The organism is Eudoraea adriatica DSM 19308 (genome assembly GCF_000382125.1).
Classification (GTDB): Bacteria; Bacteroidota; Bacteroidia; order Flavobacteriales; family Flavobacteriaceae; genus Eudoraea; species Eudoraea adriatica.
In genome coordinates this window covers 57672-115342 of the sequence record NZ_KB907550.1, presented here as the reverse complement: position 1 = coordinate 115342, position 57671 = coordinate 57672, and the positions used below count along the sequence as shown (strand labels likewise).

Genomic DNA, 57671 nt, shown 5'->3' with positions numbered 1-57671 from the left:
TCCGTAAAAAACTGGCAGACGATAATAAGCCGTTAAAATACATGAGGTATGCTATTGGAGAGATTTTATTGGTGGTAGTGGGGATATTGATTGCTCTTCAAATAAATAGTTGGAATGCAGATCGAATTAATAACCAGGAAGAAAGAAGATACCTTATACGCCTAACAAATGAAGTAAGGAGTGAGGTCAATTATTTGAAAGATATTAAGGACGATTTTTCTGAAATGAATAAAGGACTTCAAAGGATTATAAAGCAATGGCAATCCGGTATTCCGGTCATTCAGGATACAGTCCAATATTTACAGGATTATACATCTGGCTCAGGTAAAGACCCTTGGTACAGAGAACCTGTAACATGGACACAACTACAACAATCTGGTGACCTTAATTTGCTTAGGGATAAAAACCTTAATGATGAGTTGTTTGTTTTTTATAGCGAAGTCAAAAACTTGGGGGATAACTTTATATTAAATCCTATGCACGAATTTATAAATACCAGGGAGAAAGTCAATGTTCCTTTAATAAATGACGGAGGGGTGATCATCATTTTTAAATATTTAGAATTATTTGATGCAAAGAATGAGAAGATTCAAATTAATAAAGAAATATTTAATAAGATTTGGAATTATCGACAGGAATTATTGCCATACTATGTAAGGGTTGCGGGAATTTGCCAGTTCCAGACATTAAAATTACAAAGGGTAATTAAAACTGGGGAGGAACTTCTGGTAAAACTAGAAGCCGCACAAGGCATTACAACTGAACAGGAATTAATTAATCCATTTATAAAGGACTTACCATGATCAACTTCTTTAGAAAAATCCGCAAGAAACTGGCAGACGATAACCAGTTCTTCAAATATGCAAGATATGCTATTGGTGAGATTGTATTGGTTGTAGTCGGGATATTAATTGCCTTGCAGATTAATAATTGGAATGAAAAAATTAAGACCCAAGAGAATGTACAAGCTCAATTAACAAATCTTATTGGTGCGATCGAAAGTGATGTAAAAAGCTATGAACATCTTTTGGCCCAAGAAGGATTTCGATTACATGCTGTAAAATACTTATTAGGACTGGCTGAAGAAGAAATTCTCATTTACAAATATGACTACCATAAATTTCCAAGTAATCAATGGTCTTTTATGTGGGACAAACCAATTCCCGAAGAATATGATGAGGAATATATTATAACTTGTTTATCTGTCTTAGATAATGGCCCAGCTGGGTCAATTATAAATGAATCAGCTATTAGTGAGTTTAATTCTACTGGATTATTCTCTTCATTGAAAAATGAAGAACTCAAAAAGAAAATCAATGAATATTACATCTATACTGATACTAGGTATGTTGGTCGGTCTTGGGAATACAAACTTGATATATCGTTGCAAATAAGAGATTTCTTACTCGATCAACACCAAATAGATAGCAGAAGGGTAAGAGATGTGAAAGGCATTATAGAATTATTTAAAAATGATACTGTAATAACTTCAAAGCTCCACATTTTGCTAGATAACATATCTTGGAGCTGCCAGACATTTTTGAACAGTCGCCAAAAGGCCCTGCAGGTATTGGAAGACATTAAGGCCGAGTTGCAATCAACATAATTAATTTAGTACAATGATACTCTACGGATCCAAAATGCTTTCAGAAGATGACCAATACGATACCGTGTTTTCCAAAGGCAAGTTTTTAGATATTCATATTAATGGAAATATAAAGTATGTCCTTTATGCAATAGATATGTTCTTTGTTGAGGTGATATAGGATATAGAAAAGGATGAGATAATAGGCAAAGGACAGTTCAAAGAAGGAGAAAGCCTGGACAAGTGCAGTAATGTTCCTTAGGAGGTTTGAACAGTTACTCTCTTAATTCTTGAGATGATAATTTCCAGGACAATTTAATATGTCCCTTCTATACTTAAAATCTAACTACTTCTTCAATTATTATGATTCAAAGGAGATATAAAAACCCCCAAAAAAATGAGGAGCCTTTAATATTGTAAATCCAACTTTATTCCGTGCAATTCGTAAAGTTTGGTTTTGGGAGAACCCATTGGGGGGTGTTAAACAGCAATACTATAACCACATATAAACACACTTCAATCGGGGCTTTTATACCCCTTCTTTTGTAGATATATAATGTCCGTAAATGACCCTTTTCATTTAACACTTTTGACGTTTTCTTGTTTTTATAATAGAGATCATTCATTAATAAAACGAAATCATTATATGAAAGGCCGTAAAAGACCAAGAGCCGGCAGAAAATCCAAAGAAGATGAAGATCGGATAAAAACCTTATGCCTAAACGCTATGGAACGGGTCTATGTCAGTGAGGAAAAAGCTTTTGAATACATAGCCAAAAAATCAAAGGAATCCTTTCCACATTTGAAATTGTTGTTTGCATACGCATACGGGCAACCGAAAGATATTAAAAGTATTGATTTACTGGCGGAAGTTCCCCTGTTTCCTGATATTCCTTAGTGCAGTTTTTAGTGGTATAAGAAGAAAATAAATAATAAAAACATTGAATATTACTAATAAGAAGCTTAGGGTAATCTAAAAGTTTCATTCAATCTCCCTTGCTGCGTATATAACAGAATCGCTGCCAGTAAAGATTAAAAAAATACATTTGACCTATGACAATTGATTTAAAAAAAGGAATAAGTCTAAAGATTTAAGGTGAGCTTGTTAAATATCAAACTTTACCAATAGAGTCTTTAATTAAGGAGTTTAAAAAAACGATCTAAAGTCACTTGATAAATCTACCCAATAAGTGTGTGCTTCCAATAAAGTTTTGAAATATTGAAGTATATTTATCCATGGACAATCAGTTATGGAAGATAATGAAAACAGAACCTAAAATGGATAATTCAAAAATTAAATTAAGAGCATTAACAAAAGATGATGCAAAAATTTCTTGGACTTGGCGAAATAATGAGAACATAAGATATTTTTATTCTGGACACCCATTTTTCATAAACCAAGAGAAAGAGGAAGGCTGGTTAGTGAAAATATTAGTCTCGGACATACCATTAACGTCATTTGGAATTGAAGAATTAGAAACCAATTCTTTAATTGGAATGACATTTTTAAAGGACATAAATTTAATACATAGGACCGCGGAGTTCGCAATTTTTATCGGAGAAGAGGATGCAATAGGAAAAGGTTATGGAAAAGAAGCGACAATAAAAACAATAGAGTTTGCTTTTAATAACCTAAACCTCAATAGGGTTCACTTAAAAGTACAAGAAAACAATCTCAACGCAATAAAGCTTTATGAAAAATGTAAATTCAAAAAAGAAGGAGTATTACGAGAATGTATTTACAAAAACGGACATTATATAAATGAAATTGTGATGTCAATTTTAAGAATTGAATACTTAGACATACAATAAATTACAGTTATAATAAAGTGATTCAGGAATAAGGATTTTTGCGGTAAATAAAACATTCTAGCCCCTCCCCAAAAATTTGATTAAGTAAACCAAAAAGTCTCTGGCAATCCATTTAGGCTATGCTAATCCATTATTAGCAATTATTAATTTATAATCAGTTTCTTTCTTAAGACCCACAAAAATCTAGCAAACAATAAAAGCCTTCAAAGTATTTTAGTTATGCCTTTATGGATATAGTATTGTTGGCTGAGGGAATTTTGATTACCTTATGTATTAATATTGGCAATGATAATTAAGACTAAGGATATAAAACATGAATATTATCATGTTTTGGATAAATTGCTTTAAATCATTCTTATCCTTTATTTTACTTGCACTCAACATAATTAATTTAGCCAAATGATTCTTTACGAATACAAAATGCTTTCAGAAAATAAAAAGTACGACACTGTGTTTTCCATAGGCAAGTTTTTAGATATTCATATTGATGGCAATACAAAGTATGTCCTTTATGCCTTAGATATGTTCTATGTTGAGGTTGAGGCATAAGAATCTCAATAAGAGATGGCTCTAATTTTTAGGTGATTCAGGTAAAATGAATGTTGTCAAGTTTATATAACGAGTCTTACAATTTCAACCACACTGGATTATGATATTCGGATAAAAAACCCATAAGGTTATTCTTATCTGGCAAGTTATAGGGATATTAGGGTATCTTAATAATCATATAACAAGTTGTCGGTCATTAAATAAGGCAAGAAAATAGTAGGTTGATTTAAATCATAATTGATGAAAAAAAAGTACTTTTTGTTATTCCTCATTTTCATTTGTTATAAAACCATTGCACAAACCAATCTTGATTCATTATTCAGTATTTGGGAAGACAGTATCAGATCTGACTCTATTAGGGCCACTGCATTTAAAGAATACATCGATGATGGCTTTTTCTACTCTGACGCTGATAGTGTTATTAAACTAACAAATCAATTATACAAATTTTCTGAAAAAGCAAATTACAAAACAGGAATGGTAGATGCTTTATCTGCTTTGGGGTTTGCCTACTTTAGAATTGGCAACTTTCCAAAAGCATTGGAGTCTTACAAAAAAGGTTTAGACCTTGCTGAAAAGGCAAATGATAAAGCAGGAGTCGCATATTTATTATTAAGAACAGGATTTATCTATCACGACAATAGTGATATAATATCGGCACTCAAGTATTATCAAAGAAGCTTGAAGATTTTTGAAGAAATTGAAGATTTAGATGGGATAGGTTCAGTATATAATGAATATGGCAGCATATATCGGACGGAAAAAGAATATGACAAAGCCCTGGACTATTATCTAAAAAGCATTGCTATTAATGACGAACTCAATTATGAAAGTGACAACTCGGCCATTTACCTCAATATTGGCGATCTTTACCTTAGCCAAAAGAACTTTCTTAAAGCCCTTGATTATTTTCAGAAAGGACTAATAATCTATGAGAAGACCGGAGATAAATTGGGAATAGCTTCGGGGCTTGCTGGTATTGGTAATGTTTATAGTGAGAATGGTAATGAAAATCAGGCATTGGAGTACCTGAAAAGTAGTTTAAAGATCAGCGAAGAAATAGACGATATTCAAGGAAGCGCTGCCACCTTGTTAAGTATTGGTGATATTTATGCTGATCAAGGGAAATATTCCGAATCCCTTGAGAGCTGTAAAAAAAGCCTGACCCTTGCTAAAGACTTGGGCGATATAGGTAATCAAGAAGGTTCTTGCGATTGCCTGTATACAGCGTATAAAGCAATTGGTAATTTAAATCAAGCACTAGTGTATCACGAGCAAATGCTGGTCTTTACTGATAGCTTGAAAACAGAGGAAACGGCCAAAAAGATACAGCAGATGGAATTTTCCGCACAAGTGCTGGCCGATAGTTTACTTCAGGTGGAGAAGGATATGAAGGTGGAAACGGCTCACCAGATTGAAGTACGACAAAAAGATAGGAATAGAAATTTGTCCATTGCCGCCGGACTATTCTTCCTTTTACTTTCTGGTGGATTGTTTAGCAGATGGCGGTATGTAAGAAAAGCGAAAGCCATCATCGAAAAAGAGAAAAATCGCTCTGAAAATTTATTACTAAATATTTTACCATCAGAAATTGCTGAAGAACTCAAAGAAAAAGGAAGCGCAGACGCCAGAGATTTTGACATGGTTTCCATTCTATTTTCGGATTTCATTGGCTTCACTGAAGTCTCAGAAAAACAAACGGCCAAAGAGTTAGTAGCTGAGATCAATCATTGCTTTAAAGCCTTCGATAATATTTGTGAAAAATATGGAATAGAAAAAATAAAGACAATAGGAGACGCATACATGGCTGCTGGTGGTTTGCCGGTAACTTCAGATGACTCTGCGAAGAATGCAGTTTTAGCTGCTTTAGAAATGCAATCATTTATCATTAACAGAAAAGTACAAAAAGAGGCCAAAAACGAAATTCCCTTTGAAATGCGCGTGGGTATTCATACAGGACCGGTGGTTGCAGGAATCGTAGGTGTCAAGAAGTTTCAATACGATATCTGGGGCGACACCGTCAACATCGCTTCAAGAATGGAAAGTGCTGGAGCCATTGAAAAAGTTAATATCTCTCAAGACACTTATGAACTTATAAATGAAGATCCACGGTTTATTTTTGAAGCAAGGGGCAAAATAAATGTAAAAGGCAAAGGCGAACTAGAAATGTATTTTGTAACGGGTAGGCTATGATATATTGAGGCCCTTTGAAAAATAGAATATAAAAATGATAAATATTAAAAACGAACCGATAACAATGTGTATGCCTCCCATTCGGTCGGAACGCCTCATACACTATAAGTTGTAAGCAATTATGGAAAAACAAGAATTTCCTGAACTACTAACTGAAGAAGAAATAAGATCTTTGATTGCTGAATACGAAAATACGGATTTAGAAAATGTTTCGTTCAATAAATTATCTGTCGAATTAAGAATACTAATCTAAAGGAATCAGAAGTACTGGTATATTGGATTTTTTCAAAATATTCTTTGAATGACCCCCGATTATAGCCTTATAAATAAAACTATGTTCCTGATAACCGGCAATAATCAAATCAGCGTTTAACTTTTTGGATTCCTCGATTATCAAATCCATGGTAGGACCTTGAATAAGCAGGCCTTCAACATCAATACCTGTCGCTTTAAGCTTATCTGAGTATTCCTGAATTAATTCATGTTCTTTTTTAAGTTCAGTCGCTCTAAAGTCTCTTTCACTTTGAGGACCTGCCTGATAACCTACGAAATCTGGATCGGGAGCTGTTATATGAACTATCCAGACTTTTGATTTAAAACAACCAGCAAATTCTATAGCTTTTTCTAAAAGCAATTTCTCTTTACCATTGAGGTTTATTAAAACTAATATGTTTTTCATACAGTGTATAGATATAAGATTATTTAACTGCATTTCAAGTTTAAAAAAGGAAATTACGATGTAAGTATTTATCAATCAATGACCTTCATCATTTATCAATTTAATTCTTGGCATTTTATAACCCTCTATGAATACAAGATACTTTCAGAAGATGAGCAATACGTTACTGAATTTGCCAAAGGCAAGTTTCTGGATATTCATATTAATGGAAATATAAAGTATGTCCTTTATGCAATAGATATGTTCTTTGTTGAAGTAATTTGGGACAATGAAAAGGGTTAGATAATAGGTCTAGGACAGTTTAAAGAAGGAGAAAGCCTGGACAAGTATAGTAACGTTCCTAAGGAGATTTGATTAATCAAGTTTTTTCAAATCATTAATGATGTTTTTTAATTAAGGTCAATCATTCTTTATGAACAAAAACCTCCTCAAAATATGAGGAGTCTTCTTAAATTTTAAACTAAGTTAATCAATTCATTGCCGTGTAGTGAGTAAATTGCATTTCAAATCAAATCACAATTTATTATGAAAAATGAAAGCAAGCAGCTAGATAAAAAGTTCTTACGGAATTGGATATTGGCGAATGGAATTGGATGGCTGGTTGGATTCATCTGTGCAATCATTTTGTCGTATTTAGTTGTAAATATTTTCTACGACAAAGAAACAAATTTGATTGTTGGCCTTTGTGTCGGTGCAAGTATTGGTTATGCTCAGTGGTTTGTTTTGAAAAGAGAGTTTAAAATAAGTAGTATGTGGGGCCTAGTATGCACCCTTTGTGTAGGAATACCTTTCATTATAGCTGCGATAATGAATGAAAATGATTATAGTATTCCATACTTCCAAGGAGATTACGAGATTCTTGGTCGACTTATGTTTGGATTGATCGTTGGTTTAGTAATTGGATTACTTCAAATGCAATTTCTCAAAACATATTTTAATAAAGCATCTCGCTGGATACTTGCGAGTTCGGTTGGATGGGGTATTGGCTTCCTAACATTATCAGTTCCTATGCCACTAGCGACTCTAGCAATGATATTAGGAGGCGTTTTATTGGGTGTTGTTACCGGTTATGGCATCATCTGGATGGATAAATCTGAAAGTTTATTTGTGCGATAGCAAAGCCTTAGAATGCTAACAATCTATAAGAAACGTTCTAAGAGGACATCTAAAACTTCCTATCCTACTTATTTTCACATTTTTCGTCACTCATTCGTAACCTATAAAACAAAAAGGCTCCTAAACTTAGAGATTTAAGAGCCTTTATCCGTACCTCGGGTGGGAATCGAACCCACACGTCCGAAGACACTGGATTTTGAATCCAGCGCGTCTACCAGTTCCGCCACCGAGGCAAAGGGATTGCAAAGCTAAAAAATAATTTCGTTTGCAAAACTAAAATAACCCACATTTATGCTTTAGCAACCCAAATAAATTTTTAAATTTGCACCTCCTTAAGAATCAGGGGTTTTAAGAAACTAGAAAACAAGAGATTAACCATGGCTTATCAAGTACCAGAACCGAAAATTTTTGCCTGTACCCAAAGTATGGAACTTGGTAAAAAAATCGCCAAAGCATATGGTGCAGAATTGGGTAACGTATTGTTTTCACATTTTAGCGATGGGGAATTTCAACCATCATTTGAAGAGTCTATTCGAGGTACCAGAATTTTTGTAATAGGATCCACCAATCCAAGTTCTGAAAACCTTATGGAAATGCTGTTGATGTTAGATGCTGCAAAACGGGCATCAGCCAGGCATATTACCGCTGTAATACCCTATTATGGATGGGCACGGCAAGACAGAAAAGATAAACCAAGGGTGCCTATCGCAGCTAAATTAATTGCAAAAATGCTCGAAACAGCAGGGGCAACCCGTATTATTACTATGGACCTGCATGCCGATCAAATACAGGGATTTTTTGAAAAGCCGGTAGACCATTTGTTTGCTTCTACCTTATTCCTTCCATATCTTAAGAGCTTAAATTTAGATAACCTTACTATAGCATCTCCCGATATGGGTGGTTCCAAAAGAGCCTATGCGTATTCCAAAGCACTGGAAAGTGATGTGGTGATCTGTTACAAGCAGAGAGCAAAGGCCAATATAATTTCACATATGGAACTAATAGGTGAAGTCCAGGATAGAAATGTCGTCCTGGTTGATGACCTGGTGGATACTGCTGGCACCCTGGCAAAGGCTGCCGATCTTATGATGGAACGCGGGGCTAAAAGTGTAAGGGCAATTACAACCCACGCATTGCTATCAGGCAACGCTTATGATAAAATAGAAAAATCGCAGTTGTCGGAATTGATCGTAACAGATTCTATCCCAATAAATAAAGAAAGTGGAAAAATACGGGTTCTGAGTTGTGCCGAGCTGTTTGCAGACGTCATGCACAGAGTTCATCACAATACCTCAATTGCGTCGAAATTTTTAATGTAAATATTAATTAAACATAGATAATGAAATCAATTACAATCAAAGGATCAGAAAGAGAAAGCGTGGGCAAAAAGGCAACGAAGGCCCTACGTAATGCTGGAAAGGTTCCTTGCGTGGTATACGGAGGGGAAAAACCATTACACTTTTCGGCGGATGAATTAGCATTCAAAAATTTAGTGTACACTCCAAATGCCCATACTGTAAAGGTTGATTTGGATAAAGGCGAAAAAATAAAAGCCGTAATGCAGGACATACAGTTTCATCCTGTTACGGATAGAATTCTACATATAGATTTTTACCAACTCTTTGACGACAAGGAAGTTACCATGGATATTCCTGTGCGTTTACAAGGCAATTCCCCTGGGGTTAGAAATGGAGGCCGCTTATTATTCAGAAATAGAAAACTGACTATAACAGCTTTACCAGATAACCTTCCGGATTTCTTTGATGTAGATATCAATTCGCTAAAAATTGGAGATAATATCCTGGTGGAGTCCTTATTAAGTGATGATTTTACTATTCTTCAACCAGATTCTACTGTGGTCGTACAGGTTAAAACTGCCCGTGCAGCTATAGAGGTAGAAGAGGAAGGTGAAGAAGGATTGGAAGAAGGTGAAGAAGGAGCAGAAGCAACTGAAGGTGCTGGTGAAACCGCTGCTGAAGGTAATGAAAAACCTGCAGAAGGAGGAGCCGAATAAATAAGCTAAACTTTATTCATACTAAGCATCCCATCCGTAAATATAAGGATTCGGGATGCTTTTGTATTTTTACCTTCAACCAACCAGGGGTATGAAAAGTTTTTTTGAATTTATTTTTGGGAAAGAAAAACGACTTTTAGAAGAAACAGATTCCATGAAAAAGTACCTGCTCATTGGTTTGGGAAATATAGGGGATGAATATAAGGACACCAGACATAATGTTGGTTTTCAAGTTCTTAATAAGCTATCTGAAAAAGAAAAGTTTTCCTTTGAGACCAGGAAATTAGGCGATGTGGGTTCTTTTAAGATAAAAGGCAGAAGTGTTTTGTGCTTAAAACCATCTACCTATATGAACTTAAGTGGTAAATCTGTAAAATACTGGATGGAAAAAGAAAAAATTCCATTGGAAAACATTCTTGTAATCACCGATGATTTAAACCTGCCATTTGGAACACTACGGCTAAAGACAAAGGGCAGTGACGGAGGTCACAACGGTCTTAAGGATATTCAAAACAGCTTACAAACCACCAATTATAACCGATTGCGAATAGGAGTTGGCTCTGAATTCAGCAAGGGCAGACAAATAGACTATGTCCTTGGAAAGTGGAATGATGAAGAAAATCGTGCCTTGCCAGAACGCCTGGCAAGAGCCGGTGAACTAATCACATCTTTCATTCTTGCAGGTGTAAAGATTACCATGAACGAATTTAATAATACATAGTCTGCCTAAGCAGAACGGACCGGTAGTATTAACAAAGCAACCCGGAAATTATAGCGCCCGAAAAGAATAAATCCCTGAATCTGAAGTGTTTCCTTCGGCATCTCTTGTAATCACCTTCCAATAATATACCGTATTTGGTATAATGTTTACTTTAATGCTCGAAACTGTTGCGGCCGGAGAAGCCACCTGAACCTGAGGTGGTGAGACCGTATCAACGAATATCTCATAACCTACTATGTCATCATCCACATCTGCACCTGACCATTCCAATTCAATTTCTGAATTAATGTCGCTTACCGCAGACGCCCCCGATAAAGGCGCAACTATTTGCGCCGGAAATGGCGCGTGAGTAATTTGGGACCCGGCATTGAAAAACTGCCAGGATGCACTTGAAGCGGTTTCCTGCACCTCATTATTCCTGGTAATAACCTGCCATGAAAACGGAGTACCTTTTTCTATAGTTAATTCTGCACTGGTGGCCTGGGTTCTCACCGTTTGGGTAAATTCACCTAAGAGATTGGTAACCCTTAATTCATAAGTGTCCGTATTATTCGCAGTTTGCCATATAAACTCTACCCTGCTCGAGGTTGGCGTTATGCTAACTCCGGTAGTACATAAAGAGTTTTGCTCGGGAAAAATTAAAACAGCCGCAGAAGGCGGTTTTACAGAATCCTTTTTACACGCTGTAAAAAGCAGGCCAATAAAAACGACTAAAATAATTCTCATCGCTTCAATATTTTATAAGTTCCATTATGTATTCCTCCCTTAATATTTACATAGTATAAGCCAGAAGGTAATCCAATAAAATCGAGTGTAATTGTACCTGCAAACTCATCATACTTTTGACTGCGGATAAGTCGGCCGTCTGATGCAAAAATCGTAATATCAACAGGGTCTGCAGCTTCTCCTAAAAATATATTTAAAGTCTCCAGTACCGGATTGGGATATATAACCGGAACAGCCGGTATAAAGACGGTTTCATCATATGTTCCCTGACATGGCAAATCAGTAGAGACTTTTAAAGTATTCAGGCCCTGTTTAAGATCCAATACAATTTCCGGGGCTTCTGTCTGAATTAGGCTTCCGTTTAATTCAATATTATATAATTGAGCGCCGGATAAAGTCAGTACTGTCTGCTGCCCGTCAATTGAGACCAAAGAAATAACCCCTAGAGGCTCGGGTTCATTTATTACTACATCAAAACAGATTTCCTCGAAAGTATTTACGCCATCTGTTCCATTTATACAGACAGAATACGTACCAGCCGCCAAATTTTCCAAGCTGTAAACTTTTAAAAAGTCCTCTGTAATATTCAAGCCATTTCCCAATACATCGACCGTGTAGTCCATAGACATCACGGCAGTTATTTCAAATGATCCGTCATTATTTGTTATGCAGGATTCACTTTCTATTTCCAGGTTGAAATTATCCCTGTCAAAACGAAAAACCGGACAGCCATCTGCATTCACCTCAGTTCCCGGAGCTGTTCCCAGGCAAAGGTCATCTCCATCATCAAAAACACCATCTTCATCATCGTCGGGTCTCAATTCACCTTCACCACAGATTTCCAGGAAAAAATTATTAATCGTTCCCCCATCGGCCGGGGCGGTATCAGAAACCGTAAGTATCCATTCGCCAAAGGAAGATTCACCATTAAAAGTCGCCAATGAACCTAGAGGGCTTACCGTACCACTAATTGCCACTCCCCCGCTGCTGCAGACAAAGGGATCTCCTTCGTCATCAAAAACGGCATCAATATTCTCCAATTCTCCACAAGAGTTCGAAGTCAAAATAACCTCTGTCCCCTGGGGCGAGGTAATACTTATTATCAGATCTGCCAGGAAAGTATGTTCCAAATCCAGACCTACATTAACATCCGTAACAGGTAAATCATTTAAGATTGTAATTTTAGATGTTACGGTAGGTGTGCCGATAGAACTAATTTCCACAGGCAGGTCTTTGGCCGTTTCAATATCACAACTTATAGTTATTGTTGTAAAACTGAAAGGTGGCCCAAAAGTACCTTCGCCACAAGAATTTTTAGGTTTTACTCTCCAAAAATACGTGGTCTCTTCCTGTAAATTTTGTGGTAAATAGCTGTTAAAAATAATATCGCTGGCAGATTCAATAACGGAAGTAAACAAAGCATCAGATGCAATTTCTATATCATAAGCACTATATAGTGAATCCAACTCCCATATAAGTTGTTGTTGCAAGCCTACTCCCGTGGAGGCATCTATCGGAGTCTGTAAAATTACATCCGGGAAGTTGGCATCGCTAATGGTAATATTTAGTGTTACATCTTTTGTGAGGCTGAGGGAAGATGCTGTTATATTCACAGGATATTCCCCGGGAGCTACAAGGTCTGTATTTGAAAATGTAACAGATACCGGCGTGTTGTTATCCATTGCAGTCTCCGGTGAAAAAACTGCGGTGAGGCCGGGAGGCATGCCAAGAGCACTGAAGGTAACTTCTTCATTAAATCCTAAATACGTTTCATATATAAAAGGTACGCTAAGATCATTGGGCTCACAAACATCATAATTGAGATCGGCAAAATTTAAGATAACTTCGGAATCCTCAATGACAAAATCAGTAGAATTAATACTAAAAAAAACATTGTCAGTTCCCTTAACCATAAAACGGCCCGTGGTAGTACTATTGCCAGGTATTATAACCTCATGATTGCCATCGTTTGGTACGGCGGCAGCAACCTGTATTGGAAAACTAAGGCCACCGTCTGTTGATAAAAATATATCTACTTCTTGTGTGTTTATTGGCGCAATATTAGTGTTTGCAACATCCCAGTTAATTGTCTGGACTGATCCGGCTGTATACGTCTCTGCAACATTTTGAGAAGTTACCACAAATGGCCCCGCACTGTTTATAACATCAAGTTTTACCAGTTCTGAAGCTACCTGCCCCCCTCCTGTAGCGTTATCCCTGACGGTTAAGGCGAAGTTCATTTCGCGTTCTACATTGGAAACGGTCTCCCAGGCTGAATTAATCGGCGGGTTGGTTTGTGTAAGATTTCCCTGGATTACCTCTGCTAATTTTGGAAAATATCTGTGGGTATCGGTTGTGGGCCTAAGCGATCGGAAATTTGCACCACTTGGATTGTCGGGTCCAAAGTTTGCTGTTGTAACTATGCCATCATCAATCTGTTCCCAGGCATAAGTAAGTACGTCTGTAGTATCGGGATCTGTGGCATTTCCCTTTAAAACAAATGGTGTTCCTTTGGGGATTATGTAATCCCCTACCGGGTTAATTACCGGAGGATTATTTGTTAAAGGGGTAATTTCGCCACAACTTGTCGTCTGAAGATATTCTACAATTTGAAATATGCTGTAGTAGTGAAAATAGTCATCCCCGTTTGGCGCTACATTTTCTCCCGGAATTATCCCCGCATATCCCATAATCGTGGTCCCGGTGCCTGGTTCTGCCTGCACCAAAGTGCCTTCAGATTCAAAAGACCAGGTATGGTTCGCACCAAATTGGTGCCCCAATTCATGTGATACAAAATCGAGATCAAAGATATCGCCTTGCGGGTTTAAAGCAGCCGCGTATGCACTACCCTTTTGGTTATCTCTGCAAACAGACCCTATAAAACCGGCATTACCCCCATCAGTATCTTCATGAAATAAATGCCCTACATCATAATTTGCTTCGCCAATCGTTGAGGTGAGTGTATTTTGAACCTCTGAATTTAAATTTCCACCATAAGGGTCGGTATCCGGGTCTGTAAAAATCACCAAATCTGTATTGGCAATCAATTCTAATGTTACGCCTAAATCGGTTTCAAAGACCTGGTTCACCCTTGTGAGCGTGGCATTGATGGCTGCCAGTGCATCGGCTATGGTACCGCCATGAAATTGGGTGTATTCGCCTGTAGCGGAAATTGCAAGCCTGTATTTTCTTAAGGCTTGATCATCCACGAGTTTCGAAACTGCGCCATCAATACTTTTTTCAATTACTGATTCTGTAAAACATATAAATTCACTATCAAGTTTAGAATGTAAACTCCTGTCGTACACCACATAAGTACTCCCCCCATCCAGAGCTTTCTCCATAAAAGTCGTCCTTTCACTTCCCGCGTGTACTATCATGCTTTGTACACCCCGATGTGAAATACTAAAACGAATTCGATCCTTTTTACCATCGAGGCTATACCCGGAGTAGGATTTTATTTCAGGGTATTTTTTTGCCAATTCCGGAGAGAAGACTGCCTTTTCTGAAATTCTAAACCCCCGTAATTTCCCTTTGATATCCGGGAAATAAACTATTCCATTAGTCTTTTTCCTGGTGGATATTGATGAAAGTTCCCTGGATAAAGAGGCCTGGTCTAATTGAAAAACCTTAACTTTAGTTAGGTCGGGATTGGATAGAGAAGGCGAAACTATCTTAGTAGGTGCTCTCTCCTGTCCCCAATATTTGGATTGGGCAGATCCGTAAAAGGAGAGAAATATTATGGTAATTGATAAAACAAGACGTAGTTTTGCTAACATCAAGGGAATTTTAAACTTTTAAAAATAAGCCTTTTTATTATTTTATTTGTGTGGTTACAGTTCAAAGCATTTCCAATTACGATAAAAAGCACCCTACTGCTATAACCATAGGCACTTTTGACGGTGTTCACATAGGTCATAGAAAAATACTTGAACGCCTCATAAATGATGCCAAAAAAACCGGATTGCGATCTACGGTACTAACTTTTTTCCCGCATCCCAGAATGGTTTTGCAAAAAGATACCGAAATAAGGCTTCTGAATACCATAGAGGAAAAAATTAAAATTTTAGATCGTATTGGATTGGATTACCTTATAATTCATCCCTTTACTCTCGAATTCTCACGCTTGTCTTCTACTGAATTCGTTCGGGATATTCTTGTGAATGAATTAAAAGTAAAAAAAATTATAATTGGTTATGACCACCGTTTTGGAAGGAATAGAAATGCCAATATCCAGGATCTTATCGCTTTTGGGAATACCTTAAATTTTGAGGTGGAAGAAATTGCGGCTCAGGAAATCGATGATGTTTCTGTAAGTTCTACAAAAATCAGAAATGCCATTATTGATGGAGACATGAAAACCGCAAATGCATACCTGGGATATAATTATATGCTAACTGGCGACGTTAAAAAGGGCAAAGGCCTTGGGCGACAATTAAATTTTCCCACAGCTAATTTATTTATCAAGGAAGAATACAAACTCATCCCTAAAAACGGGGTTTACGTGGTGAAAAGCATCCTCAATAACCAGATCTATTACGGTATGATGAACATCGGTTTTAATCCAACCGTGGATGGCACTTCAAAAAGCATTGAAATCCATTTTTTCGAATTTAAATCGGATATTTATGGAGCAAATATTCAGGTAGATATTCTTCAGCGTATCCGCGATGAACATAAGTTCAATTCCTTAGAAGAACTTAAAACACAATTGCTAAAAGATAAAGAAACTTCGATGGCCATAATTTCAAGCTAGATGTTTAATGACTTTCTCTTTAAAAGAACAGACAATAGTCCCTTAATTATTTTTCGAATATTTTTAGGCATACTCATTAGCCTGGAATGCTATGGCGCTATCCTTACCGGATGGGTGCGGCGAACTTTAATAGAACCTGAGTTTACCTTCTCCTTTATTGGTTTTGAATGGTTGCAACCCCTACCGGGATACGGAATGTATGTCTATTTTTTTCTAATGGGCACCCTTGGGATACTTATCGCTTTGGGATTTAAGTACCGGCTCAGCATTATTTCGTTTACACTGCTCTGGACCGCAGTTTACCTGATGCAAAAAACTTCCTACAACAATCATTATTATTTGTTGATGCTGATTTCCCTGCTAATGTGTTTTTTTCCCGCCAATCAGGCTTATTCACTGGATGCAAGAGCCAGGCCACAGATCAGGAATAACAGCATGTACAATTATATAAAATGGATTATTGTGCTACAACTTTTTATTGTTTATACCTATGCCGCCCTGGCTAAGCTGTACGCAGACTGGCTCGATTTTAGTTTTGTTCAGATTTTGATGCAATCAAAAGCTCATTATTGGCTAATAGGGGATTTGCTGCAGCAATCTTGGTTACATACGCTAATTTCGGTTATGGGAATACTTTTCGATTTACTTATAGTCCCCGCTTTGCTCTGGAAACCAAGTAGGAAAGCAGCTTTTGGCTTCGCCATATTCTTTCACCTGTTCAATTCCATTGTATTCCAGATTGGAATCTTCCCTTACCTTGCACTGGCCTTTACTGTTTTCTTTTTTGAACCAGAGACGATAAGGCTGCTTTTCTTTAAGAAGAAGCCTGCTCACAAATCTTCAAAAACAATTATCCCTGCCTGCAAAAACCTTATTATAGCAGGGTTTGGCATTTACTTTTTGGTGCAACTGATTCTGCCTGTAAGGCATTATTTTATTAAAGATGATGTTCTTTGGACTGAAGAAGGCCACAGATTGAGCTGGCGAATGATGTTGAGAAGCCGGTCTGGCATTATAAATTTTAAAGTAGTGAACAATGATGACGGCAGTATTATAAACGTAAATCTCAATGACCATCTTACCAAGAAGCAAAAAGGAAGAGTTGCTGCTTATCCGGATTTTATCTGGCAATTTGCACAATACCTTAAAAAGAAATATTCCAAAAATGGTGCAGCTATTTCCGTTTATGCAAACTCCAGGGTTCGGATAAATAGCGGCAAATTAAAGCCCTTTATTGATCCGGAAGTTGATCTGGCCGCTGAACCATGGAATCATTTTAAACATCACAACTGGATCCTTCCTTCCAATGAAGTAAAAACCAAAAAAGCTTCCGAGAAATAGATATTTTCCCGGCTTATTGATTAAATATGAGAGATTAAATAAATTGTTGCTTCCCCAAATTGATACATTAATCAATTAACCCTAAATTTGCCGCTTAAAACAACTCAACATGTTGCAGTTACAAGTCTTACGGACAAATAGAGATCAGATTGCCAAAGCTTTGAAAAAACGCAATTTTGATGCAGAATTTCATTTAGATAAAGTACTTAGCCTCGATGAAAAAAGACGTGCACTGCAAACAGATCTGGATAACACACTGGCCGAAGGCAATAAACTTTCCAAAGAGATTGGTATTCTTTTTAAAAGTGGGAAAGCCGGGGAAGCCAACCAGATCAAACAAAAGACCACACAGTTAAAAGAAGATTCCAAAAGGCTGACTGAAGAACTGAATGCCGTAGCATATGAGCTGGAGGAGGCACTTTATCAAATTCCAAATGTGCCGCATGAATCTGTCCCAGCCGGTAATAGCGAGGAGGATAATGAAGAGGTGTTTCGGGAAGGAGATATCCCTGTACTGCAAAGAGATGCTAAACCTCATTGGGAACTGGCAAAAAAATATGACATCATAGATTTTGAACTTGGCGTTAAAATTACCGGTGCCGGATTTCCCGTTTACAAGGGAAAGGGTGCCCGATTGCAACGTGCCCTGATTGCCTATTTTTTAGATAAGAATACCGAAGCCGGATATACAGAAATGCAAGTGCCTTTGCTGGTTAATGAGGCTTCCGGGTATGGAACGGGACAACTCCCGGATAAGGAGGGTCAGATGTATCATGTTACAGAAGACGATCTTTATCTTATACCAACGTCAGAAGTCCCTGTTACCAACATCTTGAGGGATACCATCCTGGATAGAAATGATTTGCCTGTTTGCTACACGGGCTATACCCCTTGTTTCAGGAGGGAAGCCGGTAGTTACGGTGCGCATGTAAGGGGGCTCAACCGCCTGCATCAATTCGACAAGGTGGAGATAGTACGCGTAGAACATCCTGATAATTCGTACAAGGCACTGGATGCTATGGTAGAGCATATAAAAAATATCTTAAGGGAGTTAAAATTACCATTCCGGGTTTTACGCCTTTGCGCAGGGGATTTGGGCTTTACTTCTGCCCTTACCTATGACTTTGAGGTTTATTCGACAGCCCAGGAACGCTGGCTGGAAATTAGTTCTGTTTCTAATTTCGAAACTTTTCAGGCGAACAGGCTAAAGCTTCGCTACAGGGATGAAAATAACAAAACGCAACTGGCTCATACCTTAAATGGCAGTTCTCTGGCATTACCACGGGTTTTAGCCGGGATTCTTGAAAATTACCAGAGCGAAAACGGGATAAACATTCCGGATATTCTGCTACCATATACGGGTTTTAATAAAATAGATTAGCGTATTTTTCTCGATTTACATATTTTGGGAAAACCCATAATATCTGCTTACATTGGTGTTGAATGAATTACAGTTAAAGCTCAGTTCAGCGATATTATGTTTTCTTTGACAGTGTTTTTTATAGAGCTTGGTTAAATTTGATAAATTTCCATTATGAGACTTGCCATACTATTTCTTTGTCTTATTTTTTCCTTTCACTGTGCGGCACAGGAAGATTTTTTGGCCAAACAGTATTTCAATAATGGTGAATTTAAGAAAGCGGTTGTCTTTTATAAAAATCTAACAGATAAAAATCCCAGGCGAACAGATTATGCCGAAGGTTTGATTGCCTGCTACCAGCAGCTGGAAATGTACGAAGAAGCAGAGTCTTTTCTTTTAAACAAAATAGCCTCTCGTAACCCTTACCCAACCATTTATATTGAATTGGGGTATAATTACCTATTGCAGGAGGAGACAGAAAAGGCCAAGGAATATTACGAAATAGCACTTTCAAAAATAGAGGAAAATCCAAATTTTGGTTATGGAATAGGGTTCAGGTTTCAGCGCTATGCCCTATTAGATTATGCGCTCAGAGCCTACTCTAAAGCAATGGAATTAAACCCGGAGCTTGATTATAATTTTCAAATGGCCCGTATTTATGGAGAGCAGGGAGACATTGAAAGGATGTACGACTCCTATTTGGAACTAATTGCTGCCGGCAAGGCCACGCAAACCAATGTGCTTCGAAATCTTGATAATTTTATAACCTCAGATCCGGAAAACCCCAATAACCTAAAACTTAAAAAAATTCTTTTGCAAAAGGCTCAAAAGAATCCGGATCTACTGTGGAATGAAATTTTAAGCTGGTTGTTTGTCCAACAAAAACAATATAACAGTGCCTTCAACCAGGAAAAAGCCATTTATAAAAGGTCAGGGGCGTTTTCACTTCAACGTATGATTAGCCTTGGCGATATTGCCTTGGAGGATAATGCTACAGACGATGCAAAGGCAATTATAACCTATGTAGATAAAAATTCTAATGATCCGGTAATCAAACTAAATGCCCGACTTAACCTCATTGACATAGAACTTTTGAATGCCAGTGAAAAGCAATTAGATGAAGTGGAAAAAAAGTTTGAGTCGCTTATGGAAGAATATGGATACGAAAATCAAACTTTGCAACTGCAAATTGCCTATTCCAGTTTCCTTACTTTTAAAAAAGGCAAACCCCGGGAGGCCGTTGCCATTCTCAAAAAATGCTTAGAACTCCCCCTTGAACGCTTTAGCAAAGCATATGTCAAGCTCGCCCTTGGAGATATCCTCGTTTTTGATCAGAAATTCAATGAAGCACTGATTAATTTTTCACAGGTTCAAAAAAGTTTGAAAAATGACGTTCTAGGTCAGGATGCCCGATTTAAAGTAGCCCAGACGAGTTTTTACAAAGGTGATTTTGATTGGGCATTTACTCAGTTAAAAGTTTTAAGAGGCTCAACTTCTCAACTTATTGCTAATGATGCCATGCAGTTAAGCCTATTAATTTCCGATAATTCATTGGAAGATTCAACTCAGACTGCATTAAAAAAATATGCCAGGGCAGACCTCCTTGCTTATCAGCAGAATACGAGGGAAGCAATTGAAGTGTTAGATGACATTCTAATAAATCACAAGGGAGAAAAAATAGAAGATGAGGCTCTTTTAAAACAAGGTGAACTATTAGAACTTATTAAGGATTATGAAGCGGCAGAATTTAACTATCTTAAAATTGTTGAATTTTATGGAAATGATATTTTGGCCGATGACGCACATTTTGCACTTGCCGAGCTTTACAGGAACATCTTAAATGAACCCGAAAAAGCTAAAGAGCATTACGAAAAAATAATTTACAACTATCAGGATAGCTATTACTTTCCTCAGGCGCGTAAAAATTTCAGAATATTGCGTGGCGATAGTATTAACTGAATTTCATATTCTGACTTATAAATTTGAAGTATGATTATCTACAATGTTACCATTAATATAGATGAATCTGTACATGACAATTGGTTGGACTGGATGCAGGAAACTCATATTCCGGAAGTTATGGCAACGGGAAAATTCATAAATGCCAGGATGACAAAAGTATTGGTAGAAGAAGAAATGGGAGGCATTACGTACTCCATACAATACACTGCTGAAAACAAGGAAATTTTAGATAAATATTACGCCGAGGATGCTGAGAGAATGCGTCAGGAGGTATCAAAACACTTCGGAAATAAGTTTGTTGCCTTCAGAACGGAACTGGCCGTTGTTAAAGAGTTCAATGAAAATAGACTAAATGCCACGGAATACCTGTTTACTTATGGGACTTTACAACAGGAAAATATTCAGCTAACAGTATTTTCAAGAACACTTTCCGGTTTTAATGATGTCCTTTCGGGTTATAGGTTATCTGATGAGAAAGTAGTTGGTGTTTACCCTGTAATGCATCCTTCAGAAAATCCTGCGGATTTTGTTCATGGCCGGGTTTATATGTGCAGCAATAAAGAAATTTTGGAGGCTGATAAATATGAAGGTCCGGCATATAAGAGAATTAAGGTGGTATTGAACTCGGGCATAAGTGCATGGGCTTATATAAGCAGTACCCGGCAACCGAATTAAGCAATGACCAAAAAACGCAAAAAACACAGTTCGTATAAAAAGAGCACCCGGCAGGTAGAAAGTCCGGTTAAAGCCAAAAAATATTTGGGGCAGCACTTTCTCAAAGATGAAGAAATTGCAAAGCAAATAGCAGATACGCTTTCAATGGAGGGTTATACAAATGTTCTTGAAATTGGTCCCGGTACCGGAGTCCTTACGAAATATTTACTGCAGCGCCCTGCCAAACTCATAGCTATGGAGTTGGATGAGGAATCTATAGTATACCTTAAGCATAGTTTTCAGCTGGAATACAACGAAATTCTTCAGCAAAATAATTCGCTTGAAATAATTGAGGCCGATTTTCTTAAATACAACCTTTCAACTTTATTTAATAATGAACCTTTTGCCATCATCGGCAATTTTCCCTACAATATCTCTACACAAATAGTTTTCAGGTTATTGGAGGTCCGAAACAGGGTTCCCGAATTTTCAGGAATGTTCCAGAAAGAGGTAGCTCAGCGTATTTGTGCCGGAGAGGGCAGTAAAACCTATGGCATTCTTTCGGTTTTGGTGCAGGCATTCTATCATGCCGAATATCTTTTTACCGTGAAACCGGAGGTTTTTAATCCCCCTCCAAAAGTTGAGTCGGGGGTATTAAGACTTGTAAGAAAAGAAAAATTTATGCTGGACTGCGATGAAAAACTATTTTTCAAAGTAGTAAAGACTGGCTTTAACCAGCGTAGAAAGACCTTAAGAAACAGTTTAAAAATATTTAACCTTTCTGATAATCTAAAAGAAGATGCTATCTTTGACCGGCGTCCCGAAGAATTGGGTGTTGCCCAATTTATTGCGCTGACCAAGAAGATAGATGATGACTCCATTTAAACTCACAGATGAGCTACTGGCAGAAATTGAGCTGCTTATAGAATCCGGGAAAGACGAAGATTTAAAGTCTTTCATGGAAGAGCTTCACTATGCCGATATTGCAGAAATTGCCAATGATCTTAATGAATCCTCTGCTACATATCTTATTAAACTTCTGGATAGTGATAAAACTTCTGATATACTTATTGAACTGGACGATGATGTCAGGGAATCCATACTAAAAAACCTTTCCTCGAAAGAAATAGCAGAAGAACTGGAGGAACTGGATACCGACGATGCTGCGGATATTGTTGGAGAATTACCTGAAGAAATAGTTGAGGAAGTAATTTCTGAAATAGAAGACCGAGAACATGCTAAGGATATTGTCGATCTGCTGCGCTACAAAGAAAATTCTGCAGGCGGACTTATGGCCAAGGAATTGGTAAAAGTAAATGAAAACTGGAACGTGCTTACCTGCGTAAAGGAAATGAGAGCCCAGGCGGAAAATGTTACGAGAGTGCACTCTATTTATGTTGTTGATAATGATGATAAACTAATAGGCAGGCTATCCCTGAAAGATTTGCTTACAACCTCTACCAAATCACCGATTAAAGATGTTTATATTCCTAAAGTAGATCGTGTTAATGTAAACGAAAAACCTGAGGAGGTCGCTAAAATAATGTCTAAATACGATCTGGAAGCTATTCCTGTAGTCGACGAGATTGGCAGGCTGGTTGGTAGAATTACTATTGATGATATCGTAGACGTAATAAGAGAAGAAGCCGAGAAAGACTATCAGATGGCGGCAGGTATCTCGCAGGATGTAGAAGCTGATGATAGTATATGGGAGTTGACAAGAGCCCGTTTACCCTGGTTGTTTTTGGGTCTTTTGGGTGGCATTGGTGCGGCGGCCATCATGGGAGGGTTTGAGGAAATGATTAGCAATCATGCTATTTTGTTCTTTTTTACTCCTTTAATAGCTGCTATGGCGGGTAATGTTGGGGTACAATCCAGCGCGATCATCGTACAGGGACTTGCTAATGACGACCTAAAGGGAAGCATTAGTAACCGCCTGATAAAGGAAATGCTCCTGGCTACTTTAAACGGCATTATATTGGGAGTGGTCTTATTGCTGTTCACATGGTTCTGGCAGGGTAATTTTCCTGCAGCACTTGCTATTTCAATTTCTCTTGTTGTCGTAATCATCGTAGCCGGTATCATAGGCACCTTTATCCCCTTATTTCTTGACAAAAGAGGCATAGATCCGGCAATTGCCACCGGACCTTTTATTACTACAAGTAATGATATTTTCGGAATCCTGATCTATTTCTGGATTGCAAAAGTAATTTTAGGAATTTAGACTTCAATTTATACTAAAATTGGATACCTTAGGGTCCCTGAAATCTAATTTAAATTCTATTCAGGAATTTTTGTCTATGCCAATAAAAGTAGGATTAGTCCAGGAGAGCCCTGTTTTTTTTAACAAAATAGAAACCATTTCTAAAATTGAGAGGCTCACTAAAACGTATGCGGAACAGGGTTGTGATTTATTGATTTTCCCCGAGTCTTTTATCCCCGGTTATCCAAGGGGATTTACATTTGGTGCTACAGTTGGAAGCAGATCGGAAAAGGGCCGCAAGCTTTATGCTGAATACCATGAAAACAGCTTCAACGTGGAGAGTGAAGATCTTAAAAGGCTTGAAACTATTTCAAAAAATTACGAAATCTATCTGGTAATAGGAGTGACAGAAAAAGATGATATAAGCGGCAGCCTATACTGCTCTATGCTCTATATCTCACCTACTTCCGGATTGCTTGGCACACATAGAAAAATTAAGCCTACCGGAACAGAGAGAATTGTGTGGGCGGAGGCTTCAGGAGATTCATTAACCACTTTTGAAACTAAAATAGGCAGGTTGGGTGGCCTGATCTGTTGGGAAAATTACATGCCACTTGCCAGAATGGCTATGTACAGAAAAGGTGTTGAGATTTATATTGCTCCTACGGCAGATGCCAGGGACGAATGGACTTCAACCATGCAGCATATTGCACTGGAGGGTCGTTGTTTTGTACTTGGCTGCAACCAGTATTTTACAAAATCCATGTATCCCGAAAAATACCGGTCACTTGTTAATGACGAACCCGAAACAATGTGCCGTGGAGGCAGTATTATAGTGGCCCCTAACGGGAAAATTCTTGCAGGCCCTTTATATGACAAGGCAGGAGTACTAATGGCCGAAATAGATCTGGAAGAAATTAAATCAAACAAACTCGATTTTGACGTAATTGGACATTATGCCCGAAATGATATTTTTCAACTTGAGGTAAAAGATCAGCCTGAAATTAAGAAGGAAAAAAAGTAACCTTATGAAACCCAATATACTTTGTCTTCTAGCTCTAATCTTTTTGAGTAATAGTTGCAAAACTGAAAACAACACTATGTTCGATCCTGAACTAAATCCGGAACAGCTCGAAGTATTTGGCCAGGATTACATTTCCACTCCTTTACACGAAAGAGATATTACTATTTCAACAGATGGAAACCAGTTGATCTATACTCTCGGAAATTACAAGCAGACTATCAGGAGTTTGGTGAGCATTAAAAAGACAGGTGATAAATGGGGAGATAAAGAAATCTTACCCTTTTCCGGTAAGTACAATGATATTGAACCTTTTTTTACGGTTGATGGCACTAAATTGTTTTTTGCATCTAACAGGCCTATGGGTGAAGACAGTACAAGGAGCGACTACAATATCTGGTATGTTGAGCAGGAAAATGGCAAATGGAAGACCCCCATTGCCCTGGACACACTAGTAAATAGTCCGGGTGATGAATTTTTCCCATCCGTAAGTTCCAATGGTAATTTGTATTTTACTGCAACCCGGGAAAACGGAATAGGCAGAGAAGATATATTTGTCAGCACTTTTTCGAAGGACAAGTACGGTGTAGCTGTCCCGCTCGATAGCGCTATTAATACCAAAGCCTATGAGTTTAATGCCTATATCAGTCCAGATGAAGATTTATTGGTTTTCAGTTCATATGGAAGGGCAGATGGTTTAGGAGGAGGTGACCTATATTACAGTAAAAAAGACAAAACCGGCCAATGGGGAAAAGCAGAGAATTTAGGAGAGGTTGTCAACTCTGACAAACTAGATTACTGCCCATTTATAGATTTTCCCAGAAATAACTTTTACTTTACCAGTGACAGGGCAAAAGCCCCTGAGGAGAGAATAAAAACAGTGCCGGAACTAACCAATGAAGCCAATAAGGTTTTAAACGGTATGGGAAACATATACAGAATTAAGCTTGATGAATTAAATCTGAACCAAAAAAAATGAAAGCTATAAATCTTAAAGAAAAGCATTCCACATTTACCAAAAAATGGCATCCGCATCAGATAGCGCGTGTAGATGATATGCAAGTAATCCTGGCAAAGATTCAGGGAGAATTTGTTTGGCACTCGCACGAAAATGAGGATGAGCTATTCCAGGTATTAAGAGGTACTTTGTACATGCAATTCAGAGACCGCACAGAAGTTGTGAAAGAAGGTGAAATCATTGTTGTTCCCAAAGGAGTAGAACACTGCCCATCTACAAAAGATGACGAAATAGTACATTTGTTGCTCTTTGAAAAGTTGACGGCGGCTCACACAGGAAATGTGAAACATCCAATGACACAAACCGAATATCCCAAAATTTAAAAAAGAATGAAAATCCTCCACTTAGACACTAACCATCCTTTGCTTATAGAAGAATTCAACGAGCTCGGTTTTGAGAATATTGAAGAATATACTGCCCCCAAATCCGAGGTGGAAAAGAATATTCACTTGTATGACGGGCTTATTATCAGGAGCAGATTTACTATAGATAAAAACTTTTTGGATAAAGCCCAAAATCTGAAGTTCATAGGTAGGCTTGGGTCTGGTTTGGAAAATATCGACGTGGATTATGCCCGGGATAAAGGAATATTTTTGGCAGCTGCACCCGAAGGTAACCGCAATGCTGTTGGAGAACATTGCCTTGGGTTCTTATTGGCCCTCTTTAATAATCTGACCAAGGCCAACAGCGAAGTAAAAATGGGAAAATGGGACAGGGAAGGCAATCGGGGAGTAGAACTCGATGGCAAAACTGTTGGCATAATAGGCTATGGCAATACAGGTAAAGCCTTTGCCAAAAAACTTAGAGGTTTTGAGGTTGAAGTAATTTGCTACGACATTATTGGGGGCGTATCTGATGAAAATGCCAGGCAGGTAGGAATAATGGAATTGGAACAAAAATCAGATATTATTAGCCTTCATGTACCACAAACGCCAGAAACCCTGGGAATGATTAATACCGAGTTTATCAATGCTTTTCAAAAGCCTTTTTGGTTGTTAAATACGGCAAGAGGAAAATGTCTGGTAACCGAAGACCTGGTTTCGGCTTTAAAATCCGGGAAAATATTAGGCGCCGGATTGGACGTGCTGGAATATGAAAAAGCCTCTTTTGAGGACATGTTTTCTCGGGAAAGTCTCCCGGAAGCCTTTCAATATCTAATTGATGCCGGGAATGTAATCCTTTCTCCGCATATTGCCGGCTGGACTATTGAAAGCAAAGCGAAATTAGCACAGACTATTGTTGCTAAAATTAAGTCAAGATTTTGCTAAATTTGTATACTAATAAAAAGTGTTCATAATATGAAAAAGATAGGTATTCGGGTTCTAATAGTTTTGGGAATACTATTCTTTATTATGAAAGCACTGGAGTGGAGTATTGAATCAGAATTCAAGGACCGGATAAATTCAAATCCTGATAGAAATTACGATATTACTTATTCTGATTTAGATTTACACACTTTTTTTAAAGGGGTTACTTTAGATGAAGTCAGAATTGAACCCTTAAACCCGGGAAAAGGAACTCTAATTACAGGACGTGTAGATTATGCCACCCTTAAGGGAATAGTATGGACCGAGTTCTTTTTAGGTAAAAAATTAAATTTAAATGAGATTGCTTTTGAACAGCCAATTTTTGAAGTAACCCTTAGTGCAGACACTACTAATACAGACACTACAAAAAGTAAAAGTGGAACTGGGTTACAAAGAATGTTTGGTGATATTTTATCGCGTGCCGATCTAAAACGTTTTCATATTCAAAATGGTTCTATTGTTATTAATGATCCTGTTTCGCAAGCTGTAAAGGGTCAGGTAAAACAAATAAATATTAGTGCTACTGACATAGAGACTGACTCCTTGAAATTCGACCACCTAATACCATTTAGCCTGGGTGATATAAATATAGATCTGGATGGTATAACATACATACCCAACGACTATACAGAAATTAAATTAGGTCATTTTCATTATAACCTCCAAGAGAAGGAGATTTTATTGAATGACATTTCCATGGGTTATTCCATGGACTGGATTGAAGTTAGTAAAATCCTTGGTGTTCAAAATGATATAATTGAGTTGAATGTACAAGAAATTGGAATACATCAGTTTGAACCATCAAGTAGATTTTATACAGATTTAGACATTGAAGCCCAAAGGATTTCTATTGATGAACTGAACATAAAGCTACAGAGAAATAAAAATATTCCCAGACCCCCGGATGTCGTGAAACCGATGTTTCAGGGTATAATTAGTGCTATTCCCATGGCAATTCTAATAGATTCCATTCAAATCTCTAATTCTTCCTTAACCTATAGTGAACTCGAGGCTGAAAAGAGTGAAGCAGGATCGATCAAAATCCAGGAAATTAATGGTACTATTACCGGAATCACCAATATGCCCGAACAACAGGTAGAAAAAGGTCAATTGGAAGCAACTTTGAGTGCCAGCCTAATAGGTAAAGCAGGAATAAATATTGGGCTAAGTGTTCCATATGATACAGAATCATTTGCATTAAGGGTAGATGTTGTAGAAATGGATCTAACAAGCCTAAACCCAACCCTAAAACCACTTGCCGGTGTTGAAATGGCCTCTGGCCAAATGAAGAAAATTCGGTTTCAAATGAATGCCGGTCCTAATCTATCCCATAACAAACTGGTATTTGATTATGAAGACTTACATGTGAAAATGGTTAATGAGAAAAGCGAGCATGGATCTAATAAAAAGGTTCTGCTTTCTGCAATTGCCAATACTGCGATCCGGACAAATAATATGCCCGATAAGCACAACTATCTGGTTGCAGAATATCAATCCCAAAGGAATATATATCGCTCACCAGTCAATTATATTATTCATGGGTTAGTTAGCGGGTTTACACGAATTGTTCCCGGAAAAACTGTGCAAAAATTCATCAACAAGGAAGACAAAAAAGGCAAAAAAAAGAAAGGTCCTTAAATAAATAATGCCCCTGTATTGTTCATTGATTCCTGCAACTAATAAAAGGATTTCCTTTAAAAAATATTATTTTACAGTTGATTTGAAATAAATATATGAACCTGGGAAACTTTAATAAGTTGTTAGTCTTAATAGGTAATTCCTGACCCTTTACAAGAAGTAATTCCTGCTTCGGGAAAGAACCGTAATCTTTGGTTCAGATTATTAGGGGATATGCAAGTCTGACCATTACTACATTTACTTTGGAATAAACCCATTGCAGTGGAAAAGGAAAATAATCGTATAATTAACTTTAAACAGGCCTGAATTACAGGCTTGCTCTGCAACTAAAATAAAACGACTATGCAATCAAAAGCCAAAACACCGGCAGAATATATTTCTGAACTCCCTGAAGAACGAAAACAAGCTATGATGAAGTTGAGGGAAACTATCCTGGAAAACCTACCTGAAGGATTTGAAGAAGAAATGAGTTATGGTATGATTGGCTATGTTGTTCCCCATTCCCTCTATCCGGCAGGGTATCATGTAAATCCGGAACTTCCATTGCCATTTATCAATGTTGCCTCCCAAAAAAATTTTATAGCCCTTTATCATATGGGGATTTATAGCGATAAAGATTTATTAAACTGGTTTATTAAGGAATATCCGAAGCATGTAAAAACCAAATTAGATATGGGAAAGAGTTGTATCAGGTTTAAAAATATTAACCATATTCCCCATGAATTAATTGGTAAATTAGTATCAAAAGTGAATGCGGAGCAATGGATAAAAAAGTACGAACAAGCCTTAAAAAAGTAATCCTATGCTAAAAAGAGTAACCGGATTGGGTGGGTTTTTCTTTAAAACCAGAAATCCCGATAAAATAAAAAATTGGTACAATAATCATTTAGGGTTAGACACGGACCAATATGGGTGTACATTCTGGTGGAAGGACAAGGAAGGCAATGATTGTTCCACACAATGGAGCCCTTTTAAAGAAGATACTTCTTACTTTGAACCCAGTAAAAAAGAATTTATGATGAATTTCAGGGTTGAGAATTTAGAAGCACTATTGGCAGTATTAAAGGACGAAGGTGTCACAGTCGTAGGGGAGATAGAGGAATACGACTATGGCAAATTTGGATGGATACTGGACCCGGAAGGTAACAAGATAGAGCTTTGGGAACCAGTGGATAAGGCATTTCTTTGATTGGAAAATAATTATTACATTTAAGAGAGTATTAACCAACACTTATAATCATGTCTGAAGAAAATAAAGATCCCGAAGACAAAGCAGAGGGTGCCTTTGAGAAAGCTAAAAAGACGGCTAAAGAAGCAAAAGAAAAAGCAAAAGAAACTGCTAAAGAAGCTAAAGAAAAAGCAAAAGAATTCGCCGAAGATACTAAAGAAGCTACGCACGAATTTAAGGAGGAAGCCAAGAAAACGGCAGAAGAATTTTCTGAAGGCATGAAAGAAGTCACCGAAGCTGAAAACAAAAAGATACTGGCAGGCATATTGGCTATAGTATTAGGTGCCTTTGGAATTCATAAGTTCATATTAGGGTATCAGAAAGAAGGCTTTATCCTCTTGGGTATAACTATTGTTGGATTCGTTCTTAGTTGCATAGGGATTGGCGTTTTTATGGTGTGGATTAGTGGTATGATCGGATTAATAGAAGGAATTATTTACCTCACTAAATCTGATGAGGATTTTTATAACACCTACCAGGTGGGTAAAAAACCCTGGTTCTAAAATCTAAAAAGTCGGATTTTTTTTGATCTGGCTTTTTTTATTAAATTTATTATCGTAATATTGCGATATATAAATACATTATGGGAGTCACTAAAACACAAATATTCACGGCAGAACAAAATGAACTGGCCACAATTTTGAAGGTGCTGGGCAATCCAGCCAGGATAGCTATTTTACAGCATATAAACAACCAGAAAGACTGCATTTGTAATGATATAGTTGAAGAAATTGGACTTGCTCAACCTACCATTTCTCAACATTTAAAGGAGCTCAAAAGCATTGATTTAATTAAGGGTGAAATAAGTGGAAAAAGGGTATGTTACTGCATCAATCAAAAGAAATGGCAGGAAATACTGGTGTTACTAAATGATTTCTTTGATAAAACAAACCTAAACTATTGCTAAAAACAAACAGATGAAGACAAAAGAATTTTTATCTCTCTTAAGAGAAAACGGAAATAAAGAATTAGTATTCGACTATAACAGAGGGGCGCTTGTGGGTGCCAATTACCACTTAACTGAAGTGAAAAATATCAGTGTAGATTCTGTAGACTGTGGTGCAGGAACAGATTTTTGGAAAGAAACTATTGTTCAGCTCTGGGAAAGTCCGTCTGAATTAGATAAAACAGAATATATGTCTGTTTCTAAAGCACTTCAAATTCTAAACAGGGTAAATGGAATTAAACCCATGGATTTGGAAGCAGAAGTAAAAATTGAATATGGAAATGCCAGCTTCCACACCGCGCAGTTATTTATAGATACATTTGAAATTTTTAAAGACAGATTACTCATAAAATTGGCAGTGGAAAAAACAGATTGTAAGGCCAGGGAAGAATGTTTAGTAGCTGTTGAAACAGATGCAGAAAAAGAAGTCGTTTGTTCTCCAGGCGGAGGTTGCTGCTAGTTAATTGGTAAGAACACCGAGATGTCCGTAAACCATTTAAAAAAAACAGGGCTGTTAATTTTAGAAATGTCTGAAGTTCATTGGCCTGAGCTTGCCCAAATATACAAGGAAGGTATTGCTACAGGTTTTGCAACTTTTGAAAAAGAGATTCCTTCCTATGAACAATGGAACAAAAATCATATTTCCTGTTGCAGGTTAGTGGCCTTAAGCAATGATAATGTCTCAGGTTGGGCAGCGCTTTCCCCCGTTTCCGGCAGATGTGTTTATGGAGGTGTTGCAGAAGTAAGCATTTATATTGCAGAAGCGGCCAGAGGACTGGGTATTGGTTATCTTTTAATGGAAGAGCTCATTGCTGCCAGTGAAAATGCGGGGTTCTGGACACTTCAATCGGGCATTTTCCCTGAGAACAAAGCAAGCATCAAACTACATGAGAAAGCTGGTTTTCGCTTTTTGGGCAGACGTGAAAGAGTAGGACAACTAGACGGGGTTTGGAAAGACAACGTACTATTTGAAAGACGAAGTAAAATTGTTGGAATTGAGTAAATAATTGCAATCCTAGAAATTAAACCATAATTAAATGAAAAATATCTTGGTATTGTGCACCGGCAACTCCTGCAGGAGTCAGATGGCGCATGGCTATCTCAATGCGATGCAAAATGGGAAGGCCAGAATCTACAGTGCAGGAATTGAAACCCATGGCCTGAATCCGGGTGCTGTTGCCATAATGAAAGAGGATGGAATAGATATATCTAAACATACCTCGAATAATATTGATGAATACGATGGTATCCCATGGGATTATATTATAACGGTCTGTGACCATGCCAGGGAAAACTGCCCCTATATTCCTTCGAAGATGGCCAAAAGGATCCACCACAACTTTTTTGACCCTTCAAAGGTACAGGGCACAGAAGAAGAAAAGCATGCTGCTTTTTTAAAAGCCAGAAATGAAATAAGAGACTTCTGCAAACAATTTATGCAGAAGGAATTTAATTAAGAAGTTCCGTTATTTTCAGTAAGTTTCCTCTCCAGCTCCGCCTGGAATTCCTCCATGACAGGTTTTACAGTACTCTCCGGTAAATCGGAAATCTTTATATACATCAGGCCGTCTACAGAATTATTAAATAAGGGGTCAACGTTAAATGCAACTACTCTTGCATTTTGTTTGATATACTTTTTAATTAGCACGGGAAGCCTCAGGCTGCCGGGTTCTACTTCATCGATTAGCCTGTCAAACTTATTGAGATCTGCTTCGGTTTCATCAAAAATAAATTCCTTGTCGGCATCATTTAATTTTACCTTAAACTCCTTCTTCGGCCTAATATATTGGGCCACATAGGGATCCCAATAATTAGATTTCATAAACTCTATCATCAGAGATTTGGAGAAATTGGAGAATTGGTTGCTTATACTAACCCCTCCTATTAAATATTTATGTTCAGGATGCCTAAGCGTTGTATGAACTATCCCCTTCCACAAAAGAAACAAGGGCATAGGCTTCTGTTGATATTCCTTAACGATATAGGCTCGTCCCATTTCTATTGATCGTTGCATCATTCCGTATAGTTCAGGTTCAAATCCGAACAGATCCTGTAAATAAAAACCATCAATTCCATATTTATTAAATATTTCCGAACCCATTCCCATTCTATAGGCGCCCACTATTTTTTTCTCGTCATTATCCCACAGGAATAAATGGTGGTAGTAATAATCAAATTTATCAAGGTCTATCGATTTGTTGGTGCCTTCGCCTATTGCTCTGAATGTAAGTTCTCTTTGCCTTCCAATTTCCTTCAGAATAAAAGGCATATCTTTTGCCAGCGCCAAAAACACTTCATAATTCTTACTTTGCAATAAACGACAGTCCTTCTCTCTTAATTTTTCTAATTCCCCCTGTATAACTTCTGTCCGCATTTCACCGGCTATCTTGCGCGCCGGTTTTGGTATTTTTAAAGTAGTTGGAATCTGATCTATTAAACGTTCCTTCTCATAGGCATTAGCCAGGATATACGTTTTTTTGCGTAACAGTTCGGAAAACTCCTCCAAGCTTTTGTGTTCCTTTTGGGATTGTACTCCTATTGGTTGTCCTATTCTTACTTTTATGGCCCTATTTCTCTGAGTAGTTACTTCGGAAGGTAGTTTGGCCGTACGGAAAATATCATTGAACTTCGATAAATGATAGAATAACTTACTATTCTTTGCATGGAAATAAATAGGTACTACAGGGACTTCGGCTTTTCGGATCAGTTTTAATGAAGACTCCTCCCAGGGCCTGTCAACTATGAGCTTCCCATCTCTATAAGTCGATACTTCTCCTGCCGGGAAAATACCCAGGGGATGACCATCCCTCAAATGCTGCAAGGCGCTCTTAAATCCCCCAATACTACTTTTGGCATCCCTGTGGTTTTCGAATGGATTCACGGGCATTATATATGGCGCCAGCGGTTCCACCCGATGAAGTAAAAAATTTGCAATAATCTTGAAATCGGGTCTCTTTCTCAACATTAACTTTAGAAGTAAAACCCCGTCAATTCCTCCCAGCGGATGGTTGCTAATAGTAATATAGGGACCTTCTTTGGGCAATCTTTTAAAATCATCTTCAGGAATTTCAAAGTCAATTTCATAGTGTTCCAGTATGGCGTCCAGGAATTCAGGTCCTTCCAATTCTTTATGCTCGTCATAAAACCTATTTATATCCGACAATTTGGTTAACCTAACCAGGATCCATCCCATGAATGTTCCAAAAAAGCCATATCGCTGGAGATTAACGGCCCTGGCTACTTCTTTTACGGTGACTAAACCCATAGACTCTTCAACTAGTTATAAGTAAATATAGGAAAATAGAAAGGAGAGCTACCTATTTTAACACAGTAAAATATCGCTTTCGGATTAGTGCTTTACTACCAATTGTAAGGTTTCCTTACCACGCTGTTCTAAAAGGACATCTTTGCCATTCTGAAGAGATTTTATAGCCTCAGTATTAAAATGTCGGATAGTATACAAAGAAACATCTTCATGGCAGACCACCTTAAACCTGCCCGAAAGCTGATCCAATAAATCATTAAGCCGATTAAACTTATTATCCACACAAACAGAAAAGCTGATTGCCGAATTCTGAATAAGATCTACCTTCATTTTATAATCGTGCAGCAACTTAAAGAGGTCACTTATACTGTCTTCCACTATAAATGAAAAATCCAGGGAGGAAAGTTTCATCAGCACCTGATTTTTCTTAACAATAAAACAAGGTATCTCGGGTTCAATCCCAATGCCTTTGCCAACCGTAGTGCCGGCATCCCTGGGATTGATAAAAGATTTTACATGCAGCGGTATTTCCTTTCTCTGCAACGGCTGCAAGGTCTTGGGATGGATTACAGAAGCCCCGTAAAAAGCCAGCTCTATTGCTTCTCTATAGGATATTTTGTTCAATAGTTTTGTCTCTTTAAAATACCTCGGATCTGCATTCAGAACTCCGGGGACATCTTTCCAAATAGTAACAGAATTGGCATTAAGGCAATAGGCCAGAATTGCAGCAGTATAGTCAGAACCTTCTCTGCCAAGTGTTGTGGTAAAATTGTTGTCGTCACTGCCCAAAAATCCCTGGGTAATATATAATTTATTCTCCTCTACTCCTTCTGCAATAAGCTGTTGCGTTTTTTCCCAGTTAACTCTCCCGTCTCTGTAATTATCATCCGTTTTTATGAAATCTCGAATGTCAATCCAGTGATTTTTAATTCCCGCCTCATTAAGATAAGTACTCACAATGGTAGTTGAAAGTAATTCTCCATAGCCCACCACCTGGTCGTATACAAAACTATAATTTGGCGATTTGTTCCAGGCCAAAAAGCCACTAACCTCTTCAAAGAGAAGGTTAACCTTTTTATAAACAGAATGCTCTTTATTTTCAAATAATTCCTGCAGTATAGTCTGATGATACAACCTTACTTCTTCAAGAGCACCCTTCAGGCTGGTCTGCTCATCAAAATAGGCTTTAACTACCACCTCCATGGCATTGGTCATTTTTCCCATTGCCGAAACCACCAAAAATGTGTTTTGATGTCCTGTCTCCTCAAGAACTTTGACTAAATTTCTGACCCCATTTGCATCTTTAACCGAGGCCCCACCAAACTTAAATACTCTCATAATTTACTTAAATATTCCTGAATACCTTTTTCATCTAAATGCACCACATCCCAATCACGCAATACTTTAGCACCTTTCTTTTTATAAAAATCAATAGCAGGACTGTTCCAGTCCAGCACGTCCCAGGATATACGCTTAACGCCCAATTGCGCTCCATATTTTACCACTTCATTTAGCAAGGCTGTCCCCAGGCCGCTCCCACGGAAGGCTTCTGAAACAATTAAATCTTCTAAATGAACAACCGGACCTTTCCAGGTTGAATATCTTGGATATACCAAAGCCATCCCTTCCACATTATTATTTATAACCCCGACGAAACAATGAAATAGTTTCTCCCTTCCAAAACCATCCTTCACCAGACGTTCTGTGGTCATCTCAACAGCATCTTCCTCCCTCTCGAAAATAGCGAGTTCCTTTATTAATTTTAACACAGCGGGCATATCCCCGGCCACTGATTCTCTTATTTGATATTTCATATTTGTTACAAATAAAACACAAAGTTATAAATTTAAAAAATTGTGAGTTTGCCTGAAGCATATAGTTTAACAAAATAACCGATATTTGTACTTAAATAAAACATCCTTCCTTCATGGATAAAAAAAATAAAACTCTTGGTGAATTTGTCATAGAAAATCAGGCTGCATTCCAATACTCTTCCGGGGAATTTTCCAGACTTATAAACGCTATCAGGCTTGCTTGCAAGGTAGTAAACCATGAAGTTAATAAGGCAGGGCTTGTGGATATCCTGGGAGCGGCCGGTGACACCAATATACAGGGCGAAAATCAGCAAAAACTTGACGTGCTTGCCAATGAAAAATTTATTCAGACCCTAAAAAACAGGGAGATAGTTTGCGGTATTGCCTCAGAGGAGGAAGACGATTTTATCAGTATTAATAGTCAGGATGAAAAGCATCAGAACAAATATGTGGTCCTTATTGATCCCCTGGATGGTTCTTCCAATATTGATGTAAACGTATCTGTTGGAACCATCTTTTCTATTTACAGAAGGATTACTCCTGTGGGCACACCAGTTACCATTGAAGATTTTCTTCAGCCCGGCATTAATCAGGTTGCGGCGGGCTATATAATCTATGGGACTTCAACCATGTTGGTATATACTACCGGACACGGTGTTAACGGTTTTACGTTAAATCCGGCTATAGGCACATTTTATCTTTCACACCCGGATATGCAGTTTCCGGAAACAGGTAAAATATATTCGGTTAACGAAGGTAATTATATTCATTTTCCTCAGGGCGTAAAGGATTATATCAAATACTGCCAGTTAGAGGAGGAAGACAGGCCATACACCTCAAGATATATTGGTTCTCTGGTTTCAGATTTTCACAGAAATATGATAAAAGGGGGTATTTATATGTATCCCAAAAGCAGCGTTGCGTCGAATGGCAAATTGCGACTGCTTTATGAATGTAATCCTATGGCTTTTATTGCAGAACAAGCAAATGGAAAAGCGAGTGACGGGTTTACAAGAATAATGGAAATTCAACCAAAAGAATTGCATGAACGAGTACCGTTCTTCTGCGGAAGCACGAAAATGGTAGAAAAGGCGGAGGAATTTATGGCCGCACAGGGAGCCAGGTCAAACGGATAAGCCTTCTGTTTTTTAATCCTTTCTGCTAGTGTTTGAGGATATAGAGATAATCCTCAAAATTAAACCTTCCACTAAATATTGCAACAGACTTTTCTATGATGCGGTTGGCTTTTTTAACCGGAAATCCCAATCCAATGGCGTATTTTTTTAGCAATGCCATTTCCTCATCATCCACTATATGATCCACATATATTAATCTAAACAGATCATATAAACGCTCCAGGCGTTCTTCCAGGCTGTTTGAAGGAGTAATGGGATATTTGTTAGACTTCTTCATCACTTCACTATATTCCTCAGAGGTAATATCGAGTTTCCGGGCAAAACGGTCTAATAAGCCCTTTTCTCTGGGATTAATCTTGCTATCAACAGCTGCAAGAGATGCTAAAGAAGCGAAATGAGCTAAATTTCGCCTGTGTTCACTATGAAAGTATAAATCTACTATGGCCATAAAACAGTACTAATTTAAGCTGTAAAGATACTTTTTTTAAAGGTCAAACTTTGAATAAATATTCAAAATATTTAACAAATTCATTCAAATTTACGATCTGTATTCCCGGCTGGTTTCAAAGAGAAAGTTGTAAATTCACAGACCTACGGGCAGGACCATTTTAATGTCAAATACCGAATCCAGGACGGCAGCAGAATACCTCTCATAAAAAATGAGGACACCCAAAAGAAAAGTATCGCATATTAGTAAATAAATATCCGCGCAAATCAAAAGACGGAGAGAAAAGAATGACAAATCAACAACTTTATAGTCTGGCAGAAGATTGGTTTAAGCATCAAAATTGGACCCCTCATTCGTTTCAGTTAAAGACCTGGTCTGCCTTTTTAGGCGGAAAGCACGGACTGCTAAATGCTCCTACCGGGAGTGGCAAAACCTATGCCCTGTGGTTTCCAATAATCTTAAACTATATTAAAAATAACCCTGAATATAAGACAAAACATAAGAAAGGTCTTAAAGCCATTTGGATTACCCCTTTACGGGCCCTGTCACAGGAAATAAGACAATCCGCTGAAAGGGTTATCCGCGATTTAGACACTCAGCTTACCGTTGGTATTCGTTCCGGGGACACCTCTGCCGCCGAAAGAGCGAAGCAAAAAAAAAGTATGCCGGACCTGCTCATTACAACTCCTGAGAGCCTGCAATTGCTTTTGGCCACAAAAGGATATGATGCCATTTTTAAAAACTGTTATGCAATAGTCGTAGATGAATGGCATGAGCTGCTGGGTACCAAGCGAGGGGTGCAGACAGAGCTTGGGTTATCAAGGCTTAAGGGAATTGCTAAAGAACTTCGTATTTGGGGTATTTCGGCCACGATAGGGAATCTTGAGCAGGCCAGAGAAGTACTGTTGGGTCCCGGATCTCCGGCCCATGAAAATTCTGTACTTATCAGGGCCAATCTTAAAAAAAAGGTCACCGTAAAGAGTATTATTCCAAAGGAGATGGAAACTTTTCCATGGCGTGGCCATTTAGGTCTTCGCTTGCTTGATGAAGTTATTCCAATAATCAACAATAGCAGAACAACTCTGCTTTTTACCAATACCAGAAGCCAATGCGAAATCTGGTTTCAAAAGATCCTGGAAAAACATCCGGAATTAGCCGGTGAAATTGCCATGCATCATGGAAGTATAAATAAAGAAACAAGACAATGGGTAGAACAGGCTATACGAAATGAAAGTCTAAAAGCAGTTGTCTGCACTTCTAGTCTTGATCTCGGCGTAGATTTTGCACCGGTGGAAACTGTAATTCAAATTGGCGGTCCCAAAGGAGTTGCCCGGTTTATGCAAAGAGCGGGAAGGAGCGGTCACAGGCCGGGTGAAGAAAGTGTTATTTATTTTCTGCCTACACACGCCATTGAACTTGTAGAGGCTTCAGCCCTGAAACAGGCCGCAGAAAAAAAAGCAGTTGAAGACAGGATCCCTTACCTTAATAGTTTTGATGTATTAATACAGTACCTGGTAACTCTTGCCATCTCAGACGGTTTTTTTCCTGACCAGATTTATCCGGAAATTAAACAAACCTTTTGCTACCAGAGTATCACGACTGATGAATGGCACTGGCTCTTAAACTTTATTGTCCTCGGCAGTCAGAGTTTGCAGTCCTATGATGAATACAAGAAAGTAGAGGTGGATGAACATGGAAAATTCAAAGTAACCAATCGCGGAGTTGCCATGAGGCACCGCTTTCAGATTGGCACAATTGTAGGCGACTCCAATATTACTGTTCGATATCAGAAGGGTGGATATATAGGAACTATTGAAGAACATTTTATTTCAAAATTAAAGCGGGGTGATGTATTTACCTTTGCAGGAAGAAACCTGGAATTTATCCGCATAAAGGAAATGCAGGCTCAGGTTCGGAATTCTTCCAAAAAATCCTCAAAAGTTCCGGCCTGGATGGGAGGTAGATTAACATTATCTGCCCAGATGTCTAAATTACTCAGAGAAGAACTTTATTCCGCACAATTGAGTGATAAAGAACAGTCTGCTGAAATCAGGGCACTTAAATCAATATTTACCCGGCAACAATCCGAGAGTATCGTTCCTAAACCCGATGAGTTTTTAATCGAAACTTTTCAAACCAGTGAAGGATACCACCATATTTTTTATCCTTTTGAGGGCAGATTTGTACATGAAGCGATGGGCAGTTTGCTGAGCTATAGAATTAGCCTGTTAGCTCCAATTACTTTTTCGCTTGCATTCAATGACTATGGTTTTGAATTGTTATCAGATAAAGAAGTAGATATGCAACAGGTTCTGGATAATGATTTATTTACAACCAGCTATTTGCTTGATGATCTTCAAAAAAGTTTAAATTCAACTGAGATGGCAAGGCGTAAATTCCGGGATATTGCGGTGATTAGCGGTATGGTTTTTACAGGATACCCGGATAAAGGAATCAAAATGAAGCATTTGCAGAGTAACTCACAGCTACTGTTCGATGTTTTCAAGGATTATGAAGCAGACAACCTTTTATATCAACAGGCCTTCAGGGAGACTTTCGAACATCAGTTGGAAGAAGGGCGCCTGCGAATTGCACTTGAACGCATTGCAGGACAAAAGATCGTATGGAGGCCTTGTACTGCTCCTACTCCTTTTTCTTTCCCTTTAATCACTGACAGATTAAGAGAAAAACTATCCAGCGAAAAACTCACAGACCGCATCAGGAGAATGACAGCCATTTTAACGAAAAGTAAATGAATATCACTTAATTTGGCAAGCCTGCTACTATTTCATTTCCTGAATAATCATTGCATTATCTATCTTTGATACGATGACACAAACCATTCAGATCCTGGGCCAGAATTTCATTTTGCATCCAAGCGGCACGCTTTATTGGAAGGAGCAGGCCACCGTACTGATAAGCGATGTTCATTTGGGTAAAATTTCGCATTTTAGAAAGTTTGGTGCTGCCGTACCTCAAAAAGCTATTTACAAAAATTTTGATTTACTGGATGCGACTATTGGATTTTTTAACCCCAAAGTGGTTTGCTTTTTAGGTGATTTGTTTCATTCTTCATTAAACCGGGAATGGGAACTCTTTGAAAAATGGATTGGGAATTCTGATTTCAAATATATATTGGTAAGGGGTAATCACGATATCATTTCTCCTCAGAGATATGAGCGAATTGGAATTCAGGTAGTCTCTGAATTAACCTCTGAAAGATTCTTACTCACGCATCATCCGGAAGAGCGAAAAGGCTATTTTAATTTTTCGGGTCACATTCATCCTGCAATTAAACTTAGGGGGAAAGGGAAACAATCACTTCGACTTCCCTGCTTTTTCAAGACACAGGATCAATTAATCCTTCCGGCATTTGGCAAATTTACAGGCACCCACACCATGAAGAAGAAGGAGACAGACGAGGTTTTTGCAATAGCCGATAATTCTATATTAAAAATTTAAGCCAATCTATTGGTCTGCCATTGATTCAGCATTTATATTTGCACAAAATTTGACGGTTGACCAAATCTTTATTGCAGCAACTGTATGCACAGTCTCCCCAACTCGGGAAACTGCAGGATTTTATTACTCAAAATCAACCAGATATTGCCTTAAATGGCCTTTGCGGATCCGCCATTTCATTCGTAACCTCAGCAATATTCAATAAAACAGACCGGCCTTTCCTGGTAGTTTTGAATGATAAAGAAGAAGCGGCATATATACTTAATGATCTGGAGCAACTTATAGGTGAAAATGACGTGCTTTTCTATCCGGGAAGTTACCGGAGACCATATCAGATCGAAGAAACCGATAATGCAAATGTCCTGCTTAGGGCAGAAGTTTTAAACCGTATAAATTCCCGGAAAAAACCTGCCATTATAGTCACATACCCCGACGCACTTTTTGAAAAGGTGGTCACCAGAAAAGAACTGACCAAAAATACCCTGAAAATTAATCGGTCTGATACGCTCTCATTAGACTTTCTTAATGAAGTGCTTTTCGAGTATCATTTTAAACGCGTGGATTTTGTTACCGAACCGGGTGAATTCTCTGTGCGTGGCGGAATACTGGATGTCTTTTCTTTCTCGCATGATGAACCATATCGAATAGAATTTTTTGGTGATGAAGTAGAGAGTATCCGGACCTTTGATGTAGAAACCCAATTATCTACTAACAAAGTTGGCCGGATCAGGATAATTCCAAATGTTGAAAATAAACACCTCGATGAAAGTCGCGAAAGCTTCCTGAAATATATAAGCGCGGATACCGTAATTTTCCTTAAAAACCCGGAATTAATTTATAGCAGGGTAGATCTGTTTTTTGAAAAAGCCAAAAAGGCTTTTGGGGAACTCAATTCGGAAATAAAACAGTCTGAACCTGCAGAATTATTTGCCAATTCTGCTTTACTGAAAAAGCAATTAGCGTCTTTTACCCAGGCCACCATAGGGGATTTTGGTTTTACCCAAAATTATAAGAATATAGATTTTAATACGACACCTCAGCCTTCCTTCAATAAGAAATTTGATTTGCTTATCGCCGATCTCAACGATAACAACCACAAAGGATATGAAAATTATATTTTCTGCTCTTCCGATGTACAAACGAAAAGATTACATGACATCTTTGATGAAGTAGACGAAAATGTTCATTATAAAACAAAAGTATTTCCATTATATCAGGGCTTTGTAGACCATGACCTGAAGGTAGCATGCTATACAGACCATCAGATTTTTGAGCGTTACCACAAATTTCATTTGCGGAACGGTTATGCCAAAAAACAGGCTATTACGTTAAAGGACCTCAACAAATTAGAAATTGGCGATTATGTAACCCACATAGACCACGGAATAGGAAAATTCGGAGGGCTTCAGAAAATTGATGTGGAAGGTAAAAAGCAGGAAGCCATCAAATTAATGTACGGGGAACGCGATATTCTGTATGTCAGTATTCATTCATTGCACAAGATCTCCAAATACAATGGAAAAGATGGGGCAGTACCCAAAATTTACAAATTGGGATCAACCGCATGGAAGAAACTCAAGCAAAAGACCAAGTCAAGGGTAAAAAAAATAGCCTTCGATCTTATAAAAGTCTATGCGAAAAGGAGGCTCGACAAAGGTTTTCAATACGCCCCGGACAGTTACCTGCAGCTGGAACTGGAAGCCTCTTTTATTTATGAAGACACACCAGATCAAAGTACTGCCACGGAGGATATCAAGAAAGACATGGAAAGTGAAAGGCCTATGGACAGGCTGGTTTGTGGCGATGTGGGATTTGGAAAAACCGAAGTCGCCATCAGGGCAGCATTTAAGGCAGCTGCAAATGGCAAACAGGTAGCGGTACTGGTGCCTACTACTATACTTGCTTTTCAACACCAAAGAACTTTCACAGAACGATTGAAAGACATGCCTGTTAAAGTGGATTATCTCAACCGTTTCAGAACAGCAAAAGAGAAACGAATAATATTGGATGAATTAAAATCGGGTAAAATTGACATTATTATTGGTACCCACCAATTGGCTAGTAAAAATGTGAAGTTTAAGGATCTGGGATTGCTAATTGTTGACGAAGAACAAAAATTCGGAGTTGCAGTAAAAGACAAATTAAAATCAATAAAAGAAAATGTAGACGTGCTTACTCTAACGGCTACGCCAATACCCAGAACACTTCAATTTAGTCTAATGGCGGCAAGGGATCTGTCCGTTATAAATACGCCACCCCCAAACAGGTACCCCATTGAAAGTCATGTAATACAATTCAGCGAAGAAACTATACGCGATGCCATTTCCTATGAAATCCAGAGAGGTGGGCAAATATTCTTTATCCACAACAGAATAGAAAATATTAAGGAAGTAGCCGGAATGATTCAGCGTTTGGTGCCGGATGCAAAAGTGGGCATTGGCCACGGGCAAATGGAAGGCAGAAAACTGGAGACTTTGATGCTGGCATTTATGAACGGGGAATTTGATGTTCTGGTCTCTACAACCATCGTGGAAAGCGGATTGGATGTGACCAATGCAAATACCATCTTTATAAATAATGCCAATAATTTTGGGTTAAGTGACCTTCATCAGATGAGGGGGCGCGTCGGCAGAAGCAACAAAAAAGCGTTCTGTTATTTTATTACCCCACCCTATGAGGTAATGACGCCCGATGCCAGGAAGCGAATCCAGGCACTGGAACAGTACACCGCATTGGGAAGTGGTTTTAACATTGCCATGAAGGACCTGGAAATTCGGGGTGCCGGAGACCTGCTGGGTGGTGAACAAAGTGGCTTTATAAATGAAATTGGTTTTGAAACTTATCAGAAGATTTTGGCGGAAGCTATTGATGAGTTAAAAGAAAATGAATTCAAGGATCTTTATGAGGAAACTGGGGGGAAGGATAAAATGTTTGTGAAGGAAACCCAGCTGGATTCAGATTTTGAATTGTTATTCCCCGACGATTATATTAACAATACCACCGAACGATTAAACCTCTATACAGAGCTAAACACCCTAAAAACTGAACAAGATCTTCAAAAATTTGATTCGCAGCTAATTGACAGGTTTGGCGCATATCCAACACAGGTGGAAGATTTGTTAAACTCGGTTCGAATCAAATGGATTGCCACAGGGATAGGTTTGGAAAAAGTAGTTTTAAAAAAAGGAAAACTAATGGGCTATTTTATCTCCGACCAGGAGTCTGCTTTTTATCAAAGCCCTGAATTCTCCAATGTTCTTTCCTATGTACAACAGCATAAGGAAAAATGCAGGCTAAAAGAAAAACAAACGCGTAACGGGCTTCGGTTACTTTTAATTTTCGATGGTATTAAATCTGTAAATAAAGCCCTGGAAGTTCTTAAACCATTGGAGAAAAAACATAAGGTCAGCATCTAATCCTATTTTTCTATTTTAAGTTAATCCGCTTTGCTTATCATTAATTGATGGTTTCCCTAAAATGTATTCCTTATCTTTAACTACATCAACACCAAAGCAGGTAAAACTAATTTGCTGCTGAAGTTTCCAGACCATTCAAAAGTAAACCATCATGAATAAAGCAAAAAGTACGCATACAAACTCGCGCAGGTCATTTATAAAAAAAGGTGCCATAGCTTCCTCTATTTTCATTGTGCCAAGACATGTGCTTGGAGGCATTGGCTATACGCCCCCAAGTGATAGATTAAATTTAGCAGCAATCGGTGCGGGAGGAAAAGGGAGAAGTGATATCCTGAATGCTTCGGTTGATGGCCGGGAAAGGGTGGTTGCACTTTGTGATGTGGATTTCTCAGGGTCTGCAGCAGCTTCTGTAAAGAAATTTCCAAAAGCAAAATTATACGAAGATTTCAGGGTAATGCTGGATAAAGAAAAGGATATTGATGCTGTAACTATCTCCACTCCAGATCATATTCATGGACCTGCTGCGGCATTTGCCATGGAAAGAGGCAAACATGTCTATGTCCAAAAACCTATGACACATAATATTAGGGAAGCAAGAATGCTAACCGAAATGGCAAGGGAAAATAAAATTGTAAGTCAGATGGGAAACCAGGGAGGGTCTAACCCTTTATTGGGAATGGTTCAAAAATGGGTAGATTCCGGAGTATTAGGGCAAATTTCGAAGGTACAGATCTGGACAAATCGCCCGGTATGGCCGCAGGGCTATGCCATGCCTGAACCAGATGAAAATATGAAGCCAAAAGACTTAAACTGGGATCTTTGGCTGGGACCTGCTGAATACAGACCATACACTCCCGATTTACACCCTTTTAACTGGAGGGGTTGGTGGGACTATGGAACGGGTGCACTGGGAGATGTAGGTTGCCATTTAATAGACATCCCATTCAGGACCCTTGGGCTCAAATACCCTACCGATGCAGAATGCAGTGTCGGGACTGTTTACTCCCAAATGTGGACCGCAGATTATCACCCGGAAGGCTGCCCTCCTTCTTCGTTTATTACACTACATTTTGATGCCACGGAAAAGAGTAAATCAGCAATTGAAATGACCTGGAGTGATGGTGGGATAAGACCCTCTCATCCCGACATAATTCCTGCAGACAGTGACATTGGAGGTCCGGGAAGTAATAATGGCGTACTGATAATAGGAGAAAACGGCATTATCTCAACGAACATAAATGACAGTTCCCCATTGACCCCCAAACTGTACCTGAATGATGGAACCACTGATTTTGGACCTGAAAAAGAAGACAAGGTTGAGCCGGAATACGGTCATCAGCGAAAATGGGTAGATGCCTGCAAGGCTGGCTTTAACAGTCCCGAACATCTTGCACTGACTTCTTCTTTTGATTATGCCGGTCCTATGACAGAAACAGTATTAATGGGTAACCTCGCTATTCGCAGTTATATGTTGCGAAAAGGAAACAACAAACAAAAAATGGAGTTTTTTGGTCGTAAAAAATTATTGTGGGATGGCGAAAACATGAAAATAACCAACCTTAAAGAGGCCAACCAATTTGTGGGAAGAACCTATAGAAAAGGATGGGAAATGTAAGATAATCTCAAAAAAAGCAAAATTCCAACTACAGGATCGACTTATTCGATTTTGGGAATATTAACAATATTTATTCATATACCATTTCCACATCATCAACAATTAAAACACTTCCAATAGCTCCCGCAAAATTAGCACCACCAAAGCTTGAGGCTCCCACAAAGGTAATATGCGTAGGTAAAACAAAGTTTGCGGAATCTCTGCTCACAAAACCATGATCTGTTGGGAAGGTGTATTCCGGAAAACTGGCATCCAGTGGGCCATAAGTAAAAGGTATTTCAAGGGTGGAAAGCTCGTTTTGAGCTGCACTGCTTCTAAACCATGCCGTGGCAAGCCTTTCAACGGTGCCTCCACTTCTTATTTCCAATAGGGCATATATGTCGCAAGCATCAGGGAATTCAAGGATATTTCCATCCTTATCTTTGTTTTCTGTTCCTGGTGTGTAAGAATATTTAACTTTTAGTGCCTGTGGACGGCCTGCAAAAGGAGTGCCGAATTCTATTGCAGCCTCCGGATTAGAGGGATCAATTTTATCTGAATTAAAAACACCGGTAAAAATAGACCCTGAAGATATTGGGGCACCAAATGCCGCTGCAATAGGACCGTTATCTAAGGTTTCCATTTTGGCTGCCAGATTATCATCACCCAAATCGATTGGAGTAGTTGCCAGTTTATTTAGTATTTGGGTTCCTGGATTTCCCGTTCCCCATATAGTGGAAGATGCATCCGCTCCGGGTTCAAAATAATTTGTGCTGGTCTGATACCATAAATTAAGCTCATAATTGTCTAGTTGCTGGTTTTCAGAGGCTATAAAGGCTTCTATTTTCCAAACGTATTTACTACCATCTTCTGCAACTAATTCAATAGTTTGAGGATTGTTTAAATCGAGAAAGTCACCAACTCCTTTATCTGAGGTAGCAAAAGAGGAAATTTCCAGTACTTCTATAGCGATGTTCGAAAGATCAACGCCAGAGGGTATTTCCACTTTTACAGCAAGACTGTCGTTATTAATCACAGCATTTTGTGCCTGGTTACTTACTTCTATATTCTTTATATTCCCGATGCTGGACAAGCCAAAATAGTCTTCACTAATACAAGAAAATACCAGCAATACGGCAGCTGTAACGATCCACTTATACTTATTCATCTTTAATCTTCTTACCTTTTTTTATGGGCTTAAAATAGTAAGCCAATCCCAACTTAAGGGATAAAATATCTATATTAAAATCTACATTGTTTCTTACGTCCTTGGATTGCTCTACTCCATTTATTTCGCTCTTTCTTACTTTTAATTCATAGCCTAATACATCTAATTGTACTTCGAGAGCAAAATTTTCTATAGCAAAGAAAGTTACACCCGGACTAATCCCCACGCGCAGATTAAAATCATCCGTATAAACCTTTTCTATTTCATCCAGATTTTTGGTATTTCTGGTCAAACTATTTCCTACGCCAACTGCCACACCCAAAATGGTAAAAAAACTAAGTCGCTCGTTTGCCGTTAAAGGAACGGTTGATCTAACATTGGGAGTTATACTATACAATCTTGAAATAGAATTAGATTGCAGGGTATCTGGCTGTCTAAAAACAGTACCTTCAAACTTCACTTCTTTATATTCAAAATCAAGCCCCACCATTGCGTAGTCTCCAGTATAAAATCCACCTTTAAAAATTAGTTGGTAACTTAAATCATTCCCTTCAATAACATTTTGAATGAGTTGATCTACATTATTGAGGCTTCTATCACTTAAAGACAATGCAAGTCCGGTATAAAAACTATGCTTTTTAAATGGTTTAAAGTCGTTGGCATAATAACTAGACATTAGCTCATAGGGGGTGGGTTTATCTGCAGGAGTTTGTTCCTTTTGAGATGCCAAAAATAAGGGAATCAAAAAAAGAATTGTAAAAATGGCTTTAAGATGCTGCATAAATTTCAGTAGATAATCTTTGATGCTTAAAGGTAAAAATTTGATCCTAAGTTCCCAGCAAAATATACAAATAAGTAAAAACCAGCTGCCGTGTTTGGAATTGAAAAATACAAAATTGCCTTTTGCCTATTATACATACAAAATGTCATTAGCAGTAAACTATTGACTCACTAGTGTTGGTTTACCATGCCCGGCCAGAGCCGAAACAAGAAACAGAGATTTATTAGAATAAGTATTCAGTAATTTAAGCAAATTAGTTGCCAGGGCAAAGGGATAACGGGAGCCACCGTAAATCATACCTGGTGGCTGGGTCCGAAATTATCAGGCGAAACTACAAAGTACAAATACTGCACTCCAGGTTTAATAGGCATTTTTCACAATTAGTGTATTTCAGATTTATAAAGTAAACTAATAACGTGATTTTATTTAAAAATCTAATTTCGCCATCGTCTGAATCCGGTTAGCGCTTCCAAAAGCTTCATTCGATGTACGTTGGCCCTCCACATATATTCAATCCCTATTGAGAAACTACGGTCGAACTTATGGATGAGATTCAAATGTCCTATCCCACCGCGTTTTAATGCAAAAGGTTCCCGGGAATCAGGGGCATCCAACCAGCCATAGGCATAATTAAAATTAGATTCCCACTTAGGGGCCCAGCGGTGTATATAACCCAGCATGGCAGATAACCCCTCAATCGACTCAAGTTCGCCATTCTGATTAAGAACTGCATCGGCATTACTTCCGGCAACTACAAAGGAAAGTTGAGGTATTTGGTCACTCGGCCCTGTAGAACCTCCGTCCCACGGCAGTTGGGCAACACTGGCGCCCAGAAATAAGACTCCGGTTTTCCATCGTTTATCTAGTCTTAATACCAAAAAAGGTAGTTGAATATTGGCCTGTCCGTCTAAGTCAAATGAATTTTCAATACCCAGAGAACTTAAGTACTCCAACCCAATGGAAAGTTTATATCCTTTATTTAATTTCTTCTGATATCTGATTTGAACAGATCTACCCCCAAAAAGCGCATCCCCCGTTGCAAAATCGATCATGAACGCCATAGATTCAAGGAACGACAGGGTTGTCCAGGTCTGACCAATAATAAAATCGCCTGCAGTAATATACGCATGCCTCAAACGGAATCTGCTGCCATCCGAAAAGAAGTCGGCCTCAACAAATGCTTGCAAGGATAGCTTTCCCTCAGCCATGCGCCTTATATCAATATTTACCCTGGTTTCCTTGGCGAAAAACGAAACTTAGCCTTCATTGCCAAAATCTGGCTGACCTTCTACAGGAATGGATGCCATTACTACTTAGTTGCCAATATAGATTCGTTTATTAAACTTTTCTTTGGGCTTTAAAGGAATGAAACCCGGTCCTACTTCCCTTTTAACCTCTATCGTCTTTCATCACTTGTTCTATCCTAATGAATTCATAGATTATAATTTTCATAGAAATGTTTCAAAAATCTTATTTTGCAGATCAAATGGTTAATGAATTGCCCTTAAATCCCAAACTATGAATAGCCGGGACAGTTAGATATAATAAGAATTCGGATTTTTAAGTAATTATGGACTATTATTAGAAATGGTAAGGAGCAGAGTCATTTTAGCACTGGTAATAATACTTTCAATAGGCAATTATAGTTGCAGTAAGAGGTCTTTAAAAACCATAAAAGAACCCGTTTTAGGCATGGAATTCATCCTTATCCCAAAAGGAAGTTATAAAATGGGCGACTTTGAGATAACTGATACAACAAAATCCGAATCACTACATGAGGTAACTATTTCAAAAGATTTTTGGATGGGAAAAACAGAAGTGACCCAAAACCAATGGCAGAAAATAATGGGAAATGAAGAAATTCATCCCGAAAAACCATCACCTTTCCGGTCTGCCAATCCGGACTACCCCGTGGTAAGTATATCCTTTTTTGACATAGAAATATTTCTTGAAAAACTGAATGAATTATCCAATGACTATCATTTTCGCCTTCCTACAGAAGCTGAATGGGAATATGCTTGCAGAGCAGGTACAACGACACCATTTTCATACGGTGCAAGTATTTCTGATTCATTGGCAAATTTTAATGCTTCAGTGCATTCTGAGTATTCCGCTTTAGGAAGTTTCCTGGAACATCCGGCAGCTGTTGGAAGTTATCCCCCAAACCAGTGGGGTTTATTTGATATGCATGGCAATGTTTGGGAATGGGTTAGCGATTGGTATGCCCCTTATTCAAATACAGTAGTAACGGACCCTAAAGGACCAATTAACGGAAAAGAAAAAATAATACGGGGAGGCAGTTGGTATTTTGGTGCCGATAATGCAAAATCGTCCCACCGAAGAAAGCATGAACCCGGATTATGGGGATTTTCAATTGGGTTCAGACTTGTCTGTGAAAAAAGATAGCCATTGGCAAATAGTATCAATAAAGCATGGACACATGGCAATGGGTCTGTTAAACTGGCTCTAAACCCCTATATTCAGGTAAAGTAACTTGCCTTAAAAGCGTAATTTTATGATATGCATAAAGCCTGAAATTATCTGTTTTACAAATTAAACAGCAAATGAAAAAAGAAAATAGCTTAGCTTTAGGAATAGCATTTGGAGTTGCCATTGGTACTGCAATAGGAGTTGCCACTGATAATTTGGGATTGTGGCTTAGTCTAGGGATAGCGATTGGTGCTGCAATGGGGACTGCACGCACACAAAAGAACAAAAAGGCCGATGATGACAAATACTGATTTGCTTCATTTCGATAATGCAGAAAAAGAAATATGTATACTATAATTGAAGATTCATTTTTAAATATCAGCAAGTAAAAAGCATAACTACTTTCTATCTGTTTAAACTAATGGGTATATTAACTCAACTTCTGCTTATACCAAGGCAAACGAAACTAAAATGAAGAAATATCCTTCAAAAATCAGCTACAGTCTTGTAATCATAATTCTGGCCATAATTATTGGAAGTGCTATTCCTTTGGTTTCACCGCCAATATGGCCGGGCTTACTGATTAACATTATGGTCCTGGTCTTTATTTCCCATCTGCTGTTGAACACCTATTATGTAATCGATGGAAATTTTTTAGTCGTCAAATCAGGCTTTGTGGTCAACAAAAAAATTGATATAAATACAATCATAATAGTATCAGAAACCAATAGCATCATAAGTGCTCCGGCTGCATCCTTTGACAGGCTGGAAATTGTTTACAAACAGCACAATAGCATTCTCATTTCACCCAGGGATAAAACTGAATTTATTGACCATATTAAACGCATTAATCCAAAAATAGAAATTCAATATAAATCAAGAAAAATATTGTAATTGTACGATGATATAAAACTTTTGTTAACTAAAACAAATCAATAATGAATAGGTTAAAGCTTTTTATTGCAGGTTTCCTGCTAATAGGTGTTGCGTGTAAAGAATCTGATAAATCTCCTGACGTATCTGAAAATGCTCCGGTTGTAATTGATAATATAGCTGTTCAAAGAATAGACTCTACCCTAAAAAGTTTTGTTGATTCCGGGAATATCGCCGGGGTTTCTGCACTCATCTTTGAAAACAATAATGAAGTTTATTATAATGCATTTGGTTATGCTGATCTTGAGAAGAAGAAACCAATGGACCGCAATACTATTGTACAGATCTTTTCCATGACAAAACCAATAACCGGCACTGCACTCATGACCCTGTATGAGGATGGTGCCTTTGCATTAGACGATCCGGTTTCAAAATACGCCCCTGAATTTGCCAATATGAAAGTCTATGAAGGGGAAGATGCCTCGGGGAATCCTATTCTTATAGATCCCAAACGCCCCATGACTATCCGTGATCTCACCCGCCACACGGCCGGATTTGGAAGGAACGCAGACATTCCCGGTCTCGGTAAAATGATAGAAGAGGCCGATGCTTTAAACAGGAATAACACCCTGGTGGAAATGGCTCAAAAAATGGGCGAAACACCGCTGTATTTTCATCCCGGGGAACAATGGGAATACGGGCCTTGTGTAGATGTCCAGGCCTTTATGGTAGAACGGATTTCCGGTCAGCCTTATGGCGAATACGTCAGGGAAAATGTATTAGATCCGCTTGGCATGGAAGAGACGCGCTATTATGTCCCGGAAGAGGATCGTGATCGCTTTTCGGCCATGTATTTCCGTAATGACCAGGGAGAACTCAACCAACTGCCCGATGAGGAGGCAAAATCTGATTATTTTAATCACTGGCCTCTAACCCGGGGAGGGTCCGGCCTTACTTCAACACTGGACAATTACATGCGTTTTGCCTTAATGATGGTTAATGAAGGCATAATAGATTCTGTAACCATTCTAAAGCCCGAAACTGTGAAACTAATGGCCACGAATCATTTGGATGAAAGTATTGAAAAACGATCCTTCCTGCCAAGCAAGGGGCAGGTAGGTTTTGGCATTGATTTCGCAGTAAGGTTGCGTCCTCCGGCATCCAGGGAAGAAAACAACGGGGTAGTTGGTGAATTCTTTTGGGACGGTGCGGCAAGTACCCTTTTTTGGATTGATCCTGTAAATAAACTTACTGCAGTTTTATTTGTGCAGCTGTTTCCCTATGACCAAATTGGCCTGCACAAAAGTTTCCGCGATGCCGTATATGGACCCTTTAAGCCTAATTAGCGTAGCTAAATATCCGTGTCTACAAAGATTTTAAATCTTTTATGGTCTTGAATGCAATGTCTACCTGGTCATCATTCACAAGGATAGTAAATTCATTGGTAGTGGATATTACTTCGTATAGTATAATTCCCTCCCAGGCCAATCGCTGAAAAATGAAATAGTAAATACCCGGAACAGAAACATTCTCTGCAGGGAGTTTTACGGTAATCGAAGACAGATTTTCAGCCTTTTGCGTACACTTTTCATCCTTAAATAACTTTTCTACTGTGCTGTCCAGACTATTGCTAACCACAATATTAAGCTCATTAACCCCTCTGGAGGAGGTGTAAAATACCTCTTTATTTTTAGTTACTTCATCCAACAGTTTTGTTTGGTTTTCCAGGATAGTATCAGATACCAGAAATGTAAAATCCGTTAGTGATGAACGTACCGTGATTTCTCCAATATTTTTAAGGACTTTTATGATTTTGTGTGTCGCCCTGAATTCAAGGTCATCCGACAGACGCTTAAGAGCCATTACTATAGCTCCATTGCGGATATCTTTTCCCAATTCTTCCTGAATGTCGGGCTTAATGATTCTGGATAGCGAAGTAAGGTTAATTATTCCCTGGGCAAGTGCACTTTGCAAAAAGGGTTTCTTTTTTATATAATGTTCTACAACGGAGGAGATGGTTTTCATATCTTAATTATTGCTCTAAAAATAACATACTGTTACAAATAAAACAAATATTTAAAAATGATAGAAAGCATCTTCAAAATGCTCGATAACAAATTTGTCGTTTTTTTTAAGGATGGTAATGATGTCAAACCTCACATCCCTGTCCAATTCATTTGTATTTATAAAGTTATCCGTAGCAGATAACAACAAACCTATTTTCTTTTTGCTTACTGTTTCAGCAATATTTTCAAAATAGGCTGAACTTCTCGATTTCACTTCAATTATTGCAATGGTATTGCCTTTTTGTGCAATAATGTCAATTTCCGCTTTTAAGTAGCGGTAATTTCGGCATAGAATAAGGTATCCTTTATTCAATAAATAAGCGGTAGCTAATTCTTCTCCTTGCTTCCCGAAATCATTATTTGCACCCATAAATATCTCCATTTCTTAAAAAATAAAGCAGTTTGTCGAAAATATCGGCAATTCAACCACAATTTCAGCTGGAAGATTGTAATTTCCCTGCAGAATAACGAAAAGGATTGAATGGCCATACTATCCATTAAGTTTAAGCGTTAAGAATTTGCCCCTAAACACATGAACGTTCTTAAAGCCTAAAAAACTATGGAATACTTCGTTAATTGTAATACCTCTACATTAGCGCCGTACACAACACCCCTGGATAAATACAGGGCGGCGCATTTGTACAGAAGACTGGGTTTTAGTGCCTCAGTTCAGACTATCAATGCTGCGGTTGGCGCCAACGCCGGCACATTGGTAAATAGTTTGATCAATGAAGCCCTTACTATGCCTCCCACTCCTGCTCCTACATGGGCAGACTGGAATAACAACAACTATCCGGCAGACGATGATCTGGCAAGACAGGTTAGACGTGCCCAAAGCGAGGAATGGAAAATAAGCTATACCAATGGTTTGTTGAACAACAATCTCAGGGATCGGTTAAGCTTTTTCTGGAGCAACCACTTTGTTACAGAGCTGGATGTTTATGATTGTAATTCCTTCCTTTATTACTATGTGAATTGCCTTCAAAGGAATGCGATAGGCAATTTCAGAACGTTTATTAGTGAAATTGGCCTTACCAATGCAATGCTTTACTATCTGGATGGCGTTTATAATAATGGTAACAATCCCAATGAAAATTATGCAAGGGAGCTGTACGAACTTTTCTCATTAGGCGAAGGAAACGGTTATACCGAAGAGGATATTATTGAAACGGCAAAAGCCCTCACGGGATATGTTGAAAGGGGTGAAATAGGCTGTGAACCGGTTCTCTTTGATCCTACAAAATTTGACGCAGGGCCAAAAACAATTTTAGGCCAGACCGGTAATTGGGGTTATGATGATGTCATAAATATCCTTTTCCAGCAACGGCCAAATGAAATAGCCGGCTTTATATGCCAAAAATTATACGAATATTTTGTTCATCCGGATTCCAGTGATGATGCAGGTAATGCACAAATGATAATTTCAGGCATGGCAAATACTTTTGTTGCCAGCAATTTTGAAATTGCTCCGGTACTTGCCCAGCTATTCTCAAGTCAGCACTTTTTTGATGATGAAGCCATAGGCGTAATCATTAAAAGTCCGTTTGATATTTACCTTAATCTGATTAATGAAACCAATTTTGCCTATGACAATGGAACTATACTCAATGTAATTGATACAAGCCGACTTTTAGGTCAGGAACTTTTTGATCCTGTGGATGTTGCCGGATGGCAAAGAAACAGGACATGGATTAATACCAACTTTATGATAGGGCGATGGCTTTCTTCCGAAGTATTTCTGGAAAGGTTCTACCAGAATAACCCCGAGCAGTTCCGCACCCTTGCTATGGATGCCGTTGGTGCCGCTGATAGCAATACCAGTAATCCTGAAACTGTGGTTAGCGCCATAGTAAATAAAATTACACCCAAAGGATTGCTTACAACCCAGGATTTTGAAAATGCAATGTCTGTTTTCAAGATCGAAGACGTGCCCGAAAATTATTACGGTTCGGATTATATTCCTGGAGGACTTGGACTATGGATGCTTTCGGTTAGCCCGGAAGTGCCTTCACAAGTATTCTTATTGCTTATGCACTTATCCAGACAACCAGAGTTTCAACTTAAATAAAACCTACGACTATGTGTAACAATCATTTACCTATCAATATAAAAAACAACAACGGGCACGACGAGGAGCACAAGTATTGGAGTCGTCGATCCTTTTTACAGGCATTGGGCATTGCCGGGTCTGGTTCAATGATGCTTGGTAGTAATATGCTGACTGCATCTGCACCGTCCCCACTGACCGCGGCTATAGCCAATGCCGATACAGATAGCATTCTGATCCTGATACGCCTGTCAGGTGGTAATGACGGACTGAGTACTGTTATTCCCATTGAACAGTACGATACGTATGCCAATGCAAGACCCAATATCTATATTCCTGAAAGTAAGATCCTTAAACTTACAGATGAGTTTGGAATACCTACGTACATGAATTCCCTGGAACCCATGTGGGGTGCCGGGCAGGTAAAAGCGGTTCATGGTGTAGGCTATGAAAATCAAAGTTTATCGCACTTTACAGGATCTGATATTTATGCCAATACCGACTTGACAACGACAGGTTTTGATGGACTTAACACCGGTTGGATGGGCCGATATTTTGAAAATATTTATCCTGATTACCTGGTTAACCCTCCGGCTGCTCCTGCCGCCATTCAAATTGGAAATTTTGGAAGTCTGGTATTCCAGGGTGAAGAAACCAACTATGCTTTTGTAACATCCAACATTGATCAATTGGAAGAAATTGCGGAAACGGGAGTTCAGTATAGCCTTGATGATAGCTTGTTTAACAACTGTATGTACGGTGATCAGCTTAAGTTCTTAAGGGGAGTGGCTAATACCACATATGAATACTCCGGACTTATTCATGAAGCCTATGAAAGAGGCCAAAATCAGGTGGAGTATCAGGACAATGGATTTGCAAGGCAATTAGCACTATTGGCCAGGCTAATTAAAGGTAATTTGGGTACAAAAGTATATATGATCTCTATGGGAGGTTTTGATACCCATGGAAATCAACCACTTGCTCATGAAAGACTGATGTCTAATTTGTCTATTGCAATCAATAACTTCTATGAGGATATCGCATTTACGCAACAGGATGAAAAGGTATTGAGTATGACGTTTTCCGAATTCGGAAGACGAATATTCGAAAACGGCTCAAACGGTACAGACCACGGTAAGGCCGCCCCTACCTTGTTTTTTGGGTCAGGGCTCAATGGCAGTGCCTTTGTAGGAGAACACCCTTCTTTGGAAAGTCCAAACGGACGCGGAAATCTTGAATATACCATGGACTTCAGGGATCTTTATGCCACAGTCCTGGCTGAATGGCTTTGCGTGCCAATACCCCTGGTAGAACAACACTTGCTGGATCATCCTTATTCCCCGGTAAACCTTGGCTTTAATTGTAGCGGTGTGGAATTTCCGGATATTGTATACAGCGACGATCCCCCGACACCCCCTATGCCTGAAGATCCGGTTGCAGAAGATCCAACTCAGGAATTACTGGAAGCAATAGTTCATAAACCATTTTATCCTACTAACAGCACACCGCATATCTATTTGGAAATGCCTTTTACTGCTCATGTTGATATTCAATTGTACAATATCCTGGGGCAAAATGTTGGAACAGTTTATAATCAGATAATGGCGGAAGGTTCTACCGAAATAAACATAAGGGAGAATTTACCATCGCATTTGTCTACTGGCAAATACATTTACAGAATACAAGTTTCAGACAAGAAAATGTCTAAATCGATAATGGTAGCATAGGCTACCCCTACTTTGCATAATTACCCCCGGACATCAGCAATCTCCTCTATAGGAATCTGGTGTTCCGGGGGTTTTCTTTTTTACGGTACTTGGTGTTTGGTCTGAAATAATAGTTATTTTTGTGCCTTAATCCATTTTTGATGTCGGAACACCTTAATAAACCTGCCAGATATACAATTACTGCAGCTTTACCTTATACTAATGGACCTATTCATATTGGGCACCTGGCAGGGGTATACGTCCCCGCAGATATCTATGCAAGATACCTTAGGTTAACAGGGAATGATGTGGCCTTTGTCTGTGGAAGTGACGAGCATGGTGTGGCAATACCAATGAAGGCTAAAAAAGAAGGGGTTTCTCCAAAAGAACTTATTGATAAATACCATGGAATTATAAAAAAATCGTTTGCAGATTTTGGAATTTCATTTGATAACTATTCCCGTACCTCGGCTCAGATTCACCATGAAACGGCCGGAGAATTTTTTAAAACCTTATACGAACAGGGCGATTTCCTGGAAGAAGAAACCGCTCAGCTTTACGATGAAGAAGCACAACAGTTTCTAGCAGACCGCTTTGTAATCGGAACCTGCCCAAAATGCGGTTACGAAGAGGCCT

Annotated in this window: 54 protein-coding genes, 1 tRNA gene and 1 pseudogene (2 of these 56 cut by a window edge); 43 read left to right on the top strand and 13 right to left on the bottom strand. The window is 38.5% G+C overall.

Annotated elements, in window-relative coordinates:
* The 7 genes from G504_RS0112495 to G504_RS0112465 all read left to right on the top strand — a co-directional run.
* A protein-coding gene (locus G504_RS0112495) for a DUF6090 family protein (RefSeq protein WP_019670524.1) crosses the window boundary here: on the top strand, positions 1-803 show its 3' portion. The gene continues 22 nt to the left of window position 1, outside the view; the window shows 803 of its 825 coding nt (coding positions 23-825); its start codon lies beyond the left edge, outside the window; its stop codon occupies positions 801-803.
* Entirely contained in the window at positions 800-1606 is an 807-nt protein-coding gene (locus tag G504_RS0112490) for a DUF6090 family protein (RefSeq protein ID WP_019670523.1), read from the top strand. Before G504_RS0112495 ends, G504_RS0112490 begins: the two co-directional genes overlap by 4 nt.
* 13 nt (positions 1607-1619) lie before the next feature.
* Positions 1620-1766 (top strand): hypothetical protein, encoded by a 147-nt coding sequence (locus G504_RS19815; protein WP_019670522.1) that lies wholly within the window; start codon positions 1620-1622, stop codon positions 1764-1766.
* A gap of 465 nt (positions 1767-2231) precedes the next feature.
* Positions 2232-2483 carry a hypothetical protein gene (locus G504_RS0112480; RefSeq protein ID WP_157473337.1) on the top strand — a complete coding sequence of 84 codons (252 nt, stop codon included), beginning with the start codon at positions 2232-2234 and terminating at the stop codon, positions 2481-2483.
* Between the two features lie 362 nt (positions 2484-2845).
* On the top strand, positions 2846-3397 hold the full coding sequence (locus G504_RS0112475) for a GNAT family N-acetyltransferase (RefSeq protein ID WP_026348558.1): 552 nt from the start codon (positions 2846-2848) through the stop codon (positions 3395-3397).
* Positions 3398-3796: 399 nt separating this feature from the next.
* Entirely contained in the window at positions 3797-3946 is a 150-nt protein-coding gene (locus G504_RS19810; protein ID WP_019670519.1) for a hypothetical protein, read from the top strand.
* Positions 3947-4423: 477 nt separating this feature from the next.
* Entirely contained in the window at positions 4424-6139 is a 1716-nt protein-coding gene (locus G504_RS0112465) for an adenylate/guanylate cyclase domain-containing protein (RefSeq protein ID WP_240473046.1), read from the top strand.
* Between the two features lie 244 nt (positions 6140-6383).
* On the opposite strand, the gene G504_RS0112460 is transcribed toward G504_RS0112465, so the two are convergent.
* Entirely contained in the window at positions 6384-6818 is a 435-nt protein-coding gene (locus tag G504_RS0112460; protein WP_019670517.1) for a universal stress protein, read from the bottom strand.
* Positions 6819-6896: 78 nt separating this feature from the next.
* Between G504_RS0112460 and G504_RS18665 the strand changes: the two genes are divergently transcribed.
* Positions 6897-7100, top strand: a complete 204-nt coding sequence (locus G504_RS18665; RefSeq protein WP_019670516.1) for a hypothetical protein — start codon at positions 6897-6899, stop codon at positions 7098-7100.
* A 243-nt stretch (positions 7101-7343) separates the two neighbouring features.
* Positions 7344-7934, top strand: coding sequence for a hypothetical protein (locus G504_RS0112450; RefSeq protein ID WP_019670515.1), 591 nt, complete (start codon positions 7344-7346; stop codon positions 7932-7934).
* Positions 7935-8085: 151 nt separating this feature from the next.
* Here the strand turns inward: G504_RS0112450 and G504_RS0112445 are convergent.
* Positions 8086-8167 (bottom strand) — tRNA-Leu (locus G504_RS0112445).
* 144 nt (positions 8168-8311) lie between these two features.
* Here G504_RS0112445 and G504_RS0112440 point away from each other — a divergent pair.
* The 3 genes from G504_RS0112440 to pth all read left to right on the top strand — a co-directional run bounded on the left by G504_RS0112440 (position 8312) and on the right by pth (position 10669).
* Positions 8312-9253 (top strand): ribose-phosphate pyrophosphokinase, encoded by a 942-nt coding sequence (locus G504_RS0112440; protein WP_019670514.1) that lies wholly within the window; start codon positions 8312-8314, stop codon positions 9251-9253.
* Between the two features lie 20 nt (positions 9254-9273).
* Positions 9274-9948, top strand: a complete 675-nt coding sequence (locus G504_RS0112435) for a 50S ribosomal protein L25/general stress protein Ctc (protein ID WP_019670513.1) — start codon at positions 9274-9276, stop codon at positions 9946-9948.
* Positions 9949-10039: 91 nt separating this feature from the next.
* Positions 10040-10669: an aminoacyl-tRNA hydrolase gene (pth, locus tag G504_RS0112430; RefSeq protein WP_019670512.1), complete on the top strand. Its 630-nt coding sequence runs from the start codon at positions 10040-10042 to the stop codon at positions 10667-10669.
* A gap of 48 nt (positions 10670-10717) precedes the next feature.
* Here pth and G504_RS0112425 read toward each other — a convergent pair whose 3' ends face one another.
* Together G504_RS0112425 and G504_RS0112420 are read right to left on the bottom strand one after the other, a co-directional pair.
* On the bottom strand, positions 10718-11395 hold the full coding sequence (locus G504_RS0112425; RefSeq protein WP_019670511.1) for a fibronectin type III domain-containing protein: 678 nt from the start codon (positions 11393-11395) through the stop codon (positions 10718-10720).
* On the bottom strand, positions 11392-15174 hold the full coding sequence (locus G504_RS0112420) for a reprolysin-like metallopeptidase (protein ID WP_019670510.1): 3783 nt from the start codon (positions 15172-15174) through the stop codon (positions 11392-11394). The genes G504_RS0112425 and G504_RS0112420 overlap by 4 nt, the downstream gene beginning before the upstream one ends.
* A gap of 50 nt (positions 15175-15224) precedes the next feature.
* Between G504_RS0112420 and G504_RS0112415 the strand changes: the two genes are divergently transcribed.
* From G504_RS0112415 to G504_RS0112325, 19 genes are all read left to right on the top strand, one after another.
* The gene (locus tag G504_RS0112415; RefSeq protein WP_019670509.1) at positions 15225-16151 is read left to right on the top strand and encodes a bifunctional riboflavin kinase/FAD synthetase; all 927 of its coding nucleotides are present in this window, start codon (positions 15225-15227) and stop codon (positions 16149-16151) included.
* Positions 16152-17492 (top strand): HTTM domain-containing protein, encoded by a 1341-nt coding sequence (locus G504_RS0112410; RefSeq protein ID WP_019670508.1) that lies wholly within the window; start codon positions 16152-16154, stop codon positions 17490-17492.
* 109 nt (positions 17493-17601) lie between these two features.
* The gene (serS, locus tag G504_RS0112405; protein ID WP_019670507.1) at positions 17602-18873 is read left to right on the top strand and encodes a serine--tRNA ligase; all 1272 of its coding nucleotides are present in this window, start codon (positions 17602-17604) and stop codon (positions 18871-18873) included.
* 153 nt (positions 18874-19026) lie between these two features.
* On the top strand, positions 19027-20811 hold the full coding sequence (locus G504_RS0112400) for a tetratricopeptide repeat protein (protein WP_019670506.1): 1785 nt from the start codon (positions 19027-19029) through the stop codon (positions 20809-20811).
* Positions 20812-20841: 30 nt separating this feature from the next.
* Positions 20842-21489, top strand: coding sequence for a DUF4286 family protein (locus G504_RS20095; protein WP_019670505.1), 648 nt, complete (start codon positions 20842-20844; stop codon positions 21487-21489).
* A gap of 3 nt (positions 21490-21492) precedes the next feature.
* Positions 21493-22353, top strand: coding sequence for a 16S rRNA (adenine(1518)-N(6)/adenine(1519)-N(6))-dimethyltransferase RsmA (gene rsmA, locus G504_RS0112390; protein WP_019670504.1), 861 nt, complete (start codon positions 21493-21495; stop codon positions 22351-22353).
* The gene (gene mgtE, locus G504_RS0112385; RefSeq protein WP_019670503.1) at positions 22340-23692 is read left to right on the top strand and encodes a magnesium transporter; all 1353 of its coding nucleotides are present in this window, start codon (positions 22340-22342) and stop codon (positions 23690-23692) included. The genes rsmA and mgtE overlap by 14 nt, the downstream gene beginning before the upstream one ends.
* Positions 23693-23768: 76 nt before the next feature.
* Complete coding sequence (locus G504_RS0112380; protein WP_026348557.1) at positions 23769-24695, top strand: carbon-nitrogen hydrolase family protein; 927 nt, start codon at positions 23769-23771, stop codon at positions 24693-24695.
* 4 nt (positions 24696-24699) lie between these two features.
* Positions 24700-25671 carry a TolB family protein gene (locus G504_RS0112375; protein ID WP_040444175.1) on the top strand — a complete coding sequence of 324 codons (972 nt, stop codon included), beginning with the start codon at positions 24700-24702 and terminating at the stop codon, positions 25669-25671.
* Positions 25668-26033: a cupin domain-containing protein gene (locus tag G504_RS0112370; RefSeq protein ID WP_019670500.1), complete on the top strand. Its 366-nt coding sequence runs from the start codon at positions 25668-25670 to the stop codon at positions 26031-26033. The genes G504_RS0112375 and G504_RS0112370 overlap by 4 nt, the downstream gene beginning before the upstream one ends.
* Positions 26034-26039: 6 nt before the next feature.
* Positions 26040-26978, top strand: a complete 939-nt coding sequence (locus G504_RS0112365; protein ID WP_019670499.1) for a 2-hydroxyacid dehydrogenase — start codon at positions 26040-26042, stop codon at positions 26976-26978.
* Positions 26979-27008: 30 nt separating this feature from the next.
* Positions 27009-28655 (top strand): DUF748 domain-containing protein, encoded by a 1647-nt coding sequence (locus G504_RS0112360; RefSeq protein WP_019670498.1) that lies wholly within the window; start codon positions 27009-27011, stop codon positions 28653-28655.
* Between the two features lie 342 nt (positions 28656-28997).
* Complete coding sequence (locus tag G504_RS0112355; protein ID WP_019670497.1) at positions 28998-29453, top strand: DUF1801 domain-containing protein; 456 nt, start codon at positions 28998-29000, stop codon at positions 29451-29453.
* A 4-nt stretch (positions 29454-29457) separates the two neighbouring features.
* Complete coding sequence (locus tag G504_RS0112350; RefSeq protein ID WP_019670496.1) at positions 29458-29844, top strand: VOC family protein; 387 nt, start codon at positions 29458-29460, stop codon at positions 29842-29844.
* Between the two features lie 50 nt (positions 29845-29894).
* Positions 29895-30386, top strand: a complete 492-nt coding sequence (locus tag G504_RS0112345) for a TM2 domain-containing protein (RefSeq protein ID WP_019670495.1) — start codon at positions 29895-29897, stop codon at positions 30384-30386.
* Between the two features lie 80 nt (positions 30387-30466).
* On the top strand, positions 30467-30790 hold the full coding sequence (locus tag G504_RS0112340; protein WP_019670494.1) for an ArsR/SmtB family transcription factor: 324 nt from the start codon (positions 30467-30469) through the stop codon (positions 30788-30790).
* A 10-nt stretch (positions 30791-30800) separates the two neighbouring features.
* Entirely contained in the window at positions 30801-31289 is a 489-nt protein-coding gene (locus G504_RS0112335; protein ID WP_019670493.1) for a DUF6428 family protein, read from the top strand.
* A 66-nt stretch (positions 31290-31355) separates the two neighbouring features.
* A complete protein-coding gene (locus tag G504_RS0112330) occupies positions 31356-31832 on the top strand; it encodes a GNAT family N-acetyltransferase (protein ID WP_040444206.1) in 477 nt (158 codons plus the stop codon).
* 34 nt (positions 31833-31866) lie between these two features.
* Positions 31867-32286: an arsenate reductase ArsC gene (locus G504_RS0112325; protein WP_019670491.1), complete on the top strand. Its 420-nt coding sequence runs from the start codon at positions 31867-31869 to the stop codon at positions 32284-32286.
* On the opposite strand, the gene G504_RS0112320 is transcribed toward G504_RS0112325, so the two are convergent.
* The 3 genes from G504_RS0112320 to G504_RS0112310 all read right to left on the bottom strand — a co-directional run bounded on the left by G504_RS0112320 (position 32283) and on the right by G504_RS0112310 (position 35908).
* The gene (locus G504_RS0112320) at positions 32283-34094 is read right to left on the bottom strand and encodes a GNAT family N-acyltransferase (protein WP_019670490.1); all 1812 of its coding nucleotides are present in this window, start codon (positions 34092-34094) and stop codon (positions 32283-32285) included. The genes G504_RS0112325 and G504_RS0112320 overlap by 4 nt on opposite strands.
* A gap of 84 nt (positions 34095-34178) precedes the next feature.
* Positions 34179-35432, bottom strand: a complete 1254-nt coding sequence (locus tag G504_RS0112315; RefSeq protein WP_019670489.1) for an aspartate kinase — start codon at positions 35430-35432, stop codon at positions 34179-34181.
* Positions 35429-35908, bottom strand: a complete 480-nt coding sequence (locus G504_RS0112310; protein WP_019670488.1) for a GNAT family N-acetyltransferase — start codon at positions 35906-35908, stop codon at positions 35429-35431. Before G504_RS0112310 ends, G504_RS0112315 begins: the two co-directional genes overlap by 4 nt.
* Positions 35909-36021: 113 nt before the next feature.
* Between G504_RS0112310 and fbp the strand changes: the two genes are divergently transcribed.
* Complete coding sequence (gene fbp, locus G504_RS0112305; protein WP_019670487.1) at positions 36022-37044, top strand: class 1 fructose-bisphosphatase; 1023 nt, start codon at positions 36022-36024, stop codon at positions 37042-37044.
* 25 nt (positions 37045-37069) lie between these two features.
* Here fbp and G504_RS0112300 read toward each other — a convergent pair whose 3' ends face one another.
* On the bottom strand, positions 37070-37492 hold the full coding sequence (locus tag G504_RS0112300) for a tellurite resistance TerB family protein (RefSeq protein ID WP_019670486.1): 423 nt from the start codon (positions 37490-37492) through the stop codon (positions 37070-37072).
* A gap of 287 nt (positions 37493-37779) precedes the next feature.
* On the opposite strand from G504_RS0112300, the gene G504_RS0112295 reads away from it, so the two are divergent.
* The 4 genes from G504_RS0112295 to G504_RS0112275 all read left to right on the top strand — a co-directional run bounded on the left by G504_RS0112295 (position 37780) and on the right by G504_RS0112275 (position 45985).
* Entirely contained in the window at positions 37780-40248 is a 2469-nt protein-coding gene (locus G504_RS0112295) for a ligase-associated DNA damage response DEXH box helicase (RefSeq protein WP_019670485.1), read from the top strand.
* Positions 40249-40321: 73 nt separating this feature from the next.
* Positions 40322-40954, top strand: coding sequence for a ligase-associated DNA damage response endonuclease PdeM (gene pdeM / locus G504_RS0112290; protein WP_019670484.1), 633 nt, complete (start codon positions 40322-40324; stop codon positions 40952-40954).
* 56 nt (positions 40955-41010) lie between these two features.
* Positions 41011-44370, top strand: coding sequence for a transcription-repair coupling factor (mfd, locus tag G504_RS0112285; RefSeq protein ID WP_019670483.1), 3360 nt, complete (start codon positions 41011-41013; stop codon positions 44368-44370).
* A gap of 151 nt (positions 44371-44521) precedes the next feature.
* The gene (locus G504_RS0112275; protein ID WP_019670481.1) at positions 44522-45985 is read left to right on the top strand and encodes a Gfo/Idh/MocA family protein; all 1464 of its coding nucleotides are present in this window, start codon (positions 44522-44524) and stop codon (positions 45983-45985) included.
* Between the two features lie 70 nt (positions 45986-46055).
* On the opposite strand, the gene G504_RS0112270 is transcribed toward G504_RS0112275, so the two are convergent.
* The 3 genes and pseudogenes from G504_RS0112270 to G504_RS0112250 form a co-directional block, all read right to left on the bottom strand.
* Positions 46056-47132 carry a PCMD domain-containing protein gene (locus G504_RS0112270; protein ID WP_019670480.1) on the bottom strand — a complete coding sequence of 359 codons (1077 nt, stop codon included), beginning with the start codon at positions 47130-47132 and terminating at the stop codon, positions 46056-46058.
* A complete protein-coding gene (locus tag G504_RS0112265) occupies positions 47125-47913 on the bottom strand; it encodes a hypothetical protein (protein ID WP_019670479.1) in 789 nt (262 codons plus the stop codon). The genes G504_RS0112270 and G504_RS0112265 overlap by 8 nt, the downstream gene beginning before the upstream one ends.
* 434 nt (positions 47914-48347) lie before the next feature.
* Positions 48348-49145: pseudogene (locus G504_RS0112250) on the bottom strand (DcaP family trimeric outer membrane transporter); the annotation flags it as partial.
* A gap of 355 nt (positions 49146-49500) precedes the next feature.
* On the opposite strand from G504_RS0112250, the gene G504_RS18655 reads away from it, so the two are divergent.
* From G504_RS18655 to G504_RS0112230, 4 genes are all read left to right on the top strand, one after another.
* Positions 49501-50319, top strand: coding sequence for a formylglycine-generating enzyme family protein (locus G504_RS18655; RefSeq protein ID WP_019670476.1), 819 nt, complete (start codon positions 49501-49503; stop codon positions 50317-50319).
* Between the two features lie 158 nt (positions 50320-50477).
* Positions 50478-50654 carry a hypothetical protein gene (locus G504_RS19800; RefSeq protein ID WP_019670475.1) on the top strand — a complete coding sequence of 59 codons (177 nt, stop codon included), beginning with the start codon at positions 50478-50480 and terminating at the stop codon, positions 50652-50654.
* A gap of 160 nt (positions 50655-50814) precedes the next feature.
* The gene (locus tag G504_RS0112235) at positions 50815-51237 is read left to right on the top strand and encodes a PH domain-containing protein (RefSeq protein WP_019670474.1); all 423 of its coding nucleotides are present in this window, start codon (positions 50815-50817) and stop codon (positions 51235-51237) included.
* Between the two features lie 44 nt (positions 51238-51281).
* Positions 51282-52562, top strand: coding sequence for a serine hydrolase domain-containing protein (locus G504_RS0112230; protein ID WP_019670473.1), 1281 nt, complete (start codon positions 51282-51284; stop codon positions 52560-52562).
* A 19-nt stretch (positions 52563-52581) separates the two neighbouring features.
* On the opposite strand, the gene G504_RS0112225 is transcribed toward G504_RS0112230, so the two are convergent.
* On the bottom strand, positions 52582-53241 hold the full coding sequence (locus G504_RS0112225) for an aspartate kinase 2 (protein ID WP_019670472.1): 660 nt from the start codon (positions 53239-53241) through the stop codon (positions 52582-52584).
* 51 nt (positions 53242-53292) lie between these two features.
* Positions 53293-53664: a YraN family protein gene (locus tag G504_RS0112220; protein ID WP_019670471.1), complete on the bottom strand. Its 372-nt coding sequence runs from the start codon at positions 53662-53664 to the stop codon at positions 53293-53295.
* A 177-nt stretch (positions 53665-53841) separates the two neighbouring features.
* Between G504_RS0112220 and G504_RS0112215 the strand changes: the two genes are divergently transcribed.
* The 3 genes from G504_RS0112215 to metG form a co-directional block, all read left to right on the top strand.
* On the top strand, positions 53842-55350 hold the full coding sequence (locus G504_RS0112215; protein ID WP_019670470.1) for a DUF1800 domain-containing protein: 1509 nt from the start codon (positions 53842-53844) through the stop codon (positions 55348-55350).
* A gap of 11 nt (positions 55351-55361) precedes the next feature.
* Positions 55362-57056, top strand: a complete 1695-nt coding sequence (locus G504_RS0112210; protein WP_026348553.1) for a DUF1501 domain-containing protein — start codon at positions 55362-55364, stop codon at positions 57054-57056.
* 140 nt (positions 57057-57196) lie between these two features.
* Positions 57197-57671, top strand: partial view of a methionine--tRNA ligase gene (gene metG / locus G504_RS0112205; protein ID WP_019670468.1) — the start only. It continues 1625 nt past the right edge of the window; only the first 475 of its 2100 coding nucleotides appear in the window; it begins with the start codon at positions 57197-57199; its stop codon lies beyond the right edge, outside the window.

What these genes read in the sequence shown, in the direction of transcription:
- G504_RS0112490 (WP_019670523.1), top strand. Translation starts at nt 800, where the DNA reads ATGATCAACTTCTTTAGAAAAATCCGCAAGAAACTGGCAGACGATAAC.
- G504_RS19815 (WP_019670522.1), top strand. Translation starts at nt 1,620, where the DNA reads ATGATACTCTACGGATCCAAAATGCTTTCAGAAGATGACCAATACGAT.
- G504_RS0112480 (WP_157473337.1), top strand. Translation starts at nt 2,232, where the DNA reads ATGAAAGGCCGTAAAAGACCAAGAGCCGGCAGAAAATCCAAAGAAGAT.
- G504_RS0112475 (WP_026348558.1), top strand. Translation starts at nt 2,846, where the DNA reads ATGAAAACAGAACCTAAAATGGATAATTCAAAAATTAAATTAAGAGCA.
- G504_RS19810 (WP_019670519.1), top strand. Translation starts at nt 3,797, where the DNA reads ATGATTCTTTACGAATACAAAATGCTTTCAGAAAATAAAAAGTACGAC.
- G504_RS0112465 (WP_240473046.1), top strand. Translation starts at nt 4,424, where the DNA reads ATGGTAGATGCTTTATCTGCTTTGGGGTTTGCCTACTTTAGAATTGGC.
- G504_RS0112460 (WP_019670517.1), bottom strand. Translation starts at nt 6,818, where the DNA reads ATGAAAAACATATTAGTTTTAATAAACCTCAATGGTAAAGAGAAATTG.
- G504_RS18665 (WP_019670516.1), top strand. Translation starts at nt 6,897, where the DNA reads ATGACCTTCATCATTTATCAATTTAATTCTTGGCATTTTATAACCCTC.
- G504_RS0112450 (WP_019670515.1), top strand. Translation starts at nt 7,344, where the DNA reads ATGAAAAATGAAAGCAAGCAGCTAGATAAAAAGTTCTTACGGAATTGG.
- G504_RS0112440 (WP_019670514.1), top strand. Translation starts at nt 8,312, where the DNA reads ATGGCTTATCAAGTACCAGAACCGAAAATTTTTGCCTGTACCCAAAGT.
- G504_RS0112435 (WP_019670513.1), top strand. Translation starts at nt 9,274, where the DNA reads ATGAAATCAATTACAATCAAAGGATCAGAAAGAGAAAGCGTGGGCAAA.
- pth (WP_019670512.1), top strand. Translation starts at nt 10,040, where the DNA reads ATGAAAAGTTTTTTTGAATTTATTTTTGGGAAAGAAAAACGACTTTTA.
- G504_RS0112425 (WP_019670511.1), bottom strand. Translation starts at nt 11,395, where the DNA reads ATGAGAATTATTTTAGTCGTTTTTATTGGCCTGCTTTTTACAGCGTGT.
- G504_RS0112420 (WP_019670510.1), bottom strand. Translation starts at nt 15,174, where the DNA reads ATGTTAGCAAAACTACGTCTTGTTTTATCAATTACCATAATATTTCTC.
- G504_RS0112410 (WP_019670508.1), top strand. Translation starts at nt 16,152, where the DNA reads ATGTTTAATGACTTTCTCTTTAAAAGAACAGACAATAGTCCCTTAATT.
- serS (WP_019670507.1), top strand. Translation starts at nt 17,602, where the DNA reads ATGTTGCAGTTACAAGTCTTACGGACAAATAGAGATCAGATTGCCAAA.
- G504_RS0112400 (WP_019670506.1), top strand. Translation starts at nt 19,027, where the DNA reads ATGAGACTTGCCATACTATTTCTTTGTCTTATTTTTTCCTTTCACTGT.
- G504_RS20095 (WP_019670505.1), top strand. Translation starts at nt 20,842, where the DNA reads ATGATTATCTACAATGTTACCATTAATATAGATGAATCTGTACATGAC.
- rsmA (WP_019670504.1), top strand. Translation starts at nt 21,493, where the DNA reads ATGACCAAAAAACGCAAAAAACACAGTTCGTATAAAAAGAGCACCCGG.
- mgtE (WP_019670503.1), top strand. Translation starts at nt 22,340, where the DNA reads ATGACTCCATTTAAACTCACAGATGAGCTACTGGCAGAAATTGAGCTG.
- G504_RS0112380 (WP_026348557.1), top strand. Translation starts at nt 23,769, where the DNA reads ATGCCAATAAAAGTAGGATTAGTCCAGGAGAGCCCTGTTTTTTTTAAC.
- G504_RS0112375 (WP_040444175.1), top strand. Translation starts at nt 24,700, where the DNA reads ATGAAACCCAATATACTTTGTCTTCTAGCTCTAATCTTTTTGAGTAAT.
- G504_RS0112370 (WP_019670500.1), top strand. Translation starts at nt 25,668, where the DNA reads ATGAAAGCTATAAATCTTAAAGAAAAGCATTCCACATTTACCAAAAAA.
- G504_RS0112365 (WP_019670499.1), top strand. Translation starts at nt 26,040, where the DNA reads ATGAAAATCCTCCACTTAGACACTAACCATCCTTTGCTTATAGAAGAA.
- G504_RS0112360 (WP_019670498.1), top strand. Translation starts at nt 27,009, where the DNA reads ATGAAAAAGATAGGTATTCGGGTTCTAATAGTTTTGGGAATACTATTC.
- G504_RS0112355 (WP_019670497.1), top strand. Translation starts at nt 28,998, where the DNA reads ATGCAATCAAAAGCCAAAACACCGGCAGAATATATTTCTGAACTCCCT.
- G504_RS0112350 (WP_019670496.1), top strand. Translation starts at nt 29,458, where the DNA reads ATGCTAAAAAGAGTAACCGGATTGGGTGGGTTTTTCTTTAAAACCAGA.
- G504_RS0112345 (WP_019670495.1), top strand. Translation starts at nt 29,895, where the DNA reads ATGTCTGAAGAAAATAAAGATCCCGAAGACAAAGCAGAGGGTGCCTTT.
- G504_RS0112340 (WP_019670494.1), top strand. Translation starts at nt 30,467, where the DNA reads ATGGGAGTCACTAAAACACAAATATTCACGGCAGAACAAAATGAACTG.
- G504_RS0112335 (WP_019670493.1), top strand. Translation starts at nt 30,801, where the DNA reads ATGAAGACAAAAGAATTTTTATCTCTCTTAAGAGAAAACGGAAATAAA.
- G504_RS0112330 (WP_040444206.1), top strand. Translation starts at nt 31,356, where the DNA reads ATGTCTGAAGTTCATTGGCCTGAGCTTGCCCAAATATACAAGGAAGGT.
- G504_RS0112325 (WP_019670491.1), top strand. Translation starts at nt 31,867, where the DNA reads ATGAAAAATATCTTGGTATTGTGCACCGGCAACTCCTGCAGGAGTCAG.
- G504_RS0112320 (WP_019670490.1), bottom strand. Translation starts at nt 34,094, where the DNA reads ATGGGTTTAGTCACCGTAAAAGAAGTAGCCAGGGCCGTTAATCTCCAG.
- G504_RS0112315 (WP_019670489.1), bottom strand. Translation starts at nt 35,432, where the DNA reads ATGAGAGTATTTAAGTTTGGTGGGGCCTCGGTTAAAGATGCAAATGGG.
- G504_RS0112310 (WP_019670488.1), bottom strand. Translation starts at nt 35,908, where the DNA reads ATGAAATATCAAATAAGAGAATCAGTGGCCGGGGATATGCCCGCTGTG.
- fbp (WP_019670487.1), top strand. Translation starts at nt 36,022, where the DNA reads ATGGATAAAAAAAATAAAACTCTTGGTGAATTTGTCATAGAAAATCAG.
- G504_RS0112300 (WP_019670486.1), bottom strand. Translation starts at nt 37,492, where the DNA reads ATGGCCATAGTAGATTTATACTTTCATAGTGAACACAGGCGAAATTTA.
- G504_RS0112295 (WP_019670485.1), top strand. Translation starts at nt 37,780, where the DNA reads ATGACAAATCAACAACTTTATAGTCTGGCAGAAGATTGGTTTAAGCAT.
- pdeM (WP_019670484.1), top strand. Translation starts at nt 40,322, where the DNA reads ATGACACAAACCATTCAGATCCTGGGCCAGAATTTCATTTTGCATCCA.
- G504_RS0112275 (WP_019670481.1), top strand. Translation starts at nt 44,522, where the DNA reads ATGAATAAAGCAAAAAGTACGCATACAAACTCGCGCAGGTCATTTATA.
- G504_RS0112270 (WP_019670480.1), bottom strand. Translation starts at nt 47,132, where the DNA reads ATGAATAAGTATAAGTGGATCGTTACAGCTGCCGTATTGCTGGTATTT.
- G504_RS0112265 (WP_019670479.1), bottom strand. Translation starts at nt 47,913, where the DNA reads ATGCAGCATCTTAAAGCCATTTTTACAATTCTTTTTTTGATTCCCTTA.
- G504_RS18655 (WP_019670476.1), top strand. Translation starts at nt 49,501, where the DNA reads ATGGTAAGGAGCAGAGTCATTTTAGCACTGGTAATAATACTTTCAATA.
- G504_RS19800 (WP_019670475.1), top strand. Translation starts at nt 50,478, where the DNA reads ATGAAAAAAGAAAATAGCTTAGCTTTAGGAATAGCATTTGGAGTTGCC.
- G504_RS0112235 (WP_019670474.1), top strand. Translation starts at nt 50,815, where the DNA reads ATGAAGAAATATCCTTCAAAAATCAGCTACAGTCTTGTAATCATAATT.
- G504_RS0112230 (WP_019670473.1), top strand. Translation starts at nt 51,282, where the DNA reads ATGAATAGGTTAAAGCTTTTTATTGCAGGTTTCCTGCTAATAGGTGTT.
- G504_RS0112225 (WP_019670472.1), bottom strand. Translation starts at nt 53,241, where the DNA reads ATGAAAACCATCTCCTCCGTTGTAGAACATTATATAAAAAAGAAACCC.
- G504_RS0112220 (WP_019670471.1), bottom strand. Translation starts at nt 53,664, where the DNA reads ATGGAGATATTTATGGGTGCAAATAATGATTTCGGGAAGCAAGGAGAA.
- G504_RS0112215 (WP_019670470.1), top strand. Translation starts at nt 53,842, where the DNA reads ATGGAATACTTCGTTAATTGTAATACCTCTACATTAGCGCCGTACACA.
- G504_RS0112210 (WP_026348553.1), top strand. Translation starts at nt 55,362, where the DNA reads ATGTGTAACAATCATTTACCTATCAATATAAAAAACAACAACGGGCAC.